Annotated in this window: 46 protein-coding genes and 2 pseudogenes (1 of these 48 running past the window's edge); 23 read left to right on the top strand and 25 right to left on the bottom strand. The window is 61.1% G+C overall.

Going from position 1 to position 57,671, the window contains the following annotated elements; genetic code table 11:
- Positions 1–125 (top strand): annotated as a pseudogene (locus HX818_RS01200) (site-specific integrase); its annotated part reaches 457 nt to the left of the window's first position; the annotation flags it as partial.
- Between the two features lie 46 nt (positions 126–171).
- On the opposite strand, the gene HX818_RS01195 reads toward HX818_RS01200, so the two are convergent.
- Both HX818_RS01195 and HX818_RS01190 read right to left on the bottom strand, forming a co-directional pair.
- The gene (locus HX818_RS01195; RefSeq protein WP_177019328.1) at positions 172–693 is read right to left on the bottom strand and encodes a hypothetical protein; all 522 of its coding nucleotides are present in this window, start codon (positions 691–693) and stop codon (positions 172–174) included.
- Positions 674–1,147 carry a Panacea domain-containing protein gene (locus tag HX818_RS01190; protein ID WP_177019327.1) on the bottom strand — a complete coding sequence of 158 codons (474 nt, stop codon included), beginning with the start codon at positions 1,145–1,147 and terminating at the stop codon, positions 674–676. The genes HX818_RS01195 and HX818_RS01190 overlap by 20 nt, the downstream gene beginning before the upstream one ends.
- A gap of 717 nt (positions 1,148–1,864) precedes the next feature.
- On the opposite strand from HX818_RS01190, the gene HX818_RS01185 reads away from it, so the two are divergent.
- The 4 genes from HX818_RS01185 (at position 1,865) to HX818_RS01170 (ending at position 4,886) form a co-directional block, all read left to right on the top strand.
- Positions 1,865–2,152 (top strand): DUF6124 family protein, encoded by a 288-nt coding sequence (locus HX818_RS01185; RefSeq protein WP_177019326.1) that lies wholly within the window; start codon positions 1,865–1,867, stop codon positions 2,150–2,152.
- Between the two features lie 110 nt (positions 2,153–2,262).
- Positions 2,263–2,772 (top strand): hypothetical protein, encoded by a 510-nt coding sequence (locus HX818_RS01180; protein WP_102370220.1) that lies wholly within the window; start codon positions 2,263–2,265, stop codon positions 2,770–2,772.
- Positions 2,769–3,317, top strand: a complete 549-nt coding sequence (locus HX818_RS01175; RefSeq protein WP_177019325.1) for a nucleotidyltransferase family protein — start codon at positions 2,769–2,771, stop codon at positions 3,315–3,317. Before HX818_RS01180 ends, HX818_RS01175 begins: the two co-directional genes overlap by 4 nt.
- A 111-nt stretch (positions 3,318–3,428) precedes the next feature.
- Positions 3,429–4,886, top strand: a complete 1,458-nt coding sequence (locus HX818_RS01170) for a glycosyltransferase family 39 protein (RefSeq protein WP_177019324.1) — start codon at positions 3,429–3,431, stop codon at positions 4,884–4,886.
- Positions 4,887–4,892: 6 nt separating this feature from the next.
- On the opposite strand, the gene HX818_RS01165 is transcribed toward HX818_RS01170, so the two are convergent.
- Complete coding sequence (locus HX818_RS01165) at positions 4,893–6,116, bottom strand: OprD family porin (RefSeq protein ID WP_177019323.1); 1,224 nt, start codon at positions 6,114–6,116, stop codon at positions 4,893–4,895.
- Between the two features lie 172 nt (positions 6,117–6,288).
- On the opposite strand from HX818_RS01165, the gene HX818_RS01160 reads away from it, so the two are divergent.
- The 6 genes and pseudogenes from HX818_RS01160 (at position 6,289) to HX818_RS31420 (ending at position 18,468) form a co-directional block, all read left to right on the top strand.
- A complete protein-coding gene (locus HX818_RS01160; protein WP_003212270.1) occupies positions 6,289–7,185 on the top strand; it encodes a LysR family transcriptional regulator in 897 nt (298 codons plus the stop codon).
- 108 nt (positions 7,186–7,293) lie between these two features.
- Positions 7,294–8,733: a YfcC family protein gene (locus tag HX818_RS01155; RefSeq protein WP_177019322.1), complete on the top strand. Its 1,440-nt coding sequence runs from the start codon at positions 7,294–7,296 to the stop codon at positions 8,731–8,733.
- Positions 8,734–8,752: 19 nt separating this feature from the next.
- Positions 8,753–10,555: a CocE/NonD family hydrolase gene (locus HX818_RS01150; protein ID WP_177019346.1), complete on the top strand. Its 1,803-nt coding sequence runs from the start codon at positions 8,753–8,755 to the stop codon at positions 10,553–10,555.
- A gap of 64 nt (positions 10,556–10,619) precedes the next feature.
- Positions 10,620–16,364 carry a membrane-targeted effector domain-containing toxin gene (locus tag HX818_RS01145; protein ID WP_177019321.1) on the top strand — a complete coding sequence of 1,915 codons (5,745 nt, stop codon included), beginning with the start codon at positions 10,620–10,622 and terminating at the stop codon, positions 16,362–16,364.
- A gap of 151 nt (positions 16,365–16,515) precedes the next feature.
- Positions 16,516–17,613 (top strand): annotated as a pseudogene (locus HX818_RS31425) (methyl-accepting chemotaxis protein); the annotation flags it as partial.
- Complete coding sequence (locus HX818_RS31420; protein WP_371132985.1) at positions 17,605–18,468, top strand: methyl-accepting chemotaxis protein; 864 nt, start codon at positions 17,605–17,607, stop codon at positions 18,466–18,468. The pseudogene HX818_RS31425 and the gene HX818_RS31420, both read left to right, overlap by 9 nt.
- A 651-nt stretch (positions 18,469–19,119) precedes the next feature.
- Here the strand turns inward: HX818_RS31420 and HX818_RS01135 are convergent.
- From HX818_RS01135 to HX818_RS01120, 4 genes are read right to left on the bottom strand one after another with little or no spacing between them, the layout of a single operon-like run.
- Positions 19,120–19,488, bottom strand: coding sequence for a glyoxalase superfamily protein (locus HX818_RS01135; RefSeq protein WP_003212279.1), 369 nt, complete (start codon positions 19,486–19,488; stop codon positions 19,120–19,122).
- Between the two features lie 29 nt (positions 19,489–19,517).
- A complete protein-coding gene (locus HX818_RS01130; RefSeq protein WP_177019319.1) occupies positions 19,518–20,981 on the bottom strand; it encodes an amidohydrolase family protein in 1,464 nt (487 codons plus the stop codon).
- Between the two features lies 1 nt (position 20,982).
- The gene (locus tag HX818_RS01125) at positions 20,983–21,843 is read right to left on the bottom strand and encodes a MurR/RpiR family transcriptional regulator (RefSeq protein ID WP_003212283.1); all 861 of its coding nucleotides are present in this window, start codon (positions 21,841–21,843) and stop codon (positions 20,983–20,985) included.
- A gap of 15 nt (positions 21,844–21,858) precedes the next feature.
- Entirely contained in the window at positions 21,859–23,262 is a 1,404-nt protein-coding gene (locus HX818_RS01120; RefSeq protein WP_017478510.1) for a gluconate:H+ symporter, read from the bottom strand.
- 193 nt (positions 23,263–23,455) lie between these two features.
- On the opposite strand from HX818_RS01120, the gene HX818_RS01115 reads away from it, so the two are divergent.
- On the top strand, positions 23,456–23,848 hold the full coding sequence (locus tag HX818_RS01115; protein ID WP_177019318.1) for a lysozyme inhibitor LprI family protein: 393 nt from the start codon (positions 23,456–23,458) through the stop codon (positions 23,846–23,848).
- A gap of 129 nt (positions 23,849–23,977) precedes the next feature.
- Here the strand turns inward: HX818_RS01115 and HX818_RS01110 are convergent, their stop codons facing one another.
- The 5 genes from HX818_RS01110 to HX818_RS01090 form a co-directional block, all read right to left on the bottom strand.
- Positions 23,978–25,423 carry a SulP family inorganic anion transporter gene (locus HX818_RS01110; protein ID WP_008436699.1) on the bottom strand — a complete coding sequence of 482 codons (1,446 nt, stop codon included), beginning with the start codon at positions 25,421–25,423 and terminating at the stop codon, positions 23,978–23,980.
- A 208-nt stretch (positions 25,424–25,631) separates the two neighbouring features.
- Positions 25,632–26,525 carry an NAD-dependent epimerase/dehydratase family protein gene (locus HX818_RS01105; protein ID WP_177019317.1) on the bottom strand — a complete coding sequence of 298 codons (894 nt, stop codon included), beginning with the start codon at positions 26,523–26,525 and terminating at the stop codon, positions 25,632–25,634.
- A 104-nt stretch (positions 26,526–26,629) separates the two neighbouring features.
- Positions 26,630–27,526, bottom strand: coding sequence for a LysR family transcriptional regulator (locus HX818_RS01100; RefSeq protein WP_003212293.1), 897 nt, complete (start codon positions 27,524–27,526; stop codon positions 26,630–26,632).
- Between the two features lie 41 nt (positions 27,527–27,567).
- Positions 27,568–28,158: an NAD(P)H-dependent oxidoreductase gene (locus tag HX818_RS01095; protein ID WP_008436691.1), complete on the bottom strand. Its 591-nt coding sequence runs from the start codon at positions 28,156–28,158 to the stop codon at positions 27,568–27,570.
- A gap of 117 nt (positions 28,159–28,275) precedes the next feature.
- Positions 28,276–29,040, bottom strand: coding sequence for a sulfite exporter TauE/SafE family protein (locus HX818_RS01090; RefSeq protein WP_177019316.1), 765 nt, complete (start codon positions 29,038–29,040; stop codon positions 28,276–28,278).
- 190 nt (positions 29,041–29,230) lie between these two features.
- Between HX818_RS01090 and HX818_RS01085 the strand changes: the two genes are divergently transcribed.
- Positions 29,231–30,145 (top strand): LysR substrate-binding domain-containing protein, encoded by a 915-nt coding sequence (locus HX818_RS01085; RefSeq protein WP_177019315.1) that lies wholly within the window; start codon positions 29,231–29,233, stop codon positions 30,143–30,145.
- A 15-nt stretch (positions 30,146–30,160) separates the two neighbouring features.
- On the opposite strand, the gene HX818_RS01080 is transcribed toward HX818_RS01085, so the two are convergent.
- Both HX818_RS01080 and kynU read right to left on the bottom strand, forming a co-directional pair.
- Positions 30,161–31,591: an amino acid permease gene (locus HX818_RS01080; protein ID WP_134325690.1), complete on the bottom strand. Its 1,431-nt coding sequence runs from the start codon at positions 31,589–31,591 to the stop codon at positions 30,161–30,163.
- A 166-nt stretch (positions 31,592–31,757) separates the two neighbouring features.
- The gene (gene kynU / locus HX818_RS01075) at positions 31,758–33,008 is read right to left on the bottom strand and encodes a kynureninase (RefSeq protein ID WP_134325689.1); all 1,251 of its coding nucleotides are present in this window, start codon (positions 33,006–33,008) and stop codon (positions 31,758–31,760) included.
- Positions 33,009–33,150: 142 nt separating this feature from the next.
- Between kynU and HX818_RS01070 the strand changes: the two genes are divergently transcribed.
- Positions 33,151–33,624 (top strand): Lrp/AsnC family transcriptional regulator, encoded by a 474-nt coding sequence (locus tag HX818_RS01070; protein ID WP_003212305.1) that lies wholly within the window; start codon positions 33,151–33,153, stop codon positions 33,622–33,624.
- A 124-nt stretch (positions 33,625–33,748) separates the two neighbouring features.
- On the opposite strand, the gene catA is transcribed toward HX818_RS01070, so the two are convergent.
- Genes catA through HX818_RS01055 form a run of 3 tightly spaced genes read right to left on the bottom strand, consistent with a single transcriptional unit; the run spans position 33,749 to position 36,152 of the window.
- Complete coding sequence (gene catA, locus HX818_RS01065) at positions 33,749–34,678, bottom strand: catechol 1,2-dioxygenase (RefSeq protein WP_177019314.1); 930 nt, start codon at positions 34,676–34,678, stop codon at positions 33,749–33,751.
- A gap of 42 nt (positions 34,679–34,720) precedes the next feature.
- Entirely contained in the window at positions 34,721–35,011 is a 291-nt protein-coding gene (gene catC / locus HX818_RS01060) for a muconolactone Delta-isomerase (RefSeq protein WP_008436679.1), read from the bottom strand.
- Positions 35,012–35,027: 16 nt separating this feature from the next.
- Positions 35,028–36,152 carry a muconate cycloisomerase family protein gene (locus tag HX818_RS01055; RefSeq protein ID WP_003212312.1) on the bottom strand — a complete coding sequence of 375 codons (1,125 nt, stop codon included), beginning with the start codon at positions 36,150–36,152 and terminating at the stop codon, positions 35,028–35,030.
- Between the two features lie 114 nt (positions 36,153–36,266).
- On the opposite strand from HX818_RS01055, the gene HX818_RS01050 reads away from it, so the two are divergent.
- Positions 36,267–37,142: a LysR family transcriptional regulator gene (locus HX818_RS01050; protein WP_003212314.1), complete on the top strand. Its 876-nt coding sequence runs from the start codon at positions 36,267–36,269 to the stop codon at positions 37,140–37,142.
- Positions 37,143–37,281: 139 nt separating this feature from the next.
- Here HX818_RS01050 and HX818_RS01045 read toward each other — a convergent pair whose 3' ends face one another.
- Positions 37,282–38,280: a helix-turn-helix domain-containing protein gene (locus tag HX818_RS01045; RefSeq protein ID WP_008436676.1), complete on the bottom strand. Its 999-nt coding sequence runs from the start codon at positions 38,278–38,280 to the stop codon at positions 37,282–37,284.
- Between the two features lie 312 nt (positions 38,281–38,592).
- Here HX818_RS01045 and antA point away from each other — a divergent pair, with 312 nt between their 5' ends.
- From antA to HX818_RS01025, 4 genes are all read left to right on the top strand, one after another.
- Positions 38,593–39,984 (top strand): anthranilate 1,2-dioxygenase large subunit, encoded by a 1,392-nt coding sequence (gene antA / locus HX818_RS01040; RefSeq protein WP_177019313.1) that lies wholly within the window; start codon positions 38,593–38,595, stop codon positions 39,982–39,984.
- The gene (gene antB / locus HX818_RS01035; RefSeq protein ID WP_003212320.1) at positions 39,984–40,475 is read left to right on the top strand and encodes an anthranilate 1,2-dioxygenase small subunit; all 492 of its coding nucleotides are present in this window, start codon (positions 39,984–39,986) and stop codon (positions 40,473–40,475) included. The genes antA and antB overlap by 1 nt, the downstream gene beginning before the upstream one ends.
- A gap of 170 nt (positions 40,476–40,645) precedes the next feature.
- Complete coding sequence (antC, locus tag HX818_RS01030; protein ID WP_177019312.1) at positions 40,646–41,653, top strand: anthranilate 1,2-dioxygenase electron transfer component AntC; 1,008 nt, start codon at positions 40,646–40,648, stop codon at positions 41,651–41,653.
- Between the two features lie 71 nt (positions 41,654–41,724).
- The gene (locus HX818_RS01025) at positions 41,725–43,125 is read left to right on the top strand and encodes an amino acid permease (RefSeq protein WP_003212324.1); all 1,401 of its coding nucleotides are present in this window, start codon (positions 41,725–41,727) and stop codon (positions 43,123–43,125) included.
- 91 nt (positions 43,126–43,216) lie between these two features.
- Here the strand turns inward: HX818_RS01025 and kynA are convergent, their stop codons facing one another.
- The gene (gene kynA, locus HX818_RS01020) at positions 43,217–44,074 is read right to left on the bottom strand and encodes a tryptophan 2,3-dioxygenase (RefSeq protein ID WP_008436669.1); all 858 of its coding nucleotides are present in this window, start codon (positions 44,072–44,074) and stop codon (positions 43,217–43,219) included.
- Positions 44,071–44,721: an arylformamidase gene (kynB, locus tag HX818_RS01015; RefSeq protein WP_008436659.1), complete on the bottom strand. Its 651-nt coding sequence runs from the start codon at positions 44,719–44,721 to the stop codon at positions 44,071–44,073. Before kynB ends, kynA begins: the two co-directional genes overlap by 4 nt.
- Positions 44,722–45,110: 389 nt before the next feature.
- On the opposite strand from kynB, the gene HX818_RS01010 reads away from it, so the two are divergent.
- The 3 genes from HX818_RS01010 to HX818_RS01000 all read left to right on the top strand — a co-directional run bounded on the left by HX818_RS01010 (position 45,111) and on the right by HX818_RS01000 (position 49,506).
- Positions 45,111–45,455, top strand: a complete 345-nt coding sequence (locus HX818_RS01010) for a cupin domain-containing protein (RefSeq protein ID WP_003212331.1) — start codon at positions 45,111–45,113, stop codon at positions 45,453–45,455.
- Positions 45,456–46,012: 557 nt separating this feature from the next.
- A complete protein-coding gene (locus tag HX818_RS01005) occupies positions 46,013–46,213 on the top strand; it encodes a hypothetical protein (RefSeq protein WP_003212332.1) in 201 nt (66 codons plus the stop codon).
- A gap of 239 nt (positions 46,214–46,452) precedes the next feature.
- Entirely contained in the window at positions 46,453–49,506 is a 3,054-nt protein-coding gene (locus HX818_RS01000; RefSeq protein WP_177019311.1) for a UDP-N-acetylmuramoyl-tripeptide--D-alanyl-D-alanine ligase, read from the top strand.
- On the opposite strand, the gene HX818_RS00995 is transcribed toward HX818_RS01000, so the two are convergent.
- The 5 genes from HX818_RS00995 to HX818_RS00975 all read right to left on the bottom strand — a co-directional run bounded on the left by HX818_RS00995 (position 49,503) and on the right by HX818_RS00975 (position 57,352).
- A complete protein-coding gene (locus HX818_RS00995; RefSeq protein ID WP_134327627.1) occupies positions 49,503–50,366 on the bottom strand; it encodes a S9 family peptidase in 864 nt (287 codons plus the stop codon). The two genes, HX818_RS01000 and HX818_RS00995, sit on opposite strands and share 4 nt — an antisense overlap.
- A 35-nt stretch (positions 50,367–50,401) precedes the next feature.
- Positions 50,402–51,592: an HlyD family efflux transporter periplasmic adaptor subunit gene (locus HX818_RS00990; protein WP_177019345.1), complete on the bottom strand. Its 1,191-nt coding sequence runs from the start codon at positions 51,590–51,592 to the stop codon at positions 50,402–50,404.
- 26 nt (positions 51,593–51,618) lie between these two features.
- The gene (locus HX818_RS00985; RefSeq protein WP_177019310.1) at positions 51,619–53,802 is read right to left on the bottom strand and encodes a type I secretion system permease/ATPase; all 2,184 of its coding nucleotides are present in this window, start codon (positions 53,800–53,802) and stop codon (positions 51,619–51,621) included.
- Complete coding sequence (locus tag HX818_RS00980; protein ID WP_173406114.1) at positions 53,799–55,196, bottom strand: TolC family outer membrane protein; 1,398 nt, start codon at positions 55,194–55,196, stop codon at positions 53,799–53,801. The genes HX818_RS00985 and HX818_RS00980 overlap by 4 nt, the downstream gene beginning before the upstream one ends.
- A gap of 182 nt (positions 55,197–55,378) precedes the next feature.
- Complete coding sequence (locus HX818_RS00975; protein ID WP_238544250.1) at positions 55,379–57,352, bottom strand: BapA/Bap/LapF family large adhesin; 1,974 nt, start codon at positions 57,350–57,352, stop codon at positions 55,379–55,381.
- Here HX818_RS00975 and HX818_RS00970 point away from each other — a divergent pair.
- Positions 57,302–57,671, top strand: a 370-nt coding sequence (locus HX818_RS00970) for a DUF2715 domain-containing protein (protein ID WP_177019309.1), incomplete at its 3' end; no start/stop codon positions are given. The two genes, HX818_RS00975 and HX818_RS00970, sit on opposite strands and share 51 nt — an antisense overlap.

Raw genomic sequence — 57,671 nt, 5'->3', positions numbered from 1 at the left:
CTATGATTGCGAGGGTATATGGACGATGGATGCCATCGGCCGATGACGAAGCAGGCGGCAAGGCAGAAAAAGCTTTCGCTAGTGTTGAGATCTATCAGACAGCGCTTCTGCTCAAAAAGTACTAACTGAAGCCCATTAAGCTGTGAACACCAAGTGTTCGACCATTGAAAACTAAGTCGACTTTTTCTCAGTTTTTTCCGGATCTGCTTCTTCCTTTTTAGGCTTCCCAAACAACCAATAGGCAGCGATACCGTACAACCCTAAAACCGTGGCAGTGGTAGAAGTTATGAATGCCACCGCGACGGTATCGGAGAGGTGAAACTTAATGTAGTCCAGCCCGGAAAAAATAGGAGTAAACCACTGTCCAAAACCTTGAAACAAAACAACTATCCAAACAACAACAATCCAAACAATCGTTAATCCAAATAGTCGGCTTGAGTGTTTTTTTCGGAGTTTATGAAGCTGGCGGCGCTCCTTTAGCTGATGTTCCAGCTCCTCCACTTTAGCCATCAGCGTTCTATAACGGATAAAGTCCAGTGGTTGGCCAAAAGTATCATCGCCAGCGGACTCCGCGCGCGAACCGCCCTGTAGAAGCTCTTCCTCAGGAGAAAACTCTAGTTCTAGGGGTGGCAGAGGATCCTGTACATATGTAGTGTCAGGACCCTCTTGGGGCTCATCCGGCGCTGGTGGCATGCTTCCGCTTTACTCTTCCTTGATAATACTCACGAATAACATCGTTGGGGATGTCGTCATATTTACACTTTTCCCAAACCTTACTCCACGGGCTTCCTACTTGGTGAGTAATGTTAGAAAGCGTCCAAGCATCATAAGTTTTGTAGGCTTCCCAAACACTCCGAATTGCCTGGAATTCAGTTCCGTCTGGGTCGAGCGTTCGCTCCTCTGGCGCAATTACGGGGCTGACGGCTCCTTTCCCAAAATTTCGAAGCTTTTCGTAAAGTGTCGGAATAACAGGGCCAAAATCCCACGCCCTAATTGGCTCCTCAATTAGAGGACAGCCGTCATACGCGGCGAGATGCACGCCGTGCGCAAAGAAGACAAGCTTCTGAAGCTTCATATTCGTGAGAACACGCCCCTCATGGGCAGCCAGGTCAAGGAAAGCCTGAGCTACAGCTGTTGCCGTTGTCATAAATGCCCCCCTGTCATTGTTAGCATCTTGCTAAGTAAAAATGAGGCGTGAGTCTGCCGAAGTCAAGGGGCAAAGTCAATTTATCCTTGACACGCGCAGCATGCCTCGTTCCTGTACAAATCATAACGAATTACTGTATAGACAACCAGTTAAATTTAGGGTTCACGAGCACACTCTATTGCTCGCTGGCCACCCCCAGAAAAATAGCCAGCCGACACAGTGAGCCCCCTCAACAATGCTTTTTGTAATGACAGCAAAATGGCAGCTTGAAGGCTGAAAGCCTTGTAATTCAAGCAATGGACGCGGGTTCAAATCCCCCCGGCTCCACCAAATACGAAGCACCACCAAAACCCGCCTCGTGCGGGTTTTGCTGTTCTGGGCTCCTGAAAACACACCGCCGATGGAACCTTCGGATTTTTCCCGCAAGACATCGCGCCCTTGGTGAACTGGTGCTCATCAATCGACACGACTAGCCTTGAAACGTCGCTGCAAAATCAGCGACCGGGTTTAGCAGCTCGGTTAATATCAAGGCATGCAATGCCACCATCCGTTCAAGCGAGCATCCGCGTTCGCTAGTCCGCGTTATGGCGGCTGTGCGTGGGGCACTTTCGAGTGCGCTGGGTTCCTTGATTCCTGGTCTGCTAACCCGCGTACAGTCGCCACCCTTTTCGTTTAGCAGCGATGTCTGGCGACTCCACCAATCAAGGAGTTGCAGTCATGAAAAAGCACAGCCCCAACCCTCCATGCCCCAGCCAATCCGGCACGGATATCTTCTGTATCGCCCAAAACATCGACCCCGAAACCCTGCTCGTACAGGCCTGCGAAACCCTCGCCTCACTGAACGCGATCACTACCGACCTGGCTTTCGAGTTCGATGGCGCCTTTCGCCATAAACTCCTCGCCACCCAGCAATTGAGCGTCCTCGGTGAGTTGCTGGTGACGCGCGCACTGGACATTCTTGTGCCAACGGCAGATTCAGAAGCTACGGGAAGGTCCGTTTCCTGACAGGAAACATGACGATCCGTTTGAGCGCCCCATAAGTAAGAAAAAGGTGAGGGTCTATTTTCTTTTAAGATAAACCCCACCTTTGTTGAAACATAAGGATGTGTGCCGCAGTGAACAAGAATTCCTACGCCTACCTGATACCTGTCGTGCTGGGCGTACAGCTTCTGTTGGCCGTGCTGTTTATATGGCAGTTCAGCATCTCACCGGCCATCCACTTCAAACCGGTCGCGGAGAAAGCCTGTTTATCCGTATCTCTCGTCCTGACCCTGGCTGCGTCCGTGATTGTCTGGCGGGTAAGAAAACCTCAGCTGCGGCTCGAAAAAAAATGGACCCTGCTTAAGGCGTTTGCCGGGATGTTCATCCTATGCACGCTGTTCTCGGTGACGCTGTTTTCGTTGGCCATTTTATGTTCGGGCGGCACCCGCAGCAGCTATACGGCTCACTACGAATATTCGTCGGGCGGCAGTAAAAGCTGCAGCGGAATCACGGTCTTCGATGCTGAGCTGAATAATACGATTAAAATCTGCCGCCCCACGTGGATCGGTTATCGCGATGAAGTGAGGGTGGTGAAAGTCAGCAATGACCTGGGGATCGTTGTGAAAGAGGCCGTTATCCTTTGAGCGAGAAAGCCCTCCAGACCCTGATCAGCAGCGATGCCCAACGCTGGCACCTACTGGACATCGTCCGCTCCCTCGCCCTCCCCGACTGCTGGATCGGCGCCGGCTTCGTACGTAACGCCGTATGGGATCACCTCCACGGTCGCCCCCAATCACCACTGACCGGTGACGTCGACGTACTGTGGTTCGACGCCACCTGCACCAGCCCCGACGAAGACCGCCGCCTCGAAGCCCTCTTACACGCAGCAGAACCCTCCATCGACTGGTCCGTCAAAAACCAGGCCCGCATGCACCTGCGAAACGGCGATGCACCTTACCGCAACGCCAGCGATGCCATGCGCTTCTGGCCAGAGACCGCCACCGCAGTAGCCGTCAGAAGAACCGCAGAAGACCTATGCGAAGTTTCAGCCCCTCTCGGCCTGGAGGACCTGTTCAATCTCCAACTCAAACCCACGCCCCGCTTCACCCAGGAAAAACACGCCATCTACCAACAACGCATCACCTCCAAAGGCTGGCTAACCCACTGGCCACTGCTGAAACAACCCTGACCCCACAAAAACCTCACATTCATTCACGAATTATTAAGAATCGCCCTCGTATACTCACCGATCGCCCGGACTGTTCCCCCGAACGGCCCCCTGCCCCGGTAGCTAGAATCCATGACGCGTTCCGCTCCTCTGCTGCTCCTGCTCGCTGCGCTGTTGTTCTTCTTCTCCCTTGGCAATCACGAGTTGCAAGGCTCGACCGAGGCCCGTGTGGCCGGGATCGCCATGGCCATGCACCTGGATAACGATTGGGTGGTGCCGCGACTGTTCCGTGAACCCTTCCTGGAAAAACCGCCGCTGAGCCTGTGGCTCGACGCCGGGGCGATTCGCCTGTTTGGCGGTACCACTTGGGCAGTGCGCCTGGCGTCGGCATTTGCCGGGCTGTTCAGCGTGATGCTGCTGTACGGGATGCTGCGCAAGTTTGGCCGGCCCAAGACGCTGGCGTTTGTCGCGGGCCTGATGCTGGCGACCATGGCCAGTTACTGGAGCAACGTGCGCGGTGTGGGTGAGGACTCGCTGCTCACCCTTGGTGTCACCATGGCCCTGCTGGCGTTCTATCAGGCCGCTCGGCCCGCGTCGGAGCGTGACAGTTCCAACCTGGGCACCTGGTTGCTGTTCACCCTCGGGATGGTGATCGCCACCTTGAGCAAAGGGGTTCTGGGCCTGGCCATGCCGGGTGTGGTGATCTTCGTCTATCTGGCCAGCACCAGCCTGATGGACAAACAATTCAAGCTGGGCGACTGGATCAAGCCCGGGCTGTTCACGCTGCTGGCGCTGGTGCCGCTGATGATCTGGCTGGGTTTCCTGTACCAGCGCGACGGGTTGCAGGGGGTACGTGAAGTGCTGCTGACCAACAGTGTCGGGCGCTTCAGCGGTTCGTTTGTCGAAGCCGGTCACTACGAGCCGTTCTATTACTACATCGTCAAACTGCCCGAAGCCTTTTTGCCCTGGAACATCCTGGTGTACCTGGGGCTGTGGCACTTCCGCAAAAGCCTGGTGCGTAACCGCTACCGGCTGTTTTTCAGCATATGGCTGGTGGCGCAGTTCACCCTGCTGACGTTCGCCTCCAGCAAGCGCACGGTTTACCTGATGGCCTTGACGCCCGCCGCTGCGGTGCTGGCCGCCGAGTATGGCGGCGTGCTGCTGGGCTGGCTGAAAAGTCGTGGGCAGGTTTCACACGTTGCCGAACACGTTTATGAAAACCGACGGGGTCTGGTAGGTGGCTTCTTCACCGTGGTGGTGGCCTGCTACCTGATTGCGGCTTTCTGGTTCGCGCCCAAGGCCGATGTGCGCCAGTCGTTTGTGCCGGTGATCAGCCAGATCCAGGCGATGCAGGCGCAGGGCAAAGAGGTGGTGCTGTATCAAGCCAACGAGCGAATCGCCGGGGCCGGGGTGTTTTACATGCAGGGTTATTTGACGATTCTGCAAACGCCGGAAGAACTCAAAAGCTACCTCGCGGCCAAGCCCGGCAACGTGGCCCTGGTGGACAATACTGACCGGCTGAACGTCCCGGTGACGGTGGTCAAGGAGATGGCGATCAACCGTCAGCCGTACTATTTCGTCGAGCAGTAGGGCCTGTCACCACAGCGCCAGGTCGTACGTGAGGTAGACCCGGTAGTTGTCACGATCGCTCGCATAGGTCGAGCGATACGTGGCCTTGCGCAACTCGATGCCTACGCCTTTGAAGGTGCTGTCCTGGATCACGTAGCGCAGGTTGGTGTCCGACTCCCACTCGCGGGCTTCGCGGCCCTTGAAGTCACCGTTCTGGCCCTTGTAGTAACGGGTCATGAAGGTCAGGCCTGGCAGCACGGCGGCAAAGTCGTAGTCATAACGCAGCATCCAGGTTTGCTCACCGGCCTGGATGAATTTGCCGACACCTGCGTTGCTGAAGGAATACACCGTCGACACGCTGGCGTAGGGCAACGCGGTATTGCCGGTGACTTTCTGATAACCCACGCCCAGCGCCTGCGGCCCTAGCCGGTAGGTGAACAACCCGCTGAACATGTCGCTGTCGACCTTGCCATTGCGTGCCTCGCCCGCTTCGTTGCTGATGAAGTAACGCAAGTCGCTGGTCAGGCTGCCGGCACCCACTGGCTGTTTATGCACCAGGCCAAAGAACTGCTGGCGATAGAATTCACGCATTTCGCCGTAGTACCAGGTACCGCTTAGCTTGGGCGTGAAGGCATAGGTGGCGCCGGCGAAATCAAAGTCGCTGCCCTTTTTGCCGCTGTAACCCTGGGGATAAATGTCCACGCTGTCGGTCGAGTTTCGCAGCTTGAACTTGTCCAGGTGCCCGGCGTGCACGTACAGGTTACGGACGCCGCTGTACTCGACCTGAGTGCCCTGGAATGTTTGCGGCAGCAGCCGGCCATCGTTGTACACCAGCACTGGAATCTTCGGCAGCAGCGTGCCGGTTTTCACCACGGCTTCACCGATGCGCATCTTCGCGGTCACGCCCAGGCTTGAGAATTCGCTGGCCGCGCGGCCATCGTCGTGCACCGGCAATAGCCCGGTGCCGGCATGGGCGCGGCTGGAGTCGAGCCGGATCCCCGACAACCCCAGCGCATCGAGGCCGAAACCCACCGTGCCTTCGGTATAACCCGATTGCAGGTTGAGCAAAAAGCCCTGGGCCCACTCCTTGCGGTCCTCGCCGCCGTCGCGGTAACCGTCGTTGAAATAGTAATTGCGCAAGGTCAATTTGCCGTGGGAATCCTCCCAGAAACCCTGGGCCATCAGTGCCGGTGACAGGCTCGCCAGCAAGCCTGTGCACACCACTGCTCCCCTCGTGAAAAGCTCACGCATAACCGTCTCCCGAATGCCGTATTGTGGTTTTTTATGGGCAGTTGCTGCCTGCGACACGCTGGACGGCGCCTCGCATTGCGGCGGACACTAACGGCTCCTCGAACGCCCGGCAACGTTATGCGAGAAGCGCATCAGGCTATGCGCAAAGCCCTCAAACCACAGGAAAATCACGGTGAATCTCAAGCAGCTCGAAGCCTTCAAGGCGATCATGTCCACCGGTTCGACCATCGGTGCGGCGACCCGCATGGGCCTGTCGCAATCCGCGGTCAGCCGGTTGTTGAGCCAGCTGGAAGAGGCATTGGGTTTCGCGTTGTTCCTGCGCAAAAAGGGCCGCTTGATGGCGACCCCGGAGGCTGAAGAACTGCTCGCCGAAGTGGCCGGCCTGGTCGACGGCATGCAGCGTATCCAGCGCCTGGCAGATGAGATGCGCGTGGGCCGTTCGCGCAAGAGCCTGATCAAGGTCGGGGTGCCCACCAGCATGACCCAGGAGCTGCTGCCGCGGATCGTCGCCGAGTTTCTCAAGGGCCGGGAAGACATCGTCGTCGAGCTGCTGACCGGTTCCTACGACATGATCGAACGGGCCGTGCTCGACCGTTCCGCCGACCTCGGTTTTGTGCGCTTGCCTACCGAGATTCCCGACTTCGAGATTGAACCGGTGCTGGAAACCGAAGGCGTGTGCGTGATGCCCGCTGACCATCCGCTGACCCGCCACGCCTGCATCGAAGTGCAACACTTGCGGGACGTGCCGCTGGTAATGCTGGGCCGGCAACGGGCCCTGCGGGCGGAGTTGAACCAGGTGTTTCGCGCAGCCAACCTGACGCCACAGGTGCGGGTGGAAGTGCACTCGGTGGGCGCCGCGTGCAGCTTTGTCGCCGAGGGTTTGGGGGTGTCGATCGTCAATGGTTTGCTGGCCAGCCACTTCATGCATTTGCCGATTGTGGTCCGCCCGTTTCGACCGGCTTTGCCCTATGCATTCGGCCTGGCGTTTCGCGCGGATGAACCCAGGTCCAAGGTGGTGACGGCGTTTGCCGAGCACCTCAAGCACCGCCTGGCCGCACAAAACGCATAGCCCAACCCAGCCCGCGCATAACGTTGTCGCCGCTAAAACTTTGCCCTAGTGTCCGCACCACAAGTGTCACCCGACACAACAATAACAGCGCACACCGGGGCAACCAGCATGACCGAACCGCAGATCGTCCGTACCCACTCGCCCACTGAAACGCCGGTGGAAAAACCCGCGCAGCGCAAGCAGATCAACCCGGCCATCATTCTGTTGAGCATCGTGCTGCTGGCTGTCGCCTTCACCTACGCGGTGAACTCGGGCAAGTTCCAGCGCCAGAACGGCCTGGTGGTTCCGGGCTCCTATCAGGTGCTGGAAAAGCACGACTCCCTGGGCCAACTGTTCTCCCTCGAACCGCGCAAGGCCAGCGATACGGTCGCTCGGCCGGTATCGTTGGTCGAGGGCTTCATGGCCATTCCCCAAGGCATCGAAAAACGCGCCGCGCTGATTTTCATGGTGCTGTTCATCGGTGGGATGTTCGGCGTGTTGAACAAGGCCGGTGTGATTGATGCCGGTCTTGAACGCCTGCTGGGGCTGACCCGGGGCAATATCTACGTGCTGGTGCCCAGCCTGATGCTGGTGTTTTCCGCCGGCAGCACCTTCATGGGCCTGGCCAAGGAATTCATCCTGATCGTGCCGTTGATGGTGGCCATGGCCAACCGCCTGGGGCTGTCGAACCTGATCGGCCTGGCCATCGTGGCCATCTCGGTGAAGATCGGCTACCTGGCCTCCATCTCCAACCCGGTAGCGCTGTCCGTGGCGCAGCCGATGGTGGGGCTGCCGATTTTCAGCGGCCTGAGCATGCGCGTCCTGGCCTACTGCACGTTCCTGCTGGTGGGCATCGCGTTCGTACTGTGGAGTATCCGCAAGCACGGGTTTGATGCCAGCGCGCAGATCACCTTCGAACGCAAACCGCTGCCCCTGCGCCACCTGCTGAACCTGATCGTGCTGGGGGCCGGTATTGGTTTCCTGGTATACGCCTCGAACCGCTGGGAGTGGAAATACCACGAGCTGTCGGCGTTCTACCTGCTGCTGACCGTGGCGTTCAGCGTAATCGCCGGCCTGGGTGCCAGCACCGCCGCCAGCGCCTTTGTCGACGGCATGAAAAAGGTGCTGATCGCCGGTGTGTTGATCGGCCTGGCGACCGCCGTGGAAATCATCCTCAGCACCGGCCAGGTGCTCGACACCATCGTCAACAACCTCGCCAACCTGGTGGGCGATCATGGCCCGGTGGTCTCGGCCTACGGCATGTTCTTCGCACAGCTGGGCCTGGATGTACTGATCCCGTCCACCTCGGGGCAGGCGGCGGTGACCATGCCGATCTTCGGGCCGCTGGGACAGCTCTCCGGCGTCAGCCCGCAAACCACGGTGTTCGCGTTTTTGATGGGCAACGGCCTGACCAACATGATCACCCCGACCTCCAGCGGCCTGTTGGTATTGCTGGCCACCGCCAACGTCGGCTGGGGCCAGTGGGCACGCTACATCCTGCCGCTGTTTCTGATCTATGCGGTGCTGGCGATGGTGTTGTTGGCCATTGCCGTAGGCACCGGGTACTGAACCCATGAGTGTTTTTCCCATGCAGACGTTGCACAACCAGATGATCGCCATGCGCGACGGCATCCACCTGGCCACCGATATCTACTTGCCGCCCGGTCCAGGTCCGTTTCCGGTGGTGATCGAACGTACGCCCTACGACAAAAGCAAACCGTCGCGCTCGGAAATCCAGCTCGACGGCCAGCACATCTCCCGCGAGCAGATGGCCGCGCGGCTCACGGCCCAGGGCTTTGTCGCGATCTTCCAGGATTGCCGCGGGCGCTATGCCTCCGAAGGCGTGTTCACCAAATACACCGCCGAGGGCGAAGACGGTTGCGACACCCTGGCCTGGATCGTCGAGCAGCCGTGGTGCAACGGCAAGATTGGCAGCATGGGCCTGTCCTACGCCGCCCACACGCAACTGGCGATGGCCTGCCTGCATCCGCCGGGCCTCGCCAGCATGGTGCTGGACAGCGGCGGCTTCGCCAACGCCTACCAATGCGGGATTCGCCAGGGCGGCGCGCTGGAGCTCAAGCAGGCCACCTGGGCGTTTCGCCAGGCCAAGGAAAGCCCGGCGGCCCTGGCGGATCCGAAGATCCTCGAAGCCCTGGAACAGGAAGACATCCACCAGTGGTTCAAGCGCATGCCGTGGCACGCCGGGCAATCGCCCCTGCGCCATGTGCCGGAGTACGAAGCCTATCTGCTGGAGCAGTGGGCCCAGGGCGACTTCGGCCCGTACTGGCAAGCGCCGGGCATCTACGCCGAAGGGCATTACCACGATCTGCCGGATATCCCGGTGCTGTTCATGTCCAGTTGGTACGACGCCTATGTCAGTTCGACCCTCGCCAACTACGCGGCGTTTTGCGCCGGCAGTACGGCGCAGCATCAGTTGATCATGGGCCCCTGGCTGCATGGTGATCGCAATATCACTCACAGTGGCGATGCGCAATTTGGTGCGCCAGCGGCTTTCGACGGGCAGGTGGCGAAAGACTGGTTGAGCTGCCGCCTGGACTGGTTTGAACGCACCCTCAAGGGTTCACCGCTGCCTGCACCCGCGGCGGTGAAGGTGTTCTTGATGGGCGGTGGCACCGGTGAGCGCGATCAACAGGGGCGCTTGCAACATGGCGGGCACTGGATCGACAGTCATCAATGGCCGCTACCGGATAGCCGGCAACTCACCCTGCACCTCACCGCACAACGCCAACTGCAACCTGAACCACCGACCACCGAGGGCCAGCTCAGCTACTGCGCCGACCCGGCCGATCCGGTGCCGACCATCGGTGGCGCCCTGACCTCCGGCGCGCCGATTTTTGTCGGCGGCGCTTTCGACCAACGCGAGCGTGCGGACTTCTTCGGTACCCGTGGCGACCAGCGCCCCCTGGCCGAGCGCAGCGATGTCTTAAGCTTCCAGACCGAGCCACTCAGCCACGACCTGATCGTCGCAGGCCCGCTGCGCGTGGAACTGTGGATCGACAGCGATGCGCCCGACACCGACTTCACCGCCAAACTGGTCGACGTCTACCCGGACGGCTACGCCATGAACATCACCGACGGCATCCTGCGGGCCCGCTACCGAAACACCTGGGAGCACCCCACCCTGCTGACCCCGGGTGAGCGGGTCAAGGTGGCGATCGAACCCTTCGCCACCTGCAATCTGTTCCAGCGCGGCCACCGGTTGCGCCTGGATATCGCCAGCAGCAACTTCCCGCGCTTTGACGTCAACCCCAACAGCGGCGAAGCACCCGGCCAGGCAGAACATCCCAGGGTGGCGCGCAACACGCTACACCTGAGTACCGATTGCCCGTCACGCCTGATACTGACCGTGGTCGAGGCCTTGAGTAACTAACTACCGCCATCCACACGCCGAGACTGCGCACCCTCAGGGACCATTGACTCCCTGAGGACCGGCCATGCCCGCCCAGCCCCCGAACACATCACCACTTACCCCGGAACAACTGAACGGCTACCTGCTGCAAATCGGTCATCGTCTACAGATTTTCCCCAACGGCCACGCACCGGCAGCGCAGTCTTCTACCGAGTTGCTGGAGGTGCAGGCATTGCACACCGCCCTGGCAGAAGAAAGCCGCTGGAGCCTGCAGAACGCACAAGTGCATTACACCGTCCCCGGCGACTGGCTGATCCAGGGCGAGCCCGGCCGGTTGAACCGCACGCGCATCAGCCAGGCATTGCACAAGAAGCTGGCCGCCCTGGAAATCGAAAGGCGTCCCAACGGCCATTTACGCAAGAACTGGATACTCGACAGCCACCAGCCGATGCTGGAGGCCGAGGCCAGGCTGAAGGTCAAGGATCGCCTGCTCAGCCCTGCCGACCAGCTGCTGGTGACGAATATCGTCAGCGGCCCCGAGCTGCGCCCGGGTATCCATCGCCTGACGTTTCGCTACCGCCAGCAGACCATCGAGTTCGCCGGGGCGTTCGTCCTCACGCGCAGCCAGACACCGGCCACCCACCTGGAAATCGAGGACGGTGATGTGTTGCTGTTCACCCCTTCCCGAGGCCTGGAGGCTTTCACCTCGCTCAAACACCTGGACCGCACGCTGCAGGAGCGCATGAAGCAGTCGGCCTGGCGCCAGGAACTGCTGCAACACTTGCCGCGCCGTTACCAGCACTTGCGCGCGGCAAGTATCTGGCCGCTGGTGCCAGAGCCTATCGACAGCCTCCCGCTGAACGAACACACCTACAACGCCCTGCAGGACAAACAACATCAGGACATCGCGTTTGCCCTTGGCCTGGACGGCCACCCCGCGCCAACAGACGTCGCCAGAATGACCCTCGAACTGGACCAGGCGCTGCGCTGCTCGCCTTGGGACCTGTCCTCGCGCCTGGAACTGCGCGCGCAGCAGTTACTGGAAAAACTGCTCCACGAATCCGCTCCCGACTGGTACCGCAGCGCCAATGAGGCCCAGCGCAAAACCCTCGCCGAGCACCTGCGCACCTATGAACACCTCAGCCTGCAAGTGCTGGCGCTGCTCGGCCCGGCGGCCTCGCCGGAGGCCATGGCGCGCCTGCAATTGCTTGAGCACCTGGACGACAACCTGGATATCCAGGGCCTGATCCCCGAGCAACTGCAGATCAGCACTGAGCGCACCCTTAAGTCGGGCAACTCGTACAACCAGCACAACAACCTGGTGCAACTGGCGGTACGTGGCTTGCACCGTGGCGATGAACACACCGGTTCCGAGTTTCTCGAGCACACCCAACTGACCTACGCCCAGCAGCCATTGCCGCCCGAGTTCCAGGACGTCACCCCGGCTTACCTCGCCGAGCTGCTGGCCAAGGTTCAACCAAGCCTGACCTTCGCCGAAGAACAAAAGCGCGCCCACAGTTTGCCCGCCGTACAGGAAGCCATGCAGCAGATGCTCGACAGCCGCCTGCACGCGCTGGCCTACAGTGCATCGTTGCAAAACCATATCAGCGCGGACGACTACGCACTGCTGCAAACCCTGAGTGAAGGCCCCTCGCCCACACTCACTGCCTGCTGCCTGTTCCTGCACAAGGCTCCGCTCAAGGACCTGTGGGTGCTGCGCCAGACCGATGCAACGGGCGCGGTCAAACGCTTGCTGCTGTGCACGCCTCACGCGCCACGCGCCGAACAGTTCCAGGCCTTTGGCAGCGAGCGGGAATTGCAGGCGCATATCCTCGGCTGGAGCCAGGAGATAGCGTTCGCTCCCGGTTCGCGCAGCATGAAAGACTACCTGCTTGAACAGTTGGTCAGCCGGATCCGGCCCAAATACAGCGCGATGCTTTCCGCCCTGGGTTTTACCCCGGCCAGCCTTGAGTATTTGATGATCAGTTTCGGCGCGCCTTCCACCTACGAGGCCTGCCTGGTGGAAATGAGCACCACGACGCTGGCCATGCAGGCCGATGAATACCTGCATCAGATGCCCAAGTGGCTGAGCCAGGCATCGGCAGCCGACCGACAGAAACTCGCCGATCTCAAGGAACAGGCACTGGGCGCGGCACAGGCCTACGCCGCAAGCCCGGGTAGCCCACAACAGTTTCCCGACTTCGACAGTTACTTGCACAAGGCGGCAAAAGCCGCCCTCAACCAACTGCTCGGCAACCCGATCCCGGCGGTAGACCCAAACCTCGTAGGCGTGATCACCCCTCGCGAACGCGTCAGCTACACCACGCTGTACCGCAACGGCTACGACGCCAGCCTGGGCTTTATCAACCCCGACGCCAGCACCACCGCGCAGTTCAAGGGACCGCCCGGCGTCGACCTGAGTCGACTCACCGCGCAAACGGTGAGCAACTCGGTCAGAGGTACCTGGATCGGTGACCGCTATGTCGCCGAGGTCGAGAAAACCCTGTTGGACCCGCAAGGCCCCCACTATGCATGGCGCCGCAACATGGCCCTGGAGGTTGCCCAACTGCACATGCACGTCGCTGCGCTTGAGTGCTGCCTGCAAGGCTGCCTGGCAACAAGCGACCTGGCCTGGCTGGAAAAAAGCATCGACAGCCTGGCCGATAACAGCGATGCCGTGCGCAATCGGTATCGGCTCTATCCCCTGCACATCAGCGGCCAAGTGATCGATGGCTGCTACCTGTTCCACCACGCCAACGACCTGCCCCTGCTCTACACCCCGCACGCACCGGATGGCATCGCCTTCAGGCCGCAACGGGAATTCAACGAACGCCTGAAAAACCTTGAAGGCATGGACACCTACTACATCAGCCGGGTCGCCAGCGTTGAGCGCGCGGCGTTCGAGCCGAGGTTGCATGCGTTGGTGGCCGGCCTGCCGGCACAGCTCAAGGGGCTGTATTCCAAGCCGGTGTTCGATGAAGTGCCTCGCACCGCACTGCCGCTGAAGAACCTGCATTACCACACCTACGACAAAAAGCTGCGTCACCGTATCGACGAAGTCAAAAGCACCACCACCGGGCGCTTGCAGATGATCATGGAGCTGGTCAGCGTGATCGGCGAAATCACCATTGCCGTGCTGACCGCGCCCTTCCCGGCACTGAGCCTGGCCTTGGGCGGCTTGCTGGTGTTCAAGGATTCGATGCTCGCCCTGCATGCCTACAGCCGCAACGACACCGCCGCCGCGCTGGGACACTATCTGGGTGCGCTGCTCAATGCCGGCGGGACGTTGTTGACCGACCTGCGGCCCCTGCTGTTCGCCCCCGTCAAGCTCGCCCGTCCGCCGTTGCGCCATATTGCCCGGGTGACCAAGGACCAACAGGCCATGAGCTTGATCAAGCAACTACAACCGCAACCCCCATTGCCCCAGGGCATGCAGCCCGTGCTGTTTGCCGGCGACAGCCTGTGGGCCTCGCACACCCCGGACAGCCTGGGGCGATTCCTGTTGTTTCGCTACGACAACACCAGCGGGCAATTGCGCTCCACCGGCAAGCTGGTGAACCAGACGGTGGACGGCCAGTGGCAGCGCTCCGGTGTCATCGGTGGCATGCCTGGCCCGGAAAGGCTCGGGCAGCCCTATGAATTGTCGGAAAAGTTTCGCCGGGACGTAGCGGCCGTCATCGCCCCCGAGGACAGGTCGGCGCTGTTCCTGCAGATCGCCTACCTGGATCGAGACCTCAATACCCACAGCATCTGGATCTCGCGTCGGCAACTCGCCCCGGCACTCAAACAGCACCTGGACAATGTCAGGGCCCTGACGGATGACGCCGACGCGTTTTTTGCACGGTTGCCCGCCGTGGTTCCCCGGGCCGAAACCCTGAACCCGGCGCCAGACATTGCCCTGCGTGATTTGCTCAAGCTGCTGATCGATGACGCGCACCACCTGGTAGTGGGCGAGGCACCGTTTTCCACCGCGGCTAAACAGGTGCTGATCGAAAACATGCAATACCTGCGCGAACTGAACGTGACGGTTCTCTATATCGAGCCGCTGTGGCGCGACATTCATCACTTGAAAACCCACTCACGGTTTTCCAGTGGCTTCTCCAAACGGGCCGAGGGCCAGCTCAAATCCATCGACAAGGAAAATTACCGCGACCCCGACGGGTTGCACGGCCACTGGATGCTGGTAAACACCGCGCAACAGCACGGGATTGAGGTTCGGCCGTTGAACGCCTCAAGCTCCTACGACCTGGAAAACACCCTGTGCCTGTTTGATTCACGCCCGGCCCCGATTCGCTCCAACCGGCTGACCAACTTTTACTCCCACACCCTCATCAACGATGACCAGGCGAAAAAACCGGGCGAGCGCTGGATAGCGTTGGTTGATCAAAAACGCATGAGCACCTATCGCGGCACGCCGGGCCTGGCCGACCTGCAAAAGAGCATTGCGCTGCGGGTCGACGACGCCTTCGACCAACCCACCCGAGTCATCGCGGATGTGGCCGGCGGCATTCCCGGCGATGCCCTGGCCAAGGGCGACCTGAAGCTGTCGTTGCACACGGCACGCCAACCGGCGCCGCACCCGGGCCCCTCGGTGGAGCGCTCACATGCGCTACGGCCAACGCGCCCTCTGCCTGTTGAGGCGCCGCGCCACTTCAGCACCTTTGACCTGCCCCATGAACACCTGGGCCTGATCAGCGAGGAAATCACCTTGCCGATAGGCACGCGTGAAGCGCTCTTCGCCACCGCCTACAGGGAGACCGCCAGCAGCCGTCGCGCAGCGCAAACCACCTTCGACCAGACCCGCAAAAAACTTCAGGATCAGGCCCAGGCGTTTTTTACCGAACACACACCGCCTGCTCGGGGAGCACTGCCTGTGGTCGACCCGGCCCTGGATGAGGCGAAATTTATCGATCAACTGCTGGACACCGCCGATGGCCTGGTAGTCGGCGAAGCCCACGCCGGTACGTCGAGCAAAGGCTTCCTCAGCCGGCACATGGAATACCTGAAGGGCCCGCGAGAAGTAAAAACCCTGTACATGGAGCAACTCACCACCGAGCTGCATCAGGCCGACCTGGATATCGTCCACAGCCTGGGCTTTATGCCAGATGAACTGTGGAGCTACCTCAACGCATTGGACAAAGGCCACGGCGTACCGGCCGACAGCCCCTACGGTTTTGTCAGCCTGGTGCAGGTGGCGATGAAGCATAACGTGCGGATCCGCGCGCTCGACTGTGTCGCCAGCTTGCGGGTGGACGGCATGACCGGCTCCAGGACATCAATGTTCAACTACTTTGCAACCCAGGTGATCCGCGCCGATCAGCTTCAACAGGGGCCACACAAGTGGGTCGCGCTGGTGGGCGAAACGCACGCCAATACCCATCGCGGCGTACCGGGCATTGCCGAGCTCAACAACGGCATCAGTCTGCTGCTGGACGATGTGCCTCCGGGGTCGGCCAGCGGCTTTGTGCGTGAGCCCGCCAGCGTCCAGGCGCTGCCGCGCGAGCAGCAATGGCCATTGGTGCGCTACGACTTCAAGAAAAACGTCGAAGTCCCCGGTGCGCCATTACCGCCACCTGTCATGCCCGCGCCATCCCTCAGCCTCGAACAACGCCTGCGACGCAAAGGCGACTACCTGCTTCAGCGCACCCTGGACGACGGGTTGGAGATGGTCCATAAAAACCGCGACGGCGTACTGGTCCACACTGCGTTGCAGCAGGATGCCAGGGGGCACTTCGTCAATCGCTGGAGCCTGGATGACCGCCGTTTCAGCAGCAGGGAAGCGTTGATCGACATCATCACCACCAGCAAAAGAATGCGCCAAGTCCACTGATCCTCGCACCGCCCTCTGCATGAGGGCGGTGCGACCGCTCGTCGCTCACGTTCCATAAATCCTGCCCTCACGAAAAAACCGTTTCAGCTCTCGCCAGGGCTGCCGATACCTCCTGACTACCCATCGGCTGGTCGCTACTTCCAGCAACCGGATGTACCCGCAAATCTGTTCCTGGAGGAATGCGATGAATAGTTGGTTCGGCAACATCAGCGTCAATATGAAACTGGGCCTGGGCTTCGGCCTGGTACTGGTCCTCACCTCGATCCTCGCGCTCACCGGCTGGACCAGCCTGGGCGGCCTGATCGACCGCAGCAACTGGATGAGCGACATCACCCAGCTCAACGCTTCGCTGACCAAGTTGCGCATCGTGCGCCTGCAATACATGTTGGCCAACGGTGACGAAGCCGTGGCGCAAAACGTGCAGACCAACCTCGACAGTTTTGTGGCCCAGCAACAGAAGCTGCTGGACAGCTTCAAGAGCCCGGACAACCTCAAGCTGCTCAATGAGCAAAAAGCGATCATCACCGCTTACCAGCAGTCCTTGAACAAGATGCGCGAGGCCTACCGCAACGGTAACGCCGCGCGCCAGGTCATGGGCGACAAGGCTGACATTGCCAACACGCAGATCGACGCCCTGGATTCCAGCGTGCGTCAGATGCCCGATAGCGCCGAGCGCTTTGCCCAGTTCGAGGCCGTGACCAGCGCCAAGGAACAGTTCCAGTTGGCCCGCTACGAAGTGCGCGGCTACACCGGCAACGTCAACGCCGAGACTGAAGCCCGTGCCGCCGCGCAGATCGAGAAAGCCATCGACGGTCTGAAAGGCCTGCACGCAGCGTTTGGCGCCAGCCAACAGCCTGCACTGACGGCCCTGGAAACCGCCCTCGGCGCCTATCGCAGCGCGGTGCAGAACTACAAGGCGGCCAACGCCAACATCGTCTCGGCCCGGGCAGAAATGACCACCCAGGGCACCGACATTGTCACCATCAGCGACAAGCTGTACGACATCCAGCTGCAACGTCGTGACGCGGAAAGCGCCCAGGCCCGCAGCCTGCAACTGATCAGCACATTGCTGGCCTTGCTGGTGGGCATCGTGGCTGCGGTGATCATCACCCGCCAGATCACCCGCCCACTGCGCGAGACCCTCGCCGTGGTGGAGCGCATCGCTTCCGGCGACCTGAGCCACAACATCCAGGTGACCCGCCGCGACGAACTCGGCGTGTTGCAGCAAGGCATCCAGCGCATGGGCACCACCCTGCGTGAACTGATCAGCGGCATCCGCGACGGCGTGACCCAGATCGCCAGCGCCGCCGAAGAGCTGTCGGCCGTGACCGAACAGACCAGTGCCGGGGTCAACAGCCAGAAGATCGAGACCGATCAAGTGGCCACCGCCATGCACGAGATGACCGCCACCGTGCAGGAAGTCGCACGCAACGCCGAACAAGCGTCCCAGGCTGCCTCGGCCGCCGACGGTGAAGCCCGTGCCGGTGACAAGGTGGTGGCCGAAGCCATCGCCCAGATCGAGCGCCTTGCAGCTGAAGTGGCGCGCTCCACCGACGCCATGACGCACCTGCAACAAGAGAGCAACAAGATCGGCAGCGTGATGGACGTGATCAAGGCCGTGGCCGAGCAGACCAACCTGCTGGCGCTCAACGCCGCCATCGAAGCCGCCCGTGCCGGTGAAGCCGGTCGCGGTTTTGCGGTGGTCGCCGATGAGGTGCGCGGCCTGGCCCAGCGCACCCAGAAATCCACCGAAGAAATCGAAGGCCTGGTGGCCGGTTTGCAGAACGGCACCCAGCAAGTGGCCGCCGTGATGAACAACAGCCGCAGCCTCACCGACAGCAGCGTCGAACTGACGCGCAAGGCCGGTGTGTCACTGGAAAACATCACCCGTACGGTATCGAATATCCAGTCGATGAACCAGCAGATCGCCGCAGCCGCCGAGCAGCAGAGTGCCGTGGCGGAAGAGATCAGCCGCAGCATCGTGAATGTGCGGGACGTGTCGGAGCAGACTGCAGCGGCCAGTGACGAGACGGCCAAGTCAAGTGTGGAACTGGCGCGTTTGGGCGGGCAGTTGCAGCAGATGGTCAGCCATTTCCGGGTGTAAATCCCAGGCACAAAAAAGCCGCCCCGGTCGAAACCGGGGCGGCCCACTTCTCAGACCCTAACGGTCATCAAAGCTGTCCCGCAGGAATTTCCACACGTGATAAACACGCAGGGAGTTCACTACGAGGTCCCACGTACGTCGTGCAAACTTGGACATACTCGGCCCTCCATCAGTTGGGCCTACCTCCAGCGCACTTACCGGAACACGTGAGCCTTCGGACGCAGGTCAATGCTTCCAGTGAGGCGGCCGGGCTTTGGGTCCTCCCGCATGAATCCGGCACGGATTACTAGCCCGTGGCGTTCGGTCCATAAATTCGCGCGCGTACCCAGCCCACCTACAAACGACATACACAGAACGGGGGCGATACTAACGAACATCCCGCTCAAAGGTGTGACCTGGGAGAACTAATCCACCGGTAACGCTCCAAGAATTTATTGCCAGTTTTTGCAGTCGCCCTTAAATAGCGTAGATCTCAAAGAACTGAAAACACCGAGTGACACCAGGCCTTGCGTGATGCCTGAACCGACAGTAGTATCCGGTCAGCAGGTCAATGCTTCCGGTGAGGCGCAACCCCAGCCGCGAACTGGGATTGCAATAAAAAACCGCCCTACTAAGGCGGTTTTTTATTGCCTGCGATTTATGCGCGCAGCCTCAGCTGCTGACTTCTTCAACAAACACCAACCGGTTCCCCGACGGGTCGCTGATGCTCATCTCGCGGCTGCCCCACGGCGTGTCTTCAATACCGGGCTTGGCGTTGCGGTAATGCTTGGCCAGCAACTGTTGCTGGTACGCTTCCAGCCCTTGGGCCTGAATCCGCACCGCCGCACCTGGCGTGCAATCGCCATGGTGCTCGGACAAGTGCAGCACGCAGTCCCCCAGCGACACCTGCAGGTACAGCGGAAAGTTGTCTTCAAACCGGTGCTGCCAATCGACCTTGAACCCCAGGAAGTCGACGTAGAACTCCAACGTTTTGGCCTCGTCGAAACTGCGCAAGATGGGGGTGACTTTTCCTAAGTGCATGGCGATTGCTCCGTATTTGAGAGCGGCCACTATACGGCCGCAAATCCCTTTCGCAAATCCCCACTGCGCGCCAGGAATCGTCCGGACCGCTGCCCATTGGCCTGCCCGTCTCTGTAGCTGAGCACGCCATTGACCCACACACCGTCAATCCCTTCCGCCGCGCGCTGCGGCTCTTTGAAGTCCGCCACATCCCGCACCCGCAACGGATCAAACAGCACCAGATCGGCCCAGTGTCCTTCACGGATTTCACCGCGCTCGGCCAAGCCAAAGCGCGCTGCCGACAAGCCAGTCATCTTGTGCACGGCGGTGTGCAGCGGGAACAAGCCAAGGTCCCGGCTGAAATGCCCCAGTACCCGGGGAAACGCGCCCCACAGACGTGGATGAGGAAACGGATCTTCCGGCAAACCATCCGAGCCAATCATCGACAGCGGATGTGCCAGGATGCGCTGCACGTCGGTCTCGTCCATCCCGTAATACACCGCCCCGGCGGGTTGCAGGCGGCGGGCGGCGTCCATCAGCGGCACCGCCCACTCGGCGGCGATATCCTGCAGATCCCGCCCGCCCATTTCCGGATGCGGCGCAGACCAGGTGATGGTGATGCGAAACGCATCGGTGACTTGCTTGAGGTCCAGGGTCGAAGAGCTGGCCGCATACGGGTAGCAATCGCAGCCCACCGGGTGGGTCTTCGCCGCGTGTTCCAGCGAGGCCAACAACTGCGGACTGCGCCCCCAGTTACCGGCGCCCGCGCACTTGAGGTGGGAAATGATCACCGGCGCCTTGGCATGCCGGCCGATCAGAAAAGCCTCGTCCATCGCCTCCAGCACCGGTTCGAATTCGCTGCGCAAATGGGTGGTGTACACCGCGCCATAAGCCGTCAGTTCTTCACTCAACTGCAGCACTTCATCGGTCTCGGCGTTGAAGGCGCTGGCGTATGCAAGCCCGGTGGATAAACCTAGGGCACCGTCCGCCAGACTCTCCTGCAACTGCACGCGCATCGCGGTGATTTCACCCGCAGTGGCAGTACGGTGCAGGTCGTCCATATGGTTGCTGCGCAGCGCGGTGTGGCCGATCAGCGCCGCCGCATTGACGGCCGGGTGGGCGTTTTCCACCGCCGCGCGGTAATCGCTGAACCGTGGGTAGGCAAAGGCCTCGGCGGTGCCCAGCAGGTTCATCGGGTCCGGCGGATCAGCCTGCAAGCTCACGGGCGAGGCGCTGATGCCGCAGTTGCCGACAATCACCGTGGTCACGCCTTGGCTCAGCTTGGGCAGCATCTGCGGGTGACGGATCACCACCGTGTCGTCGTGGGTGTGCACGTCGATAAACCCCGGCGCCAATACGCGCCCGGCAGCGTCGATTTCATGCTCGGCGCTGTCCCGGGACAGGTCGCCGATCTTCTCGATACGGCCCTCGTGCACCGCCACATCGGCGACATAGCCGGGGGTGTTACTGCCATCAATGATCAGCGCCTGGCGGATCAGCGTGTGGTACTTCATTTCAATCTCCAAGCGGCAGGCTGTCAGGGCCGCCGCGATAATCGTCCAGGGCCAGCTTGATCCGTCGCAGGCGTTCCTGATTGTCATCCGGCATGGCCAAGGCCAGCTCGGTGGCGAGCACATCGATGGCCAACAGCATTCCGTAGCGCGCCGCCGTTGGCTTGTAGATAAAACTGGTTTCGGCCGGTTGCAGCGGCAGCAGCACGTCGGCCAACTGCGCCAGCGGAGAATCCGGCAGGGTGATGGCGATGATTTTTGCGCCGTAGTTGCGTGCCAGCGCCACCACGCCCAATACCTCCGGGGTGATGCCGGTCAGCGAGCAGACGATCAGCGCATGCTCCGGGCCCAGGGTGGCGGCGGTCACGCGCATCATCACCGGGTCGTGGCAGGCGTTGATCGCGTAGCCCAGGCGCACCAGGCGCACTTGCAACTCGTCGCTGCACAGGCTCGACGGCCCGCCCATGCCGAACGCGTGGATCATCCGTGCATTGCCCAGCAGGCTCACGGCGTCGACAAAGCTGCGCTGGTTGAAACCGGACAGGTGCCGGCGCAACGTCGCCTCGATATCGCTGAGAATCTGCCGGTGAAACGCCGACTGCTCCGGCAGGCCCGCCGGGTCGAGGAAACGGCTGCCGACACCGCTGGCCTGGGCCAGTTGCAGGCGCAGGTCACGCAGGTCGCGGCAGCCGACGCTGCGGGCAAAACGCGACAAGGTGGCGGTGCTGACCTCGGCCCGTTGGGACAATTCTTCCAGGCTGGCGGACGCTGCAAAGCCGACATCATCGAGCATCAGCTTGGCGATACGCCCTTCGCCGGCGCTGAAGGAATCCTGGCGGGCGCGGATCTGGTAGAGGATGTCCATCGGTTCGGCTCCGGGTTACAAGATGCAGGACAAACCATAAGTCAGACCGAAGGCGACCACCGAAATCAGGGTCTCCAGCACGGTCCAGGTCTTGAAGGTCTGGATCACCGTCATATTGAAGTATTCCTTGATCAGCCAGAAGCCGCCGTCGTTCACGTGGGAAAAGATTACCGAACCCGCGCCGGTGGCCAGCACCAGCAATTCCGGGTGTGGATAACCCAGGCCCATCGCAACCGGTGCGACCACGCCTGAGGCCGTGGTCATGGCCACGGTGGCCGAGCCGGTGGCGATGCGCATCAGCGCGGCGAACAGCCAGCCCATCACCAAAGGCGACAGGTTGAAAGCGTGGGCCAGGCCAAGGATTTCATTGGTGACCCCGGCGTCCACCAGAATCCGGTTCAAACCACCGCCCGCACCCACCAGCAAGGTGATGCTGGCCGTTGGTGCCAGGCACTCGTTGGTGAACTTGAGGATCGATTCGCGGTTGAAACCCTGGGCCAGGCCCAGCGTCCAGAAGCTCACCAGGGTCGCCACCAGCAGCGCAATCACCGAGTTACCGATAAACAACAGGAACTGGTTAAAGGCGGTGCCCGGCGTGGAAATCAGGTTGGCCCAGCCGCCGATCATCATCAGCACCACCGGTAACAGGATGGTGCCCATGGTCAGGGCGAAACTCGGCAGGCGGGTGCGCGGCTCGCGGTCGATGAACTGGCGCTCCAGCGGGTTTTCCGCGGGCAGGTGAATGTGCGGCACGATAAATTTGGCGTACAGCGGGCCGGCAATGATCGCGGTGGGTATGCCGATCAAAATTGCATACAGCACCGTCTGCCCGACCGAGGCGTTATAGGCCAGCACCGCCATCATCGCCGCCGGATGCGGCGGCACCAGCGCATGCACCACCGACAAGCCGGCCACCATCGGCAGGCCGACCATCAGGATCGACACGCCCACTCGCCGCGCCACGGTAAAGGCGATCGGCACCAGCAACACAAAACCGACCTCGAAAAACAGCGGCAGCCCCACCAGGAACGCAATGCACACCATTGCCCAGTGCGCATTCCGCTCGCCGAACCGATTGATCAACGTGCGCGCCACCTGCTCGGCGCCGCCGGACTCGGCCATCATCTTGCCAAGCATCGTGCCCAGCGCGACCACCAGCGCAATATGCCCCAACGTCTTGCCGACGCCAGCCTCGTAGGAACCCATGATCGTATCCGCCGGCATTCCGGCCAATAGCGCCAGGCCGATAGACACCAGGGTGATGACGATAAACGGGTTGAGCCGGTAACGCGCGATCAATACGATCAATGCAATGATGGCGATGGCGGCGTAGATCAACAGCCAATACCCCGGTGATGCGGCCATGCGGTACTCCTCGGAAAGGGTCACGTCGAATAGGTTGTGAAAGTCATAAATCATTACCGGGGTGTATTTTCAATTTTTATGAAAGTAATTTTCGCCCACAGACAAGCGCTGTCGCGCAGGGATATGCCCGGGGTCAGTGGATGAAAATTCGGGAGGCGTTCTTACATGAAGATTGCCGGGGCTGGAAACTCAACTGCGCAGGCCGAGTCTTAGACTGCACACCGACTCATGACCAGGAAAACCCAGAATGAATCGTAACCCCCTGCTTGTTCCTTTCGCCGCCGGCGCACTGTTGCTGGCCTTGTGCGGCACGGCCTCGGCCGATGAGAACCCGGCACTGAAAAAATGCATGGACAGCGCCAACACCACCGCCGACATGGTCGATTGCAACGCCAAGGAAACCAAGGTGCAGGACGCGCGCCTGAATACCGCCTACAAAACCGCGATGACCGCGATGGAAGGCAACCGCAAGCAGCAGCTGCAGGACGTACAACGCCAGTGGCTCAAGTTTCGCGATGCCAATTGCGGCTTCATCGGCTCGGCCACCGGCGGCACTATTGATCAGGTCAACGGCTCCGGCTGCGTGCTGGACATGACCCAGACCCGCGCCCAGGAACTGGAAAACCTGGTCGGGCCATGATCGTTCCCACGCTCTGCGTGGGAATACATCCTGTGACGCTCCGCGTCACGATTTTAAGAGCGGACGCGGAGCGTCCAAAGCGGCGTTCCCACGCAGAGCGTGGGAACGATCATCGCACTTCAACAACGGTCAGTCGTGCTGCACCCGGGCCCGCTTGAGCAGTTTGCGGCAGCGCTCGGACAGGTGCAGCACCCGCAAATGCTTGCCGGCCTTGGCGTAGCGCTCCCGCAAGGTCATCAACGCGGCAATCGCCGAATAGTCGACGAAGCTCAAGTGACGGCAATCCAGCGTCACCTGGGCCGGGTCGTTGGCCGGATCGAAGCGATTCAAAAACGGCGTGGTCGAGGCAAAAAACAGCGTGCCGTGCACCCGATAGAGTTTGCTGCCGTCCGCTTCCATATGTTCATCCGCGTACAACTCGCGCGCCTGCTGCCAGGCGAAGTTCAGCGCCGCAATCACAATCCCGCACAGCACTGCCGTCGCCAGGTCGGTGAACACGGTAATCACCGTCACCGCCATGATCACCAGCACATCGTTCAGCGGCACCTTGTTGATCACCCGCAACGAAGCCCAGGCAAACGTCTGCTGAGACACCACGAACATCACCCCCACCAGCGCCGCCAGCGGAATGCGCTCGATCAGCGGTGACAGAAACAGAATGAACAACAGGATCATCACCCCGGCAAACACACCGGAGAAGCGCCCGCGCCCGCCGGAGCTGAGGTTGATCACGGTTTGCCCGATCATCGCGCAGCCGCCCATGCCGCCAAACAAGCCCGAGACCATGTTGGCTGCGCCCAGGGCCACGCTTTCACGGTCCGGGTAGCCGCGGGTTTCGGTGATTTCGTCGGTGAGGTTGAGGGTCAGCAGGGTTTCCAGCAGGCCGACCATGGCCATCAGGATCGCGTAAGGCGCGATGATGTGCAGGGTTTCGAGGGTCCAGGGAATCTGCGGCAACGCGAAGGTCGGCAGGCCGCCGGCGATGTGGGCCATGTCGCCCAGGGTGCGGGTCGGCAGGCCGAGCAGGTACACCGCCAGGCCCACGCCGAGGATCGCCACCAGGGCTGGCGGTACGGCGCGGGTCAGGCGCGGCAGCAGGTAGACGATGGCCATGGTGGCCGCGACCAGCCCGGTCATTACATACAGCGGCGTGCCGCTGAGCCAGGTGTCACCGCTCTTGAAATGCTCCAGCTGCGCCAGGGCAATGATAATCGCCAGGCCGTTGACGAACCCGAGCATCACCGGGTGCGGCACCATGCGCACCAGCTTGCCCAGGCGCAACAGGCCGAAGGCGACCATGATCAACCCGCCCAGTAATACCGTGGCCAACAGATACTGCACGCCGTGCTGCACCACCAGCGCGACGATCACCACCGCCATCGAGCCGGCGGCCCCGGAGACCATGCCAGGCCGGCCGCCGAACAGCGCGGTGAGGGTGCAGATGATGAATGCGCCGTAGAGGCCCATCAGCGGGTTGAGATGAGCCACCAGGGCAAAGGCGATGCATTCGGGCAGCAAGGCAAAAGACGTGGTGAGTCCGGCCAGGGCGTCGGCGCGCAGACGGGTGAGGTTCATTGAAGTACCGGGGAGTTGCGAGGGATAAGGCGGGGGATGGTACGGAATTGGGCGGGGTGGGGCTAGTGTTGGGTAAGACCGTTGGACCGAGTCGCCCCTTTCGCGAGCAAGCCCGCTCCCACATTTGACCGCATTCCAAAGTTGGAACTCGGTCAAATGTGGGAGCGGGCTTGCTCGCGAAAGGGCTAGCCTCGGTCTCAAGCGAACATCAAACCATCTCGTTGCGAATCCACTCAACTACAGAAGTCCGCTTCGGCGCCCATCCCAGCAATTCCCGCGCATGCTTGCCGCGAACCCGGCTGTTGGAGCCCAGGCCATAGTTGGCCATTTCATAACCCCACTCGGCCTCGGCATCCGCCAATGGCCAATCCTGTGGTTTACCCAGCTTCAGCGCTTCGGCAATCGCGGTGGTCATGTCGACAAACGCCGCTTCGCCACTCTCCACAAAGTAGAAAGTGCCCGGCACATTCTTTTCCAGCGCCAGCAGGTACAACGCAACCACGTCTTCAATGTGCACGTTGGACCAGATGTTCTGCCCGGTGCCCACATGCCGCACTACACCGCTTTTGCGTGCCTGCTTGAGCAAGCGTGGCAACTGCACGCTGTCGCGCTTGACGCCCAGGCTGTGACCGTAGATCAGGGTGTTGCAGATCACTGCCGAGTTCACGCCATCTTTGGCTGCAGCCAGGATCAGGTTGTCGATGGCCACGCGAGCAGCCTTGTCGACAGTCGGCGCCGGCAGGTTGTCTTCAAAGTAGATGACATCGCTGGATTTACCGCCCGACGCATCGCCAACGATGCTCGAACCGCTGGTGTGCAGGAAGGTTTTGTTGGAGCCGCACAACGCGGCCAGCAAGGTTTCCACCGCGCCGCGATGGTCACTGCTGGCGGCGTTGATCACGGCGTCTGCTTTCTTCGCCTGCTCGGTCAACAGCGCGCTGTCATCCAGCGTACCGATTACCGGCGTGATGCCCAGTGCCGTCATTTCCGCAGCCTGTTCGGTGCTGCGCACCAGGCCGGTGACGTTATGGCCGGCCTTGACCAGGCCAGTGGCGATGGAACCGCCGATAAAACCGGCAGCGCCGGTAATGAATACGTTCATGGAGGTGTCTCCCTGCGTGAGTAATTGATGGACTCAGTATTGCGGACCTATCCATTCCGAATAAGTCCGTATTGCCCAATTCAATCTTGCGCAGAGGTCACGAATCAGCTGGCGTAGCTGGCCAGCTTGCCCTGGATAAAGTCCAGGAAGCACTGGATGCGCAAGGCCAATTGCGAGTTGCGGTAGTACACCGCATTGATCGGTTGACGATAGCCGCTGTTGAACTCGGCCAGCACCGGTATCAGGCGCCCGGTCTTGATGTCCTGGGCGGTCATGAAGTCCGATAGACAGGTGATGCCCTGCCCTTCCAGCGCCAGCTGGCGCAAGGTTTCACCGCTGGAAGCGGCGACACCGGGCTGGATTTGCCAGCGATCGCCGTGCACATGGCGCAACGGCCAGTGGTTGAGGGTTTCGGTCTGGGTGAAGCCGAGCAACGTGTGTTCGGCCAGTTCGGCAACGGTAGTGGGCGTGCCGTGCTGTTCCAGGTACGCCGGGCTGGCGAGGATATGCAGCGGGCTGCACCCCAGTGAGCGGGCGTGCAACGTCGAGTCGGCCAGGGCGCCGATGCGAATCGCGATGTCGGTGCTCTGTTCCAGCAGGTCGATGATCAGGTCGTTGCTGTTCAGTTCCAGCTGGATATCCGGGTACAGGCCACGAAACTCGGCGATGTACGGCACGATCGCATGCAGCATGAACGGCGACGCCGCGTTGATCCGCAGGCGCCCCGACGGGGTTTGCTGGCGCGACGACAGGCGTTCTTCCAGGTCGTCCATCTGCTCGAGGATCACCTTGGCCCGCTCGAAGAAATACTTGCCCTCTTCGGTCAGGTCCATGCGCCGGGTGGTGCGGTTGATCAGGGTGGTGTCGAGCTTGGCTTCCAGGCGCGACAAGGTGCGGCTGACCGCCGACGGCGTCTGCCCGACCTGTTCGGCTGCGGCGGAAATCGACCCGCATTCAATCACGCATACGAAGATCTGTAGCTCATCGGATCGGGCTTTCAACGTGAATCCTCTTTATAGCGGCTGCACGGATACTAGCCGCATTACAGACTCAGGTTAAACACCTGTGCCAGATGCTGTTCATAACGCGCCACGTCGGCTTCGATGGCCGGGCGTTTCATCACGTCCACGCAGAGGAAGGTCGGCAGGCCGGTCATGCCGAGGAACTCGTTGGCCTTGTGGAACGGGAAATACACCGCGTCCACGCCCTTGGCTTCGAAGAAGTCGGTGGGGTCGTCGAACGCTTGCTGAGGAGCGTTCCAGGTCAGGGACAGCATGTATTGCTTGCCCTGGATCAGGCCGCCGCTGCCGTATTTCTGCGACGAGTCGGAGCGGGTGCGGCCGTCGCTGGCGTACAGGCTGCCATGGCCTTCGGTGAAGACTTCATCGATGTACTTCTTGACGATCCACGGAGCGCCCATCCACCAGCCGGGCATCTGGTAGATGATCACGTCGGCCCAGAGGAATTTGGCGACTTCTTCGGCCACGTCGTAGCCGGCGTCGATGTGGGTTTCCTTGACGTCGATGCCGCCACGGTCCAGTACCGCCAGGGCGGCTTCATGCAGGGTGCTGTTGTAGCGACCGTCGGAATGGGCGAATTTCTTACCGCCGTTGAGCAGGAGTACTTTTTTCATAGGGGGTGCCTAAAGATTAAAAATGTCTGAAGGCAGGGTAACGAGGTCTGTCCTTTGGAATAAGCGTCCCGGCGGCAAAATACATTTGACCAAGGCGCACGAATCAACGTCATATTGTTAACCACTGATCAGCAGATGACCTCCCAGCGCGGCCATGCCGATAAAGAACACCCGCTTGAACAGCACGGCACTGATGCGCTGGCGCAGGGCCTGGCCCAGCCACATCCCGAGCAGCGCGGGAACCAGCGCCAGCAACGAGGCGTTCAATTCGCCGCCGCCCAGGCTGCCACGCCAGAACAGCCCGGCTGCCAGCGCCAGGGTCGACACGGTGAACGACAGCCCCAACGCCTGCACCAGCTGATCGCGGTTCAAGCCCAACGCTTGCAGATACGGCACCGCCGGTATCACGAACACCCCAGTGGCCGAGGTGATGACCCCGGTCAGCACGCCGCACAGCGGGCCCAGCCAGCGCTCGGTGTCCGGGCTGACCTTGAACGTCGGCAGCAACAGCCCGCTCAAGGCATACACCAGCAGCGCGCCGCCCAACGCCCGCACCACCCAATGCCCGCCATCCATGCCCAGCCACACCGAGCCCAGCCCGGTGCCGAGGAAAATCAGCAGGAGCATCGGCCACAGGCGTTTGATCAACGCGCTCAGGTGACCGCCGAAGGCCAGTTGCCAGAGGTTGGTGACGGTGGACGGGATGATCAGCAACGCCGCAGCCTGCGCCGGCAACATAGCCAGGCCGAGCATGCCCATGGCGACGGTGGGCAGGCCCAGGCCGATGACGCCCTTGACCGTACCTGCCAGCAGGAAGGTGCAGACCACCAGCAATGTCAGGGCCGGGCCGAGGTTTTGGTAGAACGCGAGTAAGGTATTCATGGGTCGATTTTGCAGGTTTGGGTGATATCTGAAAATTCGCCATATACTGAGGCAGCCTCTTGTTTTGCATGAGGCAGATGGCCTCTTCGCGAGCAAGCCCGCTCCCACATTTTGAAAGGGTTCACAGATCTAAATGTGGGAGCGGGCTTGCTCGCGAAGAGGCCCGTACAGACACTGAGATCCCCAGCACATGCACTTTGACCTGATCGACCTGCGCCTGTACCTGCACATCCTCGACACCGGCAATATCACCGCCGGCGCCAGCCGCAGCCATTTGTCCCTGGCGGCGGCGAGTGCACGGATCCGGGCGATGGAAGCCTCGCTGGGCATCGAGTTTCTTGAACGTGGCCGCCGTGGCGTCGCCCCGACTGCTGCGGGTAAAGCCCTCGCCCGTCACGCCCGCCTGCTGTTGCAGCAAGCCGATCACCTGCAGCAAGACCTCGCGGAATACGCCAACGGCGTCAAGGGCCAGGTGCGCCTGCTGTGCAACACCACCGCCCTGAGCGAATACCTGCCGGAGCTGTTGGCGGACTTTCTGCACGAGCACCCCAACCTCGACATCGACCTGCAGGAACTGCCAAGCCTGCGCATCACCCACGCCTTGCGCCAGGGCGCGGCAGACCTGGGGATTATTTCCGACGCAGTAGACACCCACGGCCTGCAAACCCTGCCCTTTCGCGACGACCCGCTGGTGCTGATCATGCCGCTGGATCACCCGCTGGCCGGGCGCACCGTGAGTTTTATCGACAGCTTGCAGCACGACTACGTGGGCCTGGCCGCCGACAGCGCGCTGGCGGTGTACCTGGAGGAACAGGCATTGCACGCAGGCTTTCGCTTGCAGACACGCATCCGCGCAGATGGGTTTGACGGGCTGATTCGCATGGTTGCCCGGGGCGCCGGGCTGGGGATCGTGCCCCTGGCGGCGCTGGAACGCTGGCCGTTGGAGCGGCGCTTCAAGGCCCAACCCCTGAGCGAGGATTGGGCCTGTCGCAAACTGCTGTTATGCGCCCGCGAGTTCGAGCAATTGCCAGGTTATGCCGCCCAACTGCTAAACGCCCTCTCCCCCTGTAGGAGCGAGCTTGCTCGCGAAGCACGTCAACGATAACGCGGGCTTTCTGATTTAACCCGGCGCCCTCGGGTTTTTCGCGAGCAAGCTCGCTCCTACAAGGTTTTGGCGACCCTTGCGGAAGAACACGTAGTACACCGCCGACAGAATCAGCAGGAACGGCACCCCGAACACCAGCGTCATCTTGAACGCATCGGTGAAAAACGTGGTGATCATCACCGCGCCCATCAGCACCAGGCCCAGCAGCGTGCTGTAGGGAAACAGCGCCAGCTGGAACGACAGCTTCGCCCCGCCGTGACGCTTGCGGTAGCGGCGGAAAAACAGGTGCGTGAGGAAGATCATGAACCAGGTGAAGATCGCGCCAAACATCGAGATCGCCATCATCAGGGTGAACGAGCTTTCCGGGTACACCACGTTCAGCAGGGTCGCCAGGGCAATGCCCGAGCTGGACAGCAACAAGGCGTTCAACGGGATCCCGCTCTTGCTCAAGGCGCCCATGGACTTGGGCGCAAAACCGGCGCGGGACAGGCTGAACATCATGCGGGTGGTGATGTAGAGCTGGCTGTTCATCGCCGACAGCGCAGCGATCAGGATCACGAAGTTCATCACCCCGGTGGCGCCGGGAATGCCGATGGTCTGCATCACCGTGACGAACGGGCTCTGGGCGTGGCCAGCCTGGTTCCACGGCACGATGGCCAACATCAGCGCCAGGGTCAGCAGGTAGAACACCACCAGCCGCACGATGGTCGCGCGGAAGGCTTTTTTCACCGCCTGCTCCGGGTCGGCCGCTTCACCGGCGGCCACCGCGATCATTTCCACGCTCAGGTAACTGAAGATCGAGACGATCACCGCGATCCACATGCCGCTCAACCCGTTCGGGAAAAAGCCGCCGTGGGCCGCGTAGTTCTGCACGCCGTAATCCGGATTGCCGGAGCCGAACACCACGTACACCGCGAGGATGATGAAGCCAACGATGGCGCTGATCTTGATCGTGGAGAACCAGTACTCGAAGTTGCCGAAGGTCTTGACGCTGATGGCGTTGAGTACGATCAGCACGCTGGAAAACGAGACGATCCACACCCATTCCGGCACGTTGGCAAACCAGTACTTCATGTACATCGCCACCGCCGTGACCTCGGCGCCCACCGCCAGCACAATCGCCGCCCAGTACGCATAGCGCACCAGGAAACCGGCCAGCGGGCTGACGTAAAATTCGGCATACGCGCCGAAGGAGCCCGAGGTGGAATGCGCCACGGTCATCTCCGCCAGGCAGCCCATCAACAGCAAAGTGATCAGCGCGCCGATGGCATAGCTGACCAGCACGCTGGGCCCGGCATAGCCGATGGCGTAGGCGCTGCCCATGAACAGCCCGGTGCCGATGGCGCCACCGATGGCGATCATGCTCATCTGGCCGGAAGTGAGCTGGCGCCTGAGGCCCAGTTCGCGATTGGTGATTTCGGCAAAGCCTTGGTCTGGCGTGGTCACGTGGCGTGCCCCTTTATTATTGTGATTGCACTGCTTTTCTGGATGAAACACTGTCCCCTGTGGGAGCGGGCTTGCTCGCGAATGCGGTGTGCCAGTCAATACATCAGAGACTGATAGACCGCATTCGCGAGCAAGCCCGCTCCCACATTTTTTGCTCTGCGTTTACTCAGGTGACGCTGTGACGAACCTTGAACTGCGGCTGGTCCCAGGTTTTTTGATCGAGAATCTCACCCAGGATTTCCACCGCATCCCACACTTCAGCAAAGCTGGTGTACAGCGGGGTAAACCCGAACCGCATGATCCGCGGCTCACGATAATCACCAATCACGCCGCGAGCGATCAAGGCCTGGATAACCGCATAGCCTTCCGGGTGTTCGAAGCTGACGTGGCTGCCCCGTCGGGCATGCTCACGCGGGGTGATCAGGGTCAGGTCGTGGGCGGCGCAACGGCTTTCCACCAACTCGATGAACAGGTCGGTCAACGCCAGGGATTTAGAGCGCAAGCTGGCCATATCGGTCTGGGCAAAAATATCCAGGCCACACTCCACCATCGCCAGCGAGGTAATCGGCTGGGTGCCGCACAGGTAGCGGGCGATGCCCTGGCTCGGGGCATAACGCGATTCCATGGCGAACTGTCGGGTATGCCCGAACCAGCCCGACAGCGGCTGCGTAACCACATCCACCAGCGCCGGGTTGACCCACACAAACGCCTGGGAGCCGGGCCCGCCGTTGAGGTATTTGTAAGTGCAACCAATCGCATAATCGGCACCGGCCTGATGCAGGTCGATCGGCACCGCGCCCGCCGAATGCGCCAGGTCCCAGATCGCCAGCGCGCCACATTCATGGCTCAAGGCAGTCTGGGCCTGCATGTCGTACATGTAGCCGGTCTTGTAGTTGACGTGGGTGAGCATCACCACGGCCGTGTCCTGGTCGATGGCTTTCGGCAGTTCGTCCGGGCTGTTGACCAGGCGCAGGGAGTAGCCCTGTTGCAGCAGTTCGGTGAGGCCTTCGGCGATGTACAGGTCGGTGGGGAAATTGCTCGCTTCGCTGACGATCACCTTGCGGCTTGGCGCGCGTTCGCGTTGCACGGTCAGCGCGGCGCTGAGCACTTTGAACAGGTTGATGGAGGTGGTATCGGTGATCACCACTTCACCGTCGCGGGCACCGATCAGCGGTGCCAGGCGATTGCCCAGGCGCTGGGACAGGTCGGCCCAGCCGGCACTGTTCCAGCTGCGAATCAGCCCATTGCCCCACTCCTCGGCGATCACCGCTTGTGCCCGTTCCAGTGCCGCTACCGGGCGCGCACCGAGGGAGTTGCCGTCGAGGTAGATGACCCCGGCCGGCAAGGCGAATTGGTTGCGCAATGGCGCCAGCGGATCCTGGGCGTCGAGGGTCAGGCAATGGGTGCGGGTGGTCATGGTCAGTCCTGTTGTTGTAGTAACAATGAGCCAAATAATGAACGAAGTTTTAGAGAATTTTCGTGCAAAGTGGTGGGCAACAGGCTAATTAAGCTGTAGGAAATTCGAATTTAACCCCCAAACACGCGGATTTATTCTAACCATGATTCTCGACGCCACCGACCTGCGCCTTCTGCATTTCCTGCAACAGGATGGCCGTATCAGTAACCAGGAACTGGCGGAGAAAGTCGCCCTGTCGCCGTCGGCCTGCCTGCGGCGTTTGCGCCTGCTGGAAAGCGAGGGAATCATCAGTGGTTATCGGGCGGTGTTGAACGCCGAGCAACTGGGAATCGAGCTGGAGGCCATCGTCCACCTGTCGTTACGCCAGGATGTGGAGGATTGGCACGAGACGTTTATCAAGAAGGTGCAAGGGTGGCCGGAGGTGGCCAGTGCGTACGTGATTACCGGGGCGAGCAATTATGTGCTGCGGGTGCAGGCGCGCAACCTCAAGCACTTTTCGGATTTCATTGTGAACCACCTGAACCGCACGGCGGGGGTGATGGATATTCGGTCGGAGATCGTGCTGCAGAAGATCAAGGATCGGGATGATCTGCTCGATCTGGTTGTTCGCAAGTAGGCCAAACGATACAGAGCCAATGTGGGAGCGGGCTTGCTCGCGAATGCGGAGTGTCAGTCACCGGAAATATTGACTGATCCACCGCATTCGCGAGCAAGCCCGCTCCCACATTTTTTTACCGCGTTCAGTCTTCGAGGGCGCGAACTCGTTGCATACGTTTCTGTTCGACAGGCGCCGCCGCAGGCTGCAACTCAAAGTCAAAATCAATCTGCGCAAACTGCCCTTCCACACCAAATTCCTTCGCCAGGTTTGCGTCCTCGCTGAAGCGAATTTCGGCGATCAACTCATCCCGCGTCGCATAGGCAAAATCATCATGCAGGTACGGGTCATCCGACAGGTTGATCTGCGTGGTCAGGTGCCGATGGCCCGGCGCCGAGATGAAGAAGTGGATATGCGCCGGCCGCTGGCCATGGCGCCCCAACTGGTCCAGCAACTGCTGGGTCGGGCCGGTCGGCGGGCAGCCATACCCCGACGGCACGATGCTGCGAAAACGGTAGTTGCCCTGGGCATCGGTCTCGATTCGCCGACGCAGGTTGAACTCCGACTGTGTGCTGTCAAACCACGAATACGTACCACCGGTATTGGCCTGCCATACATCGACAATCGCCCCCGCCAACGGCTTGCCATTGGTGTCGCGCACCTGGCCCTGCATGAACAGCGGCACGCCCGGGTCCTGCCCGTCGTCCAGCCGCGCCTCGAACTTGGACAGCGGCGCACCGGCCACATACAGCGGGCCTTCGATGGTGCGCGGGGTGCCGCCGGATTTGCCGGCTTCCTCGTCCGCCGCGTCCATCAGCATGTCCAGGTAATGCTCCAGGCCCAACCCTGCCGCGAGCAAGCCGGCTTCCTGGGTCTTGCCCAGTTCGTTGAGGTAGTTGACCGCCTTCCAGAACTCTTCCGGAGTCACTTCCAGGTCTTCGATGATGTTCACCGTGTCCCGCAGGATCCGGTAGATCAGCGCCTTGGCCCGTGGGTTGCCGCCGTCGTTAAGGTTGCCGCTGGCTTCTTCGAGAAACTGTTGGGCGTGAGCAGTCTGGGAAAGTCGGATGGACATGGTGCAATCCTCATCTTGTAATTATTAGGTGAAAAAACAGACTCAGCGATCATCCTCACGGATCGACGATGGATGCCGGCACAGGGCATTCACTTCGATGGCCATGTAAGGATACAGCGGCAGTTGCATCAACAGGTCATGCAGTTCCTGCACGCTGTCGACATCGAACACGCTGTAGTTGGCGTACAGCCCGGCGATGCGCCACAGGTGGCGCCATTTGCCTTGCTCCTGCAGCCGCTGGGAGAAGGCTTTTTCTTCAGCCTTGAGGCTGGCAGCGCGCTCGGGGTTCATGTCGACGGGCAGGTTCACGGTCATTTTTACGTGGAACAACATCGCAGGTGTCCTCTTGTTAGTTATCGCGACGGAAGAACGCCAGGCGCTCTTCATCGATGGCCAGGCCCAGGCCCGGAGCGGTGGAGACATGCAGGTGGAAATCGCGGTACACCAGCGGCTCGGCGAGGATGTCTTCGGTGAGCAGCAGCGGGCCGAACAGCTCGGTGTCCCACGCCAGTTTGTTCAAGGTGAGGAACGCGTGGGCCGAAGCCAGGGTACCGATACCGCCTTCGAGCATGGTGCCGCCGTACAGGCCGATACCCGCCGCTTCGGCAATCGCAGCGGTGCGCAATACCGCACGCGGCCCGCCGTTTTTGGCGATCTTCAGGGCGAACACCGAGGCCGCGCCTTCGCGGGCCAGGTTGAAGGCATCTTCCACGCATTCGATGGATTCGTCGGCCATGATCGGCGCCGGGCTCGACAGGTTGAGCCGCACCATGCCGCCGCGGTTGTTGCGCGAGATCGGTTGTTCGATCAGGTCGATACCGTTGTCACCCAGCACCTTGCAGGCGCGCAGGGCCACGGCTTCGTCCCAGGCCTGGTTGACGTCGACCCGCACGCTGGCGCGGTCGCCCAGGGCTTTTTTGATCGCGATGACGTGGGCCAGGTCCTGGCTGACTTCACCGGCGCCGATCTTCAATTTGAAAATGCGGTGGCGGCGCAGGTCGAGCATCTTCTCGGCCTCGGCGATGTCTTTTTCGGTGTTACCGCTGGCCAGGGTCCAGGCCACCGGCAAGGCGTCCCGCACGCGGCCGCCGAGCAATTCGCTGACCGGCAGGTTCAGGCGTTTGCCGAGGGCGTCGAGCAAGGCGCTTTCGATACCCGACTTGGCAAAGGTGTTGCCCCGGATGCTGCGCTCCAGGCGCAACATGGCGGCATTGATGTTGCTCGCGTCCTGGCCGAGCAGCAGCGGCGCGAAGTGCCGGTCGATGTTGATCTTGATGCTGTCGGGGCTTTCATTGCCGTAGCTCAGGCCACCGATGGTGGTGGATTCACCAATGCCTTCGATTCCGTCGGCGCAGCGCACGCGGATGATCACCAGGGTCTGGTTCTGCATCGTGTGCATCGCCAGTTTGTGCGGGCGGATGGTAGGGAGATCGACGATGATGGTCTCGATCGACTCGATGGCGCAAATCGGCATGGCAATACCCGTTGGGTTCTTTATAGATTTGGCCTGATTCTGTTCCGGATCTCTGCTGGCTTCCAATATAGAATGAGTCTCGAACAATACCCTTAAGGTATGAATGGAGTCCTTATGGAACTGCGCCATCTGCGTTACTTCCAGGTGCTGGGGGAAACCCTCAACTTCACCCGCGCCGCCGAACGCCTGCACATTGCCCAGCCGCCGCTGAGCCGGCAGATCCAGCAATTGGAGGACGAACTGGGTGTGGTCCTGCTGGAGCGTGGGCGCCCGTTGCGCCTGACCGAAGCCGGGCGGTTTTTCTATGAGCACGCCAATGTGCTGCTGGAGCAACTGGGCAAGGTGTGTGACAACACCCGGCGCATCGGCCTTGGGCAGAAAACCTGGCTGGGCATCGGTTTTGCGCCGTCGACGCTGTACGGCGTGCTGCCGGAGTTGATTCGCCGGCTGCGCAGCCACGATGGCCTGGAGCTGGAGTTGGGCCTGTCGGAGATGACCACGCTGCAACAGGTTGAAGCTCTCAAGGCCGGGCGGATTGACGTGGGCTTCGGGCGGATTCGCATCGACGACCCGGCCATTGTGCAGCGGGTGTTGGTGGAGGACCGGTTGGTGGCGGTGTTGCCCGCCGGGCATCCCCTGCTGGGCGCCCCGGCCACCCTGGCGCAATTGGCCGCTGAACCCTTCGTGCTGTATCCCGGCAACCCGCGGCCGAGCTACGCCGACCATGTGATCGCGCTGTTCGACGCCCATGGCTTGAGCCTGAAGGTTTCGCAGTGGACCAACGAATTGCAGACCGCCATTGGTCTGGTCGGCGCAGGCATGGGCGTGACCCTGGTACCCGCCTCGGTGCAGGTGCTGCACCGCGCAGACATTGGCTATACGCCGGTGGTGGAGGCCACCGCCACGTCGCCGATCATTCTCAGCCGGCGGATCAATGACCAGTCGCCGGGGCTCAGTCATTGCCTGCAACTGGTGGAAGAGTTGATTTAAAAGAACACCACACATCCAATGTGGGAGCGGGCTTGCTCGCGAATGCGCAGTGTCAGTCACCGAATGAGTTGGCTGATGCACCGCATTCGCGAGCAAGCCCGCTCCCACAGTTGATCTCCGTTGTTTTTGAGTAAAGTGTTCACCCCCGCATGCGCCGGGCGTCGTTGCGTTGCAGGGTCTGGCTGGGGGATTCGTCGAACAGCTTGCGGTATTCGGCCGAGAATCGCCCCAGGTGAGTAAAGCCCCAGCCCAGGGCGATTTCGGAGATGGTGCGCGTGGAGCCATGTTCGAGGATTTGCTGGCGCACGGCACCCAGGCGGTATTTCTTCAGATAGGCCATGGGCGACAGGGCGAAGTATTTGCGGAAGGCATCGAACAGCTTGAAGCGCGACACGCCCGCCGCCGCCTCCAGATCCTCCAGGTGCACCGCTTCCCGGGCGTTGTCGTGGATGTACTGTCGGGCACGAATCAAATAGTGCGGCAGCTTCACCCCCAGCACGTCCCGCAGCTCTTCGGAATAGTTGTTCGGCTGGGCCAGGATCAGGCCCTTGATCAGCGAGCTTTCCAGGTCCCGGGTAAACGCCACCTGGTCATACAGCTCGCTGCTGCGCTCCAGTTCGGCGATGAAATACCGCGCCATGCGCCACCACGACGCGGAAGCGCCGTCCACCGCGTCCATCGCCGACTCGAAGCGCAGCGGCGCTTCAATCGGCCGCTGCAGCAGGCCTTCCAGGGATTCGCTCATCGCCGCGCGGGTGATCACCACCTGCAACTTGCGGCAGTCGCCGGAGATCTCCAGCACCTGATGTTCGTTGGGCGAGATGATCACGCCCTGGTCACGGTTGGAGCTGAGCCGCACGCCGTTCTTGCTCAGTTCCTGCTCGCCCACCAGCGGCAGGGTCAGGCTGTAGCTGCTGAAGTGCTCGGCGTCTTCGATGTCGATGGTGACATCGGTGCCGTATTCGATAATCCCCAGCGTCGTGGCGCGGGACTTGAACACATTGGCGCTGTGGTGAAAGCGGATGCGCTCCGGCGTCGCGGTTTGCAGGCGGTGCGGCCCGCAAATGCCGGACATCCAGCTGCAGGCGCCTTCAAGGTCGAAGCGCTCGATACGTATATCGCGTGTATTGCTACTCATCACGGGGCACCCACGGCAATTGTGGCCGGCGCGCTCTGACGGCGCGTCCTGGTAGATCGACAGCAAGTTTTGCGCCACGCCAGCGGGATCGCCACTGGGTGGATAGCAACCGTCGACTAAGTGGATAACAAGCAGACTTTTCCGACAATCGCCTTGCAAGACAGTAGCGCATTCCGCCACCGCCCTGCACCGCCGTGGGTATTTCGTGCCCAACTAAGTGGCCCACCTTCCCCCATTAACCGGATAGCCCGGTGCCCCGCCGCAGCCTCTTAATGGCCTACCCGTCTAGCCATTATCAAAAAGGTGCCTCCCATGAGTGGTGCAAGAAGCGTCGAGCAGTGGAAAAGCTTTATCGAAGGCTGCCTGGACTTCCGTCCGGTGGATGAGGTGTTCCGCATCGCCCGGGACATGTTCACCGAGCCGGAGTTGTTCGAGCTGGAGATGGAACTGATCTTCGAAAAAAACTGGATCTATGCCTGTCATGAGAGCGAACTGGCCAACAAGCACGACTTCGTGACGATGCGCGCCGGGCGCCAGCCGATGATCATCACCCGCGACGGCGAAGGCCAGCTCAACGCGCTGATCAACGCCTGCCAGCACCGGGGCACCACCCTGACCCGAGTCGGCAAGGGCAACCAGTCCACCTTCACCTGCCCGTTCCATGCCTGGTGCTACAAGACCGATGGCCGGCTGGTGAAGGTCAAGGCGCCGGGGGAATACCCGGAAGGCTTCGACAAGGCCACTCGCGGCCTGAAAAAAGCGCGGATCGAGAGCTACAAGGGTTTCGTCTTCATCAGCCTCGACGTGAACGGCACCAACAGCCTGGAAGATTTCCTCGGCGACGCCAAAGTGTTCTTCGACATGATGGTCGCCCAATCGGCCACCGGTGAGCTGGAAGTGCTGCCGGGCAAATCCGCCTACACCTACGACGGCAACTGGAAACTGCAAAACGAAAACGGCCTGGACGGTTATCACGTCAGCACCGTGCACTACAACTACGTGGCCACGGTGCAGCATCGCCAGCAGGTCAATACGGAAAACGGCACCGGCTCGGGCACGACACTGGACTACAGCAAACTCGGCGCCGGCGACGCGAACACCGATGACGGCTGGTTCGCCTTCAACAATGGCCACAGCCTGTTGTTCAGCGACATGCCCAACCCCACCGTGCGTTCGGGCTACGCCACCATCATGCCGCGCCTGATCGAAGAACACGGCCAGCAAAAAGCCGAATGGATGATGCACCGCCTGCGCAACCTGAACATCTACCCGAGCCTGTTCTTCCTCGACCAGATCAGTTCGCAGCTGCGGATCATCCGGCCCATCGCGTGGAACAAGACCGAGATCATCAGCCAGTGCCTGGGGGTGAAGAACGAATCTGACGCCGACCGTGAAAACCGTATTCGCCAGTTCGAGGATTTCTTCAACGTCTCGGGCATGGGCACGCCGGATGACTTGGTGGAATTTCGCGAAGCCCAGCGCGGCTTCCAGGGCCGCCTGGAGCGCTGGAGCGATATTTCCCGTGGCAGCCACCGCTGGGAAACCGGGCCGACCCCCAATAGCGAATCCATCGGTATCCAGCCGGCGATGACCGGCACCGAATTCACCCACGAAGGGCTGTACGTCAACCAGCACCGCAACTGGCAGAAATTCCTGCTGGACGGGCTCGACCAGCAAGCCCTGAAACTGCGGGAGGTGGAATGATGAATGCGCAATTGCAGTACCGGATCGAGCAGTTTTTTTATCGTAAATCCGAGCTGTGCGATGCCCAGGACTGGGACGCCTACGTGCAGCTGTTCGACCCGCAGAGTGAATTCCACCTGCCGCAGTGGGATTCGGAACATGTCTACACCCGCGACCCGAAGCGCGAAATGTCGTTGATCTACTACGCCAACCGCTCGGGGCTGGAGGATCGGGTGTTTCGCCTGCGTACGGGCAAGGCTGCGTCGGCCACGCCGATGCCAAGGACGCTGCATTTGATCAACAACGTGCGGATTGCCGAGCAACCGGACGGGCTGCTGGAGGTGAAGTTGAACTGGCATACGTTGTTCTATCGGCTGGCGACGTCGGAGCAGTTCTACGGCAGCGCCACTTACAGCCTCAAGCCCGATGGCGACAGTTGGTTGATCACCCGCAAGCATGCGCTGCTGCTCAACGACACCATCAACTCGGTGCTGGATTTCTATCACCTGTGACCTGATGCATTACACCTGTGGCGAGGGAGCTTGCTCCCGCTGGACCGGGTTGGCGCTCCAGTGCGTAGCGCTCCCGGCTTTTTGGGGCTGCTGCGCAGCCCAGCGGGAGCAAGCTCCCTCGCCACAGGTAAATCGCAGGCATAGAAAATCAAACTCGCGGAGTTCTGCGAATGAATCACAAAGTGGCCTTCAGTTTTGCCGACGGCAAGACCCTGTTTTTCTCGGTGGGCGCCAATGAGATCCTGTTGGATGCGGCGTTGCGCAACGGCATCAAGATCCCGCTCGACTGCCGCGAAGGCGTTTGCGGCACTTGCCAGGGCCGCTGCGAGTCCGGCGATTTCACTCAGGACTACGTAGACGAGGAAGCCCTCTCCAGCCTCGACCTGCAACAACGCAAAATGCTCAGCTGCCAGACCCGGGTCCAATCCGACGCGGCGTTTTATTTCGATTTTGATTCCAGCCTGTGCAACGCGCCGGGGCCAGTACAAATCCGCAGTACGGTGAGCCAAGTGCAACAGGTCTCGGCCAGCACCGCGATCCTGCATCTGCAGCTTGAAGCACCATTGGATTTCCTGCCGGGCCAGTACGCCCGCCTGTCGATTCCCGGCACCGACAGTTGGCGCTCCTACTCTTTCGCCAACCGCCCGGGCAATCAGTTGCAGTTCCTGATCCGCCTGCTGCCCGATGGCGTGATGAGCAACTACATCCGCGAACGCTGCCAGGTCGGCGATGAACTGCTGCTGGAAGCGCCACTGGGCGCTTTCTACCTCAGGCACGTCACCCAACCGCTGGTGCTGGTTGCCGGCGGCACCGGCTTATCCGCGCTGCTGGGCATGCTCGATGACCTGGCCGCCAGCGGCTGCCAACAGCCGGTGCACCTGTATTACGGCGTGCGGGGTGCGGCCGATTTATGCGAGGCAACACGCATAAAAGCCTACGCCGATACGATCCCGGGGTTTCGCTACACCGAGGTACTCAGCGACCCACCTTCGGACTGGGCCGGCAAACGCGGCTACCTCACCGAGCATTTCGACCTGGCCGAATTGCGGGATCAATCGGCAGATATGTACGTCTGCGGCCCCCCTCCGATGGTCGAATCCATCAAACAATGGCTGCTGGATCAGGCACTTGATGGCGTTCAGCTGTATTACGAAAAGTTTACCGAGAGTAATATCTGACCCCTCAGCGGTTTGAGGGGCTGGTTCGGTGTGCGATCAACCCTGAAAAAAACAAGTAGAAGGGAATGTTAATGGCGGATGACATGGTTAACCCGGTGGGCCTCAAGCGTGGCCTGAAGAACCGGCATATTCAGCTGATTGCCTTGGGAGGGGCGATCGGGACCGGGCTGTTCCTCGGCTCGGCGGGCGTGCTCAAGTCGGCGGGGCCGTCGATGATCCTGGGCTATGCGGTAGCCGGGTTCATCGCGTTCCTGATCATGCGCCAGCTGGGCGAAATGATCGTCGAGGAACCGGTGGCCGGCTCCTTCAGCCACTTCGCCCACAAGTACTGGGGCGGTTACGCAGGCTTCCTCGCCGGCTGGAACTACTGGGTACTCTACGTGCTGGTGGGCATGGCCGAGCTGACAGCGGTGGGCAAGTACATCCAGTTCTGGTGGCCGGAAATTCCGACCTGGGTCAGTGCGGTGGTGTTCTTTGTGCTGGTCAACCTGATCAACACCCTCAACGTGAAGTTCTTCGGTGAGACCGAGTTCTGGTTCGCGATCATCAAGGTGGTGGCGATTGTCGGCATGATCGTGCTCGGCTGCTACCTGCTGTTCAGCGGCACCGGCGGCCCGCAGGCCTCGGTGAGCAACCTGTGGAGCCACGGCGGGTTCTTCCCGAATGGCGGCATGGGGCTGTTGATGTCCATGGCGTTCATCATGTTCTCGTTCGGCGGCCTGGAGCTGGTGGGTATTACCGCCGCCGAAGCCAGCGAACCCCGCAAGGTGATCCCGAAGGCGATCAACCAGGTGGTGTACCGAATCCTGATTTTCTACGTCGGCGCCCTTACCGTGCTGCTGTCGTTGTACCCATGGGACCAACTGCTGCAAACCCTCGGCGCGTCGGGCGATGCCTACAGCGGCAGTCCGTTCGTGCAGATCTTTTCCTTGATCGGTAACGACACCGCCGCCCACATCCTCAACTTCGTGGTCCTGACCGCGGCACTGTCGGTGTACAACAGCGGCGTGTACTGCAACAGCCGCATGCTGTTCGGCCTGGCCGAGCAAGGCGACGCGCCGAAAGCGCTGATGAAGTTGAACAAGCAAGGCGTGCCGCTGCGTGCCCTGGGCATCTCGGCCCTGGTGACGCTGCTGTGTGTGGTGATCAACTACGTCGCGCCGCATGACGCACTGGAGCTGTTGTTTGCGCTGGTGGTTGCCTCGTTGATGATCAACTGGGCGCTGATCAGCCTGACCCACATCAAGTTCCGCAAGGCCATGGGCGAGCAAGGCGTGGTGCCGTCGTTCAAGACCTTCTGGTTCCCGTTCAGCAACTACCTGTGCCTGGCGTTCATGCTGATGATCATCTGCGTGATGCTGGCGATTCCGGGTGTGCGGGCGTCGGTGTATGCGATTCCGGTTTGGGTCGGGATTATCTATGTGGCGTACCGGTTGCGGTTGAATAACGCGAAGGCAGTAACAGCGCAATAACCCATGTGGGAGCCCGCTCCCACATTTTGATCGTATTCCAAATGAAAAGCCCCGGTACTGATGAGTACCGGGGCTTTTTGTTGGGCCTTGATTACAGCGTGGAACGCACTCGCCACAGCTCGGGGAACAATACGGTGTCGAGCATCTTGCGCAGGTAACCCACGCCTTCGGTGCCGCCCGTACCAGGCTGGAAGCCAATGATCCGCTCCACCGTGGTGACATGGCGGAAGCGCCATTGGCGGAACGAATCCTCCAGGTCGATAAACTTTTCGGCCAATTGGTACAGGTCCCAATACCGGCTCGGATCGCGATAAACCTCGCGCCACGCCGCCTCCACGGAATCATCGTGAACCGTCGGCGCCGTCGGGTCGCGTTCGGCGCGCTTGGGGTCGATCGCCAGCCCGGCCTTGGTCATCAGGTTGATCGCCTCGTCATACAGCGACGGCGTGGCAATCGCCACCTGCAGCTCCTTCAACAACTCCGGCCGGTGGGCATGAGGCCGCAACAGCGCCGCGCTTTTGTTGCCGAGGATGAATTCGATTTCCCGGTACTGGAACGACTGGAAACCCGACGACTGCCCCAGGTACGGGCGGATCGACTTGTACTCCGACGGCGTCATGGTCGCCAGTACCGCCCAGGCGTGCACCAACTGGTCAAAGATCCGCGACACCCGCGCCAGCATCTTGAACGCCGGCGGCAGCTCACCCAGGCGCACGTGTTCGCGGGCGGCCTTGAGTTCGTGGAGCATCAACTTCATCCACAGCTCCGAGGTCTGGTGCTGGATGATGAACAGCATCTCGTTGTGGTCCGGCGACAGCGGGTGCTGGGCGCTGAGCACTTTGCCCAGGTCCAGGTAGTCGCCGTAGCTCATGGACTCGGAAAAATTCAGCTCGGCGTTATGCCATTCTTCCGGCGGCTGGTAGTCAGGGGAGAAAGGACACTGGCTCATCGCGTGGGCTCCTTGAGCGGGCGGAGAATGGCTCGTACCGGGCTGGCATCGAGGTTGGCAAAACGCAGCGGCAGCGCGATCAACTCGTAATCGCCCTCCGGCACGTCGTCGAGGACGATGCCTTCGAGAATCGCCATGCCATGCCGGGCGACGGCGTTGTGGGAGTCCATGGTCTTGGACTGCTGCGGGTCCAGGGACGGTGTGTCGATACCGATCAGGCGCACACCGAGGCTGAACAGCAACTCGACGGTTTGCGGGGCGACGGCGGTGAAATTCGAATCCCAGGTATCCAGCGGCGCCTGTTGATAAGTGCGCAACAGTACACGCTCCGGCAGGTTTTCCAGGCGGCCTTCCAACTGATGCGGCTGCACCAGCGCGCCGCTGCCCAGGCAATGCAGCACCCGGCACGGGCCCATGTACACATCCAGAGACACTTCGCCAATCGGCGCGCCGTCCGCGCTGTAGTGCAACGGCGCGTCCACATGGGCGCCGGTGTGGGGCGACAGGGTGATGCGCCCGACATTCACCGGGCACTCGGGGCCGAACTGCCAGACCCGCTCTTCCTGAAACGGCGTATCACCCGGCCAGGTCGGGGTCGCGGTGCTCAAGGGCGGGCTGATGTCCCACCACGTTTTTATTGGATTCATTTCAAGGCTCTCGGTCGTTACTGGGGTGAATGATACGAGGGCCGGCTGTAAATATTCTTGCGAATTCCAGCGCAAAGCGGGAAATCTTTCGCACTTACTGCGAGGAAATGGCTGATTGGCGCACAGATATTTCGTACTGACTCAATCCTTCAAACAACAAATATCCCCTGTGGGAGCCGGGCTTGCCCGCGATGAGGTCGGCACAGCGTGCCCTTCCATCGCCTGACACTCCGCCATCGCGGGCAAGCCCGGCTCCCACAGGGGTTGGCGGTGACTCACGGCTGTGCAAATGACTGCGCTTCTGGGCATCCCGATGTCGAGTCCAGACCACTGGCGGGCCGCCCAAGGCGATAGGGTTCGGACTTCCCTTCCACTGCCTCGGAATCATCATGTCCAAGCCAATCACCGTACTGCGCGACACCCATCCACTGCCGGTGCTGGACGCCTGCAAATGGGAAAAACTCGAAGGCGACCCGCACACCGTCAACCTCAACGCCTACACCAGCGAGGACGGCAGCAAGATCATGGGCACCTGGATCTGCACCCCCGGCAAATGGCGGGTGGAGTATGTGAAGTGGGAATACTGTCACTTCCAGGAAGGCTACTGCGTGATCACCCCGGACGGCCTGGAGCCGATCCATTTGCGGGCTGGGGATATCTTTGTGGTGGAGCCGGGGATGAAGGGGACGTGGGAAGTGGTCGAGACGGTGCGTAAGTATTTTGTGTTTGCCTGATCCCACCTCCTGGAAAGGGGTCGCCCTGGCCCCTTTTACCTCAACGACGACCGTCGCGCCCTTCTGATAAAAGCAGCACCTCCCTGCCCCTCTTCCAATAACAATCGCTGTTATTCGTGACAACAACCCTTGATATTCGAAAACAATCAATTAGTATTTTGTGACAGAATATTGTGAACACCAAGTTCTTGAAAAAATCTCATGACGTAATGCGCAAAATACATAATCAAACTCACCAAACAGTACAACCACTACTTTAGTTATAGATAAGATTGACTTTTGACACCCCCTACACTTTGAGATAGCTTTCTTGCAACCGGTCTATACTCGAATCTCATAGCATTATAACCCGATGATAATAAGAGGTACGGAGAAGGTGCAGAACTTCACATAATCGCAACCTTCACTGCACATTGATGGAAAACGCGCAGCGATTTGAATTAGACTCCAATGAATCAGTTGATTACCCCATTGGTTTGTTCTAAGGACTCCACACGTCTTCCAGCACTTACTGCACGCGGCAGTCGAGACCGCGCTTTTGTAAAAGGATCAAGAAAATGCCTGAAAAAACAACACGTCTGACCATTCTCATCGACTTCCCGACCAAGCAGCGTCTGGAGTCGCTGTCCGAGGAAGTTGACCTTACTATTTCTCAGGTTATTCGCAAGCTGATTCGTGACCATCTCCAGCAATACGAGAGCCAAGTCCCGCCCTCCGTGCTGGAGCCGGAGAAAGAGGATTCATCGCTCTGCTCTTGATATATAAGCCTGGGTAATTTGCCTTTATAAAACTGTGCGGCATAACTTTCTGCTTATTTATCAGCTGGCGCGCAGTTTAATCATGAACACTGCGCGCCACCCCTCTCCAAGTTAAAAACTGGTGATGAACTATGCCTGTGAAACAGCAATGGCTTGCTTGTTATGCTCATCTAAGCAAAGAAATGAATGGGCCTGCTGTATCATCAGACACCGCGCAGCCCTGTACCTTGTTTTTCTCCATGAGCGACGGCACCCAGCGCGCGCATGTTTTTCATATCACGGCAGATAACTTCGAAGCCGCCTGGCAAACCGGTGTGCAGCGCTTGCAGGGAGCCTACGAACGAGACCGTGCGCAGTCAGGCAACATCGTCGAACGTTCATGGATACGCGTCGAATGCGCGATCAACGTAACCGCCATCACCTGGGCCGAACTCAATGCGCGCTTCAAGCGCCACAAGCGTAATTACTTCCGGCGCGGCATCGCCTTCGATGCGGCGCTGCACATCGCGATCACCGAACAGGAACTGAACGCCAACGCGATCCTGTATGGCGGCAACGCTATCAATCACGCGAGCTTCAATGCCGGCAATTTTTCGGTGTACGCCAGGCGCCGTTTTACCGGGCTCAATACAGCCGACCTGATCGCCACACTTGAACCCGAGACCCCCGTGTTCCTGTTCGACACCAAGGGCGTTTTTTGTGCCGAAGACGGCGTGCCCCACCCGCTGAACCCTGGCCCGACAGAAACCGGCTGGCGCACCCTCGCAGCGCTGGAGCCCGGCATGGTAAAGGCGAGCATCATCAGCGCCGCAAGCTACCTGAGCACTCAGGTGCAGGGCGGCGGCCAGTTCGTCTACGGCTACTTCCCGTGCTTTGACCGGGCGATAAAAAACTACAACACCCTGCGCCACGCCAGTACCACCTATTCGATGATCGAGGCCTGGGCACTGACCGGCGACGAGGCGCTTAAATCCGCCATCGACCGCTCGCTGGCCTACCTTACCCAGGAACTGATCAAGTCCTACGCGCTGCCCGACGGCAGTGTGGCGGCGTATCTGCTGGACACCGGTGACGAGATCAAACTGGGCGGCAATGCCGTGTGTTTGTTGGCGCTGGTCAAATACAGCGAAATCACCGGCACCCGCCACTATCTACCCGTGCTGGAAGCCCTGGCCAATGGCATGGCCTGGATGCAGGACGCGACCACCGGCGCCTTCGTGCACGTCTTGCATGGCCGTGACCTTACCGTCAAAGAGGCGTTCCGGATCATCTACTACGACGGCGAGGCCGCGTTCGGGTTGATCCGCCTCTACGGCCTCACCGGCGATGAGCGCTGGTTAACCGTGGTGGAAAAAGCCTTCGACTACTTCATCGAAAAACAGCACTGGCGCGAGCACGATCACTGGCTCAGCTATTGCGTGAACGAACTGACCCGCTACCGACCTGACGAAAAGTATTTCCGCTTCGGCCTGAATAACGTCGCCGGTTATCTGGGGTTCGTGCAACAGCGCATCACCACCTTTCCGACGCTACTGGAATTGATGATGGCTGCGCAGCAGATGCTCGAACGCATCGCCCAGCAAGCGCAATTGCGCCACCTGCTCACCGAGATCGACCTGCACGCGTTTTACCGCGCCCTGCATCATCGTGCGCGCTATCTGTTCAACGGGTATTTCTGGCCGGAAACGGCGATGTATTTCGCCAATCCTGCGCGCATTGCCGGTTCGTTTTTTATCCGTCACCACGCGTTCAGGGTGCGCATCGACGACGTGGAGCATTACCTCTCGGGGCTGATTGCCTACCACCGCTACCTGCTCGACGGCGCGCCGCAAGTGAGCCTGGCCCAGGACGCAGCACCCCTCGGCTGGGTCTGGGACGCCAACACCCTGGCTCGGGTGACACACGGCACCTGGGCCAAACAGCCACCGCCCGGTTGGTACACGTCGGGTTTGACGCCGTCCATGCAGTTTTTCAAACCCCAGCGCATGCTCAATCGGCACCCCAGCAAGGTGGGACCGAACGAAGTGCAGTCAGCGCTGCGCTGGGCCCAGGCCAGTCCTGAGCGACGCCCCTCGGCGTTCTTGTGTGTAGACCCGACGCCCTACCTGGACAGCGGCCTGCCGGTGTTACAGGTCGCCGATACCAGCGAGGCCATGCTGCAAATGGGTCGATACGCCAGGCAGCAATTCACTGGCCAGGTGTTCGGCGTCACCGGCAGCTTCGGTAAAACCACCGTGGTCGCCATGCTCGGCCACGCCCTGAAACACTGGGGCGAAGTGGGCCACACCGAGGCCAACGCCAACCTGCCCCATGGGATCGCCTGGAACCTGGCGAGCATGCCCCGTCCGGCCAAATTCTGGGTACTGGAAATGGCCGTGGGCCGCATGCCGATTAACTCGGAGCTGGTGCGCCCACACATTGCTATCGTGACCGGGCTGGCTCCGGCGCACCTGGAATACCATGGCACCCTGGAAAACCTGGCGCGTAAAAAGAGCGCGATCTTCCGCTCGATGGCACCGGGTGGGCACGCGGTGCTGTGCCGCGATATGCCGCACTACGAGGTGTTCGCCCAGGCCGCCGAAGTCGCGCGCTTGCACGTGACCAGCTATGGCGAACACGCCGATGCCGATGTGCGCCTGCTCGACGTGTGCAGCGAGGCCGACCGGGTCTACGTCACCGCGCAACGTGACACGCAACGGCTGGATTTCAGCCTGAGTGCTCGCGGCCGACACATGGTGCTCAACGCGCTGGGGGTGCTGGCGTCGCTGTTCGCCGCGGGGCTTGACGCCGACCAGGCACTGGAAGTGCTGACCGGCTTCCAACCGGTGGAAGGTCGCGGCAATATCCGCTCGATCAAATGCACCGACGGGCATTTCCAGCTGATCAACGATGCGTACAACGCCAACCCCGGCTCGATGGCTGCGGCCTTGCGCTCGATGGCCGACCTGCCCGTGGCCTCGCGGCACCGGGTAGTAGTGTTGGGCGACATGCTGGAGCTGGGCCCCGACGCCCAGCGCTACCACCTGGAACTGGCTGACTCGCTGCGCGCGGCGGCGCCCCGGCATTTGGTGCTGTGCGGGCCGCTGATGCGTGAGGTGTACCGGGTGCTGCGCAGTGAGCTGTCAGTGCAGTGGTTCGAGGATGCCACGGCATTAGGCCAGGCGTTGGCGCGCCACCCCGGCCAGTGGTTCCAGGCGGGGGATTGGGTACTGGTGAAAAGCTCCGGTGGTACCGGGTTGTCGCAGATCTGTGATTGGCTGAACACGACCGAACAGGCGGTGCCGGCGGGTTAGCCCGCGCAGCCTGCTGCTGTCTTCAGGCCAATGTCATTGCGCAGTTGGTGAAACATCGCAGGCACACCCTGCGCCTTGACCAACTGCGCCTGATGCCCGGCGCGAATCAACGCCCGGTAAAAACGCTCCTGCAACACAAATGGGGTTACCTGGTCATCCACGCTGCCAATCACGAACAACTGCCGCGCAGGCGCAACGGCAATGCCGGCCAGGTGCTCCAGGGGATCGTAGGGGTGCAATAAACCATTGGTGTCGCGCCCCGGACGCGAAGGCAGGCCTTTGCTTTGACGCAACATCTGCGCGCGCTGCACCAGGGCAAACGCGCCGGAAGTCATCACTGCACACTTCACATCGGTACGCCCCAAGGTCAACAACGCCGCGGCCACCGTGGCGCCGCCGCTGTGCCCCAGCAACACAAACTGCCCGATGCCGTAACGCTTGCGCAGCTCGTTGAGCGCAGCGTCCAGCACAATGAATTCCCGCGCCTGGCGCCGCTGCCCATGGTTGCCGCTGGAACCGTAGGTGCCAGGTCGCGCCACAATCACCACCGGTACGCCCGCACGCCGGCTCAGGGCCTTGGCCTGCCTGGCCTTGGCGGCCAGGGTATTGCCACGGATCGACTCGGGCGAGCGGTGCATTTCCACGTTGCGGTCGCCATGAAACATCACGATCACCACGGGCGCACGGCTCAGCACCGCCCCGGAAAAATAGCGAATGCACTCATCGCCCCCGGCCAACTCGACCCAGAGTGCAGAGTCGACCTGGTTGCAGGTCGACTGGTCGGCCGGGGTGTTCCAAAGCAACGGTGTCGACCCCTCACTCAGGGCCCACGCGCCCGGCACGCCGGCCCACAACAGCATCCACCACAACGCAAACCTGGCCACAGCCACCTCGCCTAACGCTCGCGCAAGGCCTCCCGCGCACGGTTCATGGGCTTGATCAAATAGTCGAGCACGGTTTTCTGGCCGGTCTTGATATCCACCGAGGCAATCATCCCAGGCACAATCGAAAACGACTTGCCGGCCTTGTTTTTCAAGGTGTCAGCGTCGGTGCGGATGAACACTCGGTAGTAAAAGACTTCTGGCTTGACCTCGTCCTGGATAGTGTCCGGAGAAATGGTCACGACCTTGCCGTCCATGCCGCCATAAATGGCGTAGTCGTAGGCGGTGATCTTGACCTTGGCCACCTGGTCGGGATGGATAAAGGCGATATCTCGCGGGGAGATACGCGCCTCGATCAACAACTGCTCATCCAGGGGCACAATCTGCATCAGGCGCCCGTTGGGCGGGATAACCCCGCCGATGGTGGTGACCTCTATCCCCTTGACGATACCGCGCACCGGCGAGCGCAGGGTCAGGCGGGTCACCGAGTCGGAGCGCCCGCGCATGACTGACGACAGCGTCTCGACGTCGGCATTGACCTTCGCCAGGTCCTCACCGGCCCGCACCATATACTCGGAGCGGGCCTGGGTCAGTTTCAACTCCAGCTCGGCCTTTTGGCGCTTGAGGCGCAACACCTCAACGTTGCTGGCGGCGCCGACCTTGGCCAGGTTTTCGGTGATTTCCAGCTCGCTACGCACCAGCCCGAGCGACGATCGCACGCCGGCCAACGATTCTTCGAGGCCCTTGCGCCGAGTGTTGAACAGGTCGGTTTCGGCGCGCACCAGTGCGGGGTAACGCTCAAGCTCCGGGGGGAACAGTAACGGTTTGCCGTCTACCTCGGCCTGCAAACGCGCGACGCTGGCCAGCGCCGCCCGGTACTTGGCGGCACTTTCATCAAAGTTGGATTCGGTCTTGGTCGGGTCAAGCCTGGCCAACGTCTGGCCATTTTTGACGATATCGCCCTCCCCCACATTCAACTCCGTGACGATGCCGCCTTCCAGCGACTGGATGATTTGCTCACGCGAGGTCGGGATGACTTTGCCGCTGCCCGTCGAGACTTCGTCCACTTCAAAAAAGTAGGCCCAGGCACCAAACGCAATCAGCATGACAAACACCCAGCCCACCACGCGCGTGGCGCGCACCACGGTGCGTTCATCCACGCCGTCGTGGGTATGCCGGGCGCCTTCGTCTTCGGTGGCGAGCAGGGGTATGGTTTTCGGCGCAGGGCTTTTCACTGGGTTTTCCCCTTCGGTTTGGACAGGCGCGCAATCGCGTTGGCTTTGCTGTCATCGACGATGATCTGGCCGTTGTCGACCACGATCACCCGATTCACCAGGCTCAATACACTCATGCGGTGCGTGGCGATAATCAGCGTGCGGTGGGCTGCCCAGCGGTCGAGGTTGTGGATCAACTGGCGCTCGGTCGCTTCATCCAGGGACGCGGTGGGCTCGTCGAGCAACACGATATGCGGCTGGCGAATCATCAGCCGCGACAGCAGCAGCGACTGACGCTGCCCGCCCGACAGGCCCAGGCCACCTTCCAGGATCATGTGGTCCAGGCCGTCGGCGAACTTGCCGATGAAGTCGCCCGCACCGGTCAGCGCCAGGGCCTGGAGGATTTCCTGATCGCTGGCATGCGGCGCCCCCATGATCAGGTTGTCGCGCAGCGTGCCGTGGAACAGCCGCGAGTTTTGTGTCATCAGCCCCACGTCGCGGCGCACGTCGGCGGGGTCGATGTGGCTGAGGGCAACGCTATCCAGGCTGATGGTGCCGGCCTTGAGGTCGAGCATCCCGGCCAATGCCTGCAACAGCGTGGATTTACCCGCGCCGTTACGCCCCAGAATCGCGATGCGCTCGCCCGGCTGGATCTTCAGGTCGGCCACACGCAGCGCCGGCACGGGGGCATCGTCGGAATACTGGAATGTGGCCTGGCTCAGCGCGTATTGGCCTTTGATCACCGGCAGGTGCACGCGCTTGCTGCCCTCGGGATGGTCCACCGGCAATTCCATGATCCGGTTCAGGCCTTGCAGCGCAACCTTGGCCTGCTGCCAGCGCGTCAGCACCTGGGTGATCTGGGACATCGGCGCCATCATCCGCGACGCCAGGATCGACGCCGCGACAAGGCTACCGGTGGTCATGTCGCTGGCCATGACCATGGGCGCACCGAACACCACCACCACGGCAAACACCGAGCCCTGCACATTGTTGCTCCAGGCCACCAGTTTGTTGGTGAGCAGGCGCAGGCGCAGGCTGGCGTCGCCGCAGGTGGCGTTGTAGTGATTCCATTGTTGCTGGAAGCGCTGTTCGGCCTGCAACGCCTTGATGTCGTCCAGGCCTTGTATGGTCTCCACCAGCATTGCGCTGCGCAACGAGCTTTCACGCATCGACTCATTCGCCAGTGCCGCGAGTTTTTTCTGCGCCAACAGCCCGGGCACTATCAGGAACAGCACAGCCACCATTGGCACCGCCACCAGCGGGCCGGCGATCAACCAGTAGATCACCAGAAACAGCAGGAAGAACGGCAGATCGGCCAGCGCCGTGGCGGTGCTGGAGGTGATCAGCTCACGCAGTTGCTCCAGCTCCTTGAGCTGCGAAATGAACGAGCCGGTGGACTTCGGCCGGGCGCTGTTACGCAAGCGAATGGCATGCCCGAACACCAGGTCGGAAACGCGCAGATCCGCGCGTTTGCCGAGCATGTCGGTGATGCGCACACGGGTGATGCGCATGATGAAATCAAACACCAGCGCCAGCATCACCCCGCCAAACAGCACATACAGGGTGGGCATGGATTCGGCCGGGATCACCCGGTCGTACACCTGCATCGAAAACAGTACCCCGGCCAACCCCAGCACGCTGGTGACCAGCGACGCGAGCATCACATAGCCATAGGGCCGCAGGTCGCGCAGCACGATGTTTTTGAACCACGCCTTCTCGTAAGGCTTGATGTAGTCGTCGACACGCCGGTCACGCACTGCCGCCATGGGTCGCAGAATCACGCTCTTGCGCGCTTGCTCCAACAGGTCCTGGCGGGTGAGCCGGCTTTGCAGGCCGCCGTCGCCGCTGTAGGCGATGCCCAGGTTGTCGCCGTCGCCGAGGGTTTCGAGCACACCCACCTGGCCGTCGGCAAATTGCAGCACCACCGGTAATTGGCGCTGCATCAGCGTGGTTTCGCTGAAGTCGGCAATCACGCAGTTCAACCCCGCCTGGCGGGCCATCTGCCGTACCACTTCTTCCACCGAAGCGCCTTCGGTCCATTGTGCGGCGATGCGCACGCTTTGGGCCGAGCATTCCAGGCGGTAATGCCGGGCCACGCTCAGGACGGCCTCCAGCCACACGTCATAATCCACTGCGGGCGCCGGGTTCAGCGGTGTTTGTACTGCGTTGGTTTCGTCCGCAAGCATCACAGCATCATTCATGGCCGAATCTCCACACCTTGCAGGGTGCTGTTGTCCAGGTGGAACGCCGTGCGCAGTGCGCCCGTGTTGTAGAGGCAATCGATTTTCAGGCGGCGCAGGTCAGCGGCGGTGTTTTCCCGGTCCATGCGTGCCTGGTGAATTTCCTGCTCGGCATTCAGCAGGTCGAGCAACGGCCGTGTGCCCAGTTCGAGGTACTGCTGGCGATATAGGTCGCGGGTTTCGGAGATGCTGCGCTCACGAAAATCCAGGGTGGATAACCGCTGGCTGAGGCTTGAGATTTGATCCCGCGCCTCCAGCAACCCCTGGCGAACCGCAAGGCGCGCGGCGTCGTTGGCGGCATCGGCGGAACGCAGGGCCTGTTGCGCGGCGGATTTGCGGGCGGTGATTGCGCCGCCCTGATACAGCGGCATTTTCACGTTGAGAAATACGCCATAACGGGTACGGTCGCGGCCGCCGGGGACGTTGCTGTCGTCGTTGTTGTCCAGGTAGTGCGTGATGGACGGGTCCAGCGACACGGTCGGCAACGCCTCGGCACGGGCTTGTGCAATCAGCGCCAGCGCATCGACACGCTGCGCCTGGGCGATCAGCAGGGTCGGCGTGACTGCCGTATCGGGTACCACGCCCACGCAGGATTGCTCCAGGCTTGCCGGAAAACCATTCGCCACGCTCACTGGCGCCTGCGACCCAAGCAGGCTGCTCAACGTGCTGCGCCAGCGATTGAATTGCGCGGTGAATTGCAATTGCGTCGCCACCGAGGCCTCGACCCGCGAGCGGGCCTGGATTAGGTCCGAACGGGTGCTGGCGCCCATGTCGCTGCGCTTTTTGGCCAGCTCTGCAATCGCCGAAATGCCGTCGATTTGCTCGCGAGCCAGTTGCACCAGCAACTGCGAGCGCTGCAGTTCGATCACGGCGAACGAGGTATCGCGCGCCACCTGATCGATCGACAGCAACACCGACGCCTGGCTGGCACTGACCCGTGCCAGCGCACTGTCGACAGAACTTGAGACCTTGCCGAAGTCATAGAGCATCTGCGACGCCGACAACGAAAACGCACGGCTCTGGCCGTTGCCCCTGAGGCCGCTGTCGTAGCCGGAGTTGAAGCCGCCGCTGACTTGCGGGTAATAACCGGAACGGGCGATGTTCACGTTCTCGTTTTGTTGGTACAGCTGGCCGATCGCCTCGGAAATTGCCGGGTGCCATTCCACCGCCAGTTGAATGGCGCGTGTCAGGTCAAGGTTGCTCGGTATGACGTGCTCGGGTGCCACCGGTGCGCTGACGCCCGTTGGCCCGCCGGGTAAATGTGTGCCCAGGTTGCTCGGGCTGATGATGTTGACGCGTTCTTCATCGTCGATATACGACGCTGCCATGACCGGCGCACGCTCGGGCGCGATCATTGCGACTGCCAGAATTACGGCAGACAGCTGCTTGGCCAAACTCTTTTGCCTCACTGCTAGTCACCTGACTGTTGTCAAACCTGATGAGTACAACAACGGACCGTGACTGACGTCACGGCCCATCGCTGCATTACCGTTGGTAGGGAAAACCGGGCCTCGCGGCCCGGCCGGCAGGGGTGGCGTTACACCACGCTGATGCCGCTCTGTACCCAGAGCTGATGGGTTTCATCTTCCGGACTTGTGTAGATCACGTACTCAAGACCGTTCTCTACCTGGGTCGCACCGGCGCTCCAGTCACCTGTCAGGTGCACGCTGTCCTGATCGTCGCCCTGGATCATCAAGCGATCCGACTCAGGCCCGGTGATGGACACCAGGTCTTCGAGGCTCAGGGTCAGGTCGACGGCGCTGACATCGTTCAGGTCGATGCTGTGCACCCCGCTGACTGTGCCAATCAGGTCGGTGAGGTTGATGGCTGCATCGCCGCCTTCCCACAACAACCCGTCTGCACCCGCGCCAGCGTCGACATGGGTGAAGTCGGTGTCGTCGGCCACCACGGCATCGTGGTGATCGCCGTCAACGTTGGCGCCGTCATCCGCCGCCTGGTCCACCGCACTGTGGGCAGCGGCAATGCCGGCACCTTCAGTGGCTGGCGCACCCGGGTTGGCGTCGTCCCAGACCAGGTCGCGATCCGGCGAGTCGATGCGCACGTAGAGGTCGGCGGTGTCTTCCTGGCCGGTTGGCGTGGTGAGCTTGTAGGTGAATTTATCCACCTGGCCAATCTCGTCCAGCGTCAGCCCGGCATGCGGGGTGTAGACGTACTTACCATCGGCAAACACGGTCAATGTGCCGTGGTCACCGTTGATTTTCGTCCCCGTTTGCCCAGGAATCACATAGACCCCGTTGACCAGCACACTGAGTACCGTCAGCGGCGAACCGAGGACATCCGGCCCGGACAAGCTGTCGGACAGCAGGTTGCCAGTCGCATTGCTCATTGCACCGGTCACGAACTCCGTGAGGGAGGTGGTAGTGAGCTTCTGCGCAATGTGCAGCGCACTCAGCGACAGCACGGCACCGGTCGTCCCGGTCACGCGATAGGTCCCGGCATCCAACCCTTGGAACGTGTGGTTCGCCTGGGTAGTGGTCTGCTGCGTGACCCATTCGTTACCGATGAACTTCTGCAGATTGACGGTCGTGCCTGGCAACAACGCAATGCCGGTGACGGTGACGTTGATCGCAAGCTCTGCGGTCGTGCCCGTGGCAACGTTGATCTCGGCACCCGTACCCGTACTGCTGCCGAGCAGTGCCAGGTTGTAGCTCAGGGTCGCCAGGTCGGCCTGGGTGACCAGGTTGACGATGTCGATCTGTGCCGAACCCAGGTCATCATTGGCAACCGTGTTGATCACGCCGGGCGCAGATGGATCGGTAGCGCTCCAGTCCACGTTGACACTCGGGCTGTCGATACGCACATACAAGGTTGCCGAGGCCGAAGCACCGGCACCATTGACCAGGTGATACTCGAAGGCATCCACCTTGCCGATGCTGGCGACATCGCCGTTCGGGGTGTACTTGTACTCGCCGTTGGCGAAGATGGTCAGCTGACCATATTGACCCTGCAGCACCGTGCCGGTGGTGGCGTCGGCATCGACGAATTCGCCGTTGACCTCGACCTGCACCTTCACTGGCCCGCCGGTTCCCGGTTCATCCGGTTTACCGCCAATGCCCGGGTCGGTGATGACGTTGCCGGTGACATCCGGCCCTGCTTCCCCGGTGAAGTCGGTGAGGCTGTCATTGGTGACGCTCAACTTGGCCGTGGCCCCTGCACCAACGCTGACCAGGTTGGGGTCGAGCTTGAGGGTAAAGCGATACTGCCCGGCTTCCAGGCCTTCGATTTTGGCGCTGGAGCTTTGTCCGAACAGCCCCAACAGGTCGAGCAAGCCCGAACCGTTGCTGCCTTGCTGCACCGGCAACCATCCACCGGCACCGTCGCTCACTTCCAGCGTGGCAGTGAAGCCACCGCCCAACAGCGAGACCAGGTCGGCCTGGGCAAACTGCAGGTTCAGCGTTCCGCTGGAACCCTCGGCAACCGAGAACTCCTGCTGCTTGGTGTGATCGCCCAGAATGATGCCGCCGACACCCAACAGGGTGAACACGCGCATATCGGCCAGGCCGGTGTTGGATGTTACGGGTTTGATGGTTACTTCGCCGGTGGCGAGGTCGTCGAAGGCTTCGAGGTCGGCGTCGGCGTCGGCATCAGCATCGGCATCGGCATCGGCGTCAGCGTCCGCATCAGCGTCAGCGTCAGCATCGGCATCCGCGTCGGCGTCGGCGTCGGCGTCGGCATCAGCATCCGCATCAGCATCGGCATCGGCATCCGCGTCAGCGTCAGCGTCAGCATCAGCATCAGCATCAGCATCAGCATCGGCATCGGCATCGGCATCCGCATCCGCATCAGCGTCCGCATCAGCATCGGCATCG

This window comes from Pseudomonas sp. F9001 (assembly GCF_013385435.1).
Lineage (GTDB): Bacteria > Pseudomonadota > Gammaproteobacteria > Pseudomonadales > Pseudomonadaceae > Aquipseudomonas.
Note: the sequence above shows the minus strand (reverse complement) of the source record. Positions and strands in the feature narration are given on the sequence as shown.

Bases quoted from the DNA above. Each gene is read 5' to 3' on its own strand.
- kynB (WP_008436659.1), bottom strand. From the start codon at position 44,721: ATGAATCCAATAAAAACGTGGTGGGACATCAGCCCGCCCTTGAGCACC.
- HX818_RS00980 (WP_173406114.1), bottom strand. From the start codon at position 55,196: ATGATCGCGCCCGAGCGTGCGCCGGTCATGGCAGCGTCGTATATCGAC.
- HX818_RS01090 (WP_177019316.1), bottom strand. From the start codon at position 29,040: ATGAATACCTTACTCGCGTTCTACCAAAACCTCGGCCCGGCCCTGACA.
- HX818_RS01050 (WP_003212314.1), top strand. From the start codon at position 36,267: ATGGAACTGCGCCATCTGCGTTACTTCCAGGTGCTGGGGGAAACCCTC.
- HX818_RS00985 (WP_177019310.1), bottom strand. From the start codon at position 53,802: ATGAATGATGCTGTGATGCTTGCGGACGAAACCAACGCAGTACAAACA.
- HX818_RS01145 (WP_177019321.1), top strand. From the start codon at position 10,620: ATGCCCGCCCAGCCCCCGAACACATCACCACTTACCCCGGAACAACTG.
- HX818_RS01195 (WP_177019328.1), bottom strand. From the start codon at position 693: ATGCCACCAGCGCCGGATGAGCCCCAAGAGGGTCCTGACACTACATAT.
- HX818_RS01125 (WP_003212283.1), bottom strand. From the start codon at position 21,843: ATGGACATCCTCTACCAGATCCGCGCCCGCCAGGATTCCTTCAGCGCC.
- HX818_RS01045 (WP_008436676.1), bottom strand. From the start codon at position 38,280: ATGAGTAGCAATACACGCGATATACGTATCGAGCGCTTCGACCTTGAA.
- HX818_RS01185 (WP_177019326.1), top strand. From the start codon at position 1,865: ATGAAAAAGCACAGCCCCAACCCTCCATGCCCCAGCCAATCCGGCACG.
- HX818_RS01010 (WP_003212331.1), top strand. From the start codon at position 45,111: ATGTCCAAGCCAATCACCGTACTGCGCGACACCCATCCACTGCCGGTG.
- HX818_RS01150 (WP_177019346.1), top strand. From the start codon at position 8,753: ATGCAGACGTTGCACAACCAGATGATCGCCATGCGCGACGGCATCCAC.
- antC (WP_177019312.1), top strand. From the start codon at position 40,646: ATGAATCACAAAGTGGCCTTCAGTTTTGCCGACGGCAAGACCCTGTTT.
- antA (WP_177019313.1), top strand. From the start codon at position 38,593: ATGAGTGGTGCAAGAAGCGTCGAGCAGTGGAAAAGCTTTATCGAAGGC.
- kynA (WP_008436669.1), bottom strand. From the start codon at position 44,074: ATGAGCCAGTGTCCTTTCTCCCCTGACTACCAGCCGCCGGAAGAATGG.
- HX818_RS01170 (WP_177019324.1), top strand. From the start codon at position 3,429: ATGACGCGTTCCGCTCCTCTGCTGCTCCTGCTCGCTGCGCTGTTGTTC.
- catA (WP_177019314.1), bottom strand. From the start codon at position 34,678: ATGTCCATCCGACTTTCCCAGACTGCTCACGCCCAACAGTTTCTCGAA.
- HX818_RS01190 (WP_177019327.1), bottom strand. From the start codon at position 1,147: ATGACAACGGCAACAGCTGTAGCTCAGGCTTTCCTTGACCTGGCTGCC.
- HX818_RS01165 (WP_177019323.1), bottom strand. From the start codon at position 6,116: ATGCGTGAGCTTTTCACGAGGGGAGCAGTGGTGTGCACAGGCTTGCTG.
- catC (WP_008436679.1), bottom strand. From the start codon at position 35,011: ATGTTGTTCCACGTAAAAATGACCGTGAACCTGCCCGTCGACATGAAC.
- HX818_RS01025 (WP_003212324.1), top strand. From the start codon at position 41,725: ATGGCGGATGACATGGTTAACCCGGTGGGCCTCAAGCGTGGCCTGAAG.
- HX818_RS01005 (WP_003212332.1), top strand. From the start codon at position 46,013: ATGCCTGAAAAAACAACACGTCTGACCATTCTCATCGACTTCCCGACC.
- HX818_RS01115 (WP_177019318.1), top strand. From the start codon at position 23,456: ATGAATCGTAACCCCCTGCTTGTTCCTTTCGCCGCCGGCGCACTGTTG.
- HX818_RS01135 (WP_003212279.1), bottom strand. From the start codon at position 19,488: ATGCACTTAGGAAAAGTCACCCCCATCTTGCGCAGTTTCGACGAGGCC.
- HX818_RS01120 (WP_017478510.1), bottom strand. From the start codon at position 23,262: ATGATTTATGACTTTCACAACCTATTCGACGTGACCCTTTCCGAGGAG.
- HX818_RS01085 (WP_177019315.1), top strand. From the start codon at position 29,231: ATGCACTTTGACCTGATCGACCTGCGCCTGTACCTGCACATCCTCGAC.
- HX818_RS01055 (WP_003212312.1), bottom strand. From the start codon at position 36,152: ATGCCGATTTGCGCCATCGAGTCGATCGAGACCATCATCGTCGATCTC.
- HX818_RS01095 (WP_008436691.1), bottom strand. From the start codon at position 28,158: ATGAAAAAAGTACTCCTGCTCAACGGCGGTAAGAAATTCGCCCATTCC.
- HX818_RS31420 (WP_371132985.1), top strand. From the start codon at position 17,605: ATGGGCACCACCCTGCGTGAACTGATCAGCGGCATCCGCGACGGCGTG.
- HX818_RS01105 (WP_177019317.1), bottom strand. From the start codon at position 26,525: ATGAACGTATTCATTACCGGCGCTGCCGGTTTTATCGGCGGTTCCATC.
- HX818_RS01155 (WP_177019322.1), top strand. From the start codon at position 7,294: ATGACCGAACCGCAGATCGTCCGTACCCACTCGCCCACTGAAACGCCG.
- antB (WP_003212320.1), top strand. From the start codon at position 39,984: ATGAATGCGCAATTGCAGTACCGGATCGAGCAGTTTTTTTATCGTAAA.
- kynU (WP_134325689.1), bottom strand. From the start codon at position 33,008: ATGACCACCCGCACCCATTGCCTGACCCTCGACGCCCAGGATCCGCTG.
- HX818_RS01130 (WP_177019319.1), bottom strand. From the start codon at position 20,981: ATGAAGTACCACACGCTGATCCGCCAGGCGCTGATCATTGATGGCAGT.
- HX818_RS00995 (WP_134327627.1), bottom strand. From the start codon at position 50,366: ATGCTGTTGTGGGCCGGCGTGCCGGGCGCGTGGGCCCTGAGTGAGGGG.
- HX818_RS01000 (WP_177019311.1), top strand. From the start codon at position 46,453: ATGAGCGACGGCACCCAGCGCGCGCATGTTTTTCATATCACGGCAGAT.
- HX818_RS01110 (WP_008436699.1), bottom strand. From the start codon at position 25,423: ATGAACCTCACCCGTCTGCGCGCCGACGCCCTGGCCGGACTCACCACG.
- HX818_RS01070 (WP_003212305.1), top strand. From the start codon at position 33,151: ATGATTCTCGACGCCACCGACCTGCGCCTTCTGCATTTCCTGCAACAG.
- HX818_RS00975 (WP_238544250.1), bottom strand. From the start codon at position 57,352: ATGCGCGTGTTCACCCTGTTGGGTGTCGGCGGCATCATTCTGGGCGAT.